Source organism: Modestobacter sp. SYSU DS0875 (assembly GCF_054050915.1).
In genome coordinates this window covers 113,789-170,486 of the sequence record NZ_JBJHAH010000001.1, presented here as the reverse complement: position 1 = coordinate 170,486, position 56,698 = coordinate 113,789, and the positions used below count along the sequence as shown (strand labels likewise).

Genomic DNA, 56,698 nt, shown 5'->3' with positions numbered 1-56,698 from the left:
ATAGTCCTTGCCGCCCAGTTCAGCCCGTTCGGCCACTCAGCGACCACCAGGAGTTCGGCTCCGCCGTCGTCGTCGAACCAGCCGTTTCCTCGCCGTCACCAGCGCCGTTGTCAGCCGGGTCGGCGAGACCATCGCCCTAGCAGTCCCCCGCCGTCCTTCACCGCTTGCGTCGTTGCTGTCGACATCAAGCACGCCGTATAGACGCCGCACACGACGGGTCGACAGCCGGACCTCGGCCCTGCCTGACCCGGCATGGGTTCTTCCACCACCCGGGATGAGGTCCTGCGCTGCCCGGGGCCACTGCCTAGCGTGACCGCACCACGATACGAGGGAGCGGACATGGCTGTGGGCTTTGAACTGATGGACCCGACCGAGCAGGCCGCGGTCGAGGGCGGGTCGGTGCTGCTCGCCGACCGGCCGGCCGACCTGCGGGGCAAGCGCCTGGTCCTGATGGACAACGGCAAGCACAACGCCCGCGAGCTGCTGGAGGCGGTCTTCGCGCTCGTCGAGCCGGAGCTGGCGCCGTCCGAGGTCATCTGGAAGACCGTGCCCGCCACCTGGCCGGCGCCCGACGAGACGCTCGACGCCATCGCGGCCGAGTGCGACCTCGTCATCGAAGCGGTCGGTGATTAGGGCAGCTGCAGCGCGGCCAGTGTGGCCGACGTCATCCTGATGGAGAAGCGCGGAATCCCGTCGGCAGCGATCTGCACCGACGCACTCAAGGCGAGCGCCGACGCCATGGCGCGCATCCAGGGCGCACCCGGCTACACCTTCGCCGTCGTCCCCCACCCGGTGAGCAGCCTGGACGCCGACGGCATCGCGAAGCACGCCCAACTGGCAGCACCGCAGGTGATGGCGATCCTGCGCGGGGAGGTCTCGTGACCGAGCAGCAGACCGGCCTCACCCCCGAGGACTTCATCGCCGCGATCGAGGAGTGCCACACCAACGGCTGGACCGACGGCCTCCCCGTCGTCCCGCCGATCCCGAGCCTGGTGCACCGCTTCCTCGAGCACACCGACCGCTCGCCGTCCGAGGTCGTCTGGACGATGACGCAGGTCAAGCGCGGCTGCACCGTCCAGGCCGCGGCGATCAACGCCGCCATGGCCGGCTGCCTCCCCGAGCACTTCCCCGTCGTCCTGGCCGCGCTCGAAGCGGCGGTCGACGAGGGCTGGCCGGGCCTCGGCGGCTGGCAGAGCACCACCGGCGGTGGCCCGCTGCTCGTCGTCAACGGGCCGGTGCGCACCGAGCTCGGCTTCAACAGCAAGGGCAACGTGTTCGGGCCGGGGTTCCGGGCCAACGCCACGGTCGGCCGGGCGATGCGGCTGATCATCATGAACGCCTACGGCATCCGCCCGCACGAGCTCGACCAGGCCACCCAGGGCTGGGCGGGCAAATTCTCCCTCTGCATCGCGGAGAACGAGGAGGACAGCCCCTGGGAGCCGCTGTCGGAGACCCTTGGCCACGACGCCGGCGTGAGCACCGTGTCGGTGCTGCACGCCCGCAGCACCGAGCACGTCGACAACCGCAACACCGGCGACCCGAAGGCCGTGCTCAACGACATCGCCGACACCTGCGGCCGGATCGGGTCGATGACCCGCCGGTTCCGCCGGGTCGGCGTCGTCATCGGCCCCGAGCACGCGCAACTGCTGGCGAAGCACGGGATGAGCAAGCAGGACGTCCGCGAGTACCTGGCCGAGCACAGCGGCCGGACGGCGGGTGCCCTGCGCGCCGCCGGCCGGGGCGAGTCGACCACCGTCTTCTCCAACCACCCGGGCGCCGCGGCCTTCGACGAGGCGAAGGCGTCCGACATCGGGCAGATCCCGGACGACGACCTGGTGACGACGCTGCGCACCCCGGACGACGTCATCGTGGTGGTGGCCGGCGCCGCCAACGCTGGGATCTCCACGGTCGTGCAGACGCTGGGCTTCCCGACCAAGACGATCGGCACGGCGGTCGTCCGACGCTGACCGTCACGCTGAGAGAGGGCGATCCTGGGACCAGTTCGTCCTGGTGCTCGGAGCCAACTCTTCATGACCTCGACGAGCATCAAAGGATTGCAGGTGATGCTTTAACAGCGGGCTCGGTTGTGAAAGGTTGTTCGCATGGCGACCTGGCTCGATGCGGAGTGGGAGCACTCGGACCTCAGCATGGTCCCTCGGTCCGACCGGCAGTTCGGCTCGTACCGGCAGTACGCCCCTGACCTGGTCACCACCCGCCCGCTGGGCATGTCCCGCGACACCGCTCAGCGAGCCACAGTGGCGGAGCGAGCCGTTCGCGGGCTGGGGACCGGACCCGTACAGCAGCTGCAGCTCAGCGGTCTCGTGCCGCGGACCGGAGATGCCGGGTAGCGCACCGAACCGCCCCCACCAGGCGTACAGCCCGGGCACCGCAGGCAGTTCCACCCGGACCTGCTCCAGGGAGGCCGGCTCCGAGCGAAGTGCGGCGGTGACGTCGTCCATGCCGCCAGTCAACGGCACGAGCCGATGGGCCTGTGGACGACGCCAGCGGCGATTCGCCGGTGCACGGCAGAGTCCTCGACCATGGAGACCCGACCGCACCCCGACATCCCGGTGACCAGCGACGCCGAGCTCACCGAACGGTGGCGCGACCTGCTGCACCTCGACGGGCCGCCGTCCCAACGCCGACTGTTCCTCGCCTGGCTGCGCAGCGACGGCACGATGGTCCACCTGCTCATCCCGGTCGAGGAGCTCCCGGCCGAGCCCGACCGGGTGGTGATCGGCGCCCTCGCCGACCTGCACGCGGTCGTGATCGACGCTGAACACGTCGACCGGGCGGATCTGCACCTGGCGATGTGCCTGGAGCGGCCCGGGCCCGCAACGCCCACTCCGGACGACGCCGCCTGGTGTGCCGCGATCGAGTCGATCGTGCGCGGGCGCGACGGCATCGACTGCAGCCTGCACCTCCACGACGGGCAGACCGCCGTTCCGCTCCTCACCCGGCGGTCGTGGCCCGGGTCCTGAAGGCGGATACGCGATCACCGTCGTGGCCGGCTGCCCGAGGGGCCGCAAACGGCCGCAGCGCGGCCACTCCTGAGCAGGCATTCCCGTCAGTCCATCGAACTAGTGTTCGAATCATGACGACGACGGCCCAGCCCACCAGCGCCCCGAGCGTTGATCAGCTTCGCGCACAGATTCGAGAGACCCTGAGTCGAGGACTGAGCGAGGGTCTCGACTCGAGCAGGCCTGGGACGTTGCTCGGTATGGCGTCGATGATGCTCGACTTCACCAGCCAGCCCGACGTCGCTCCGGAGAAGACCGCAGAGGCCGTCCGCCACCTCGTGGCCTGGGACCGCCCCGAGACGTCGGCCGGCGCGCTCGCCATCGCCACGCTGGCCGACGACTCGGGCCTACGCCGGTGGGTCCGCCGGGACATCGCCGACCGTGGGCACACCGTGCCGCGCTGGCTCGCCGACCTGCACCTCGCTGCCCCGGCCGACCGGGCGGTCGAGCTGATCGGCCCCTTCCGCAAGGCCGACGACGTCGTCCTCGGCGTCACCCTCCCGAGCGGGCACCCCCTCACCGCCGCCGTCCGCGTCGACAACGAGCTGGGCGCCCGAGCGGTCGACGGCGCACTGTTCGAGCACTCGGTCGACAGAGTGCTGCGGTCGTCGAGAGCGGATGACGACCCGGACCTCCGTGTCCGCGACATCAGCGCGGCCGACGCCCGCGCCCGGCTCACCGCTGCGTTCACCGGGGTGGACCTCGACGAGGCCCTGAGGACCCGCCCGCAGTGGCGGAGTCAGCGCTGCCTCGTGCGGTGGATGTTGTCCCGCCTCCCCGACGGGGGTGACGCCACCGTGCCCGGATGGCTCGAGGACGTCGACACCGACGAGCTCACCACGCGCTTCCTGGGCTCACCGTGGGGCCGCCCGTGGACGCGGGGCGCACTCCCGCTGCTGGTCGAGCGGGTCCTCGCCAGCGGCCTGAGCAACGGCGTGGGTGACCCGCTCCTGTGAGCGCCGCGCCACGTCCGCCAGTTGCTCGACCGGGAACTGCACGACCTCGACCCCGACGAGTTCGACCTCGACCGCGCCCCCGAGCTGCTGCGCGACCTCATCCGGTACGGCCACGGCGAGCGCGGCCTGCGACCGGAACTCACCGACGGGTCGCTGAAGGCGGTCGACCGATGGGCGCCCACCCTCCTCGCCGCCGTCCGCCGGTGGCACGACGGGCCCACTGCGTGACCTCCCGGGCGCGTCATGGTGCGCATCCACAAGGGAGCCCGACCATCCCCACGTCCGACACAGCTGGCCGAACGACCAGCCCCGCCCGCTCCGTTCGACGATCATTCAGCCGATCCCGACGTGCATCCCATCGAGGTACCGTTTCGGGGTGAGCACCCAGATCGCCGTTCGACTCCCCGAGGATCTCGTCCGCTTCGTCGATCAACTCGTTGCCGAGGGCAAGGCTGCGTCCCGGGCCGCCGTGGTCAGCCGAGCCCTCGAACGGGAGCGCCGTCGCGAGGTGGCTGCGCGAGATGCCGCCATCCTGACCGCGGGCGGTCACGACGACGAGTTCGACGACCTCGCCGCGCACGTCGTCCGCACACCGCTGGACGACCTGGCCTGATGCGTCCCGTTCATCTCGCCCAGCTGGACAAGACCCGGCCGGTGCTGGTCCTGACGCGCGAGCTGGTCCGTCCGCACCTGGCACGGGTCACGGTCGCACCGATCACGACCACCGTTCGAGGCCTCTCCACCGAGGTACCGGTCGGCCCGGACAACGGACTCGACCACCCCAGCGTCATCAGCTGCGACAACGTCGTCACGATCCCCAAGTCGGCGCTCGGTCGGCAGATCGGCCGACTGCTGCCGGAACAGGAGCCGCTGCTCACCGCTGCGCTGCACGCAGCCTTCGACCTGGACGACTTGCCACGACCCCGTTGACCACCGGATCGCCCCGGCTCGCGGTGACGTTCTTGACGGCGAGGTCCTGACGCCTTCCCGTGATCGTGATCCGGGTCAAGCTGATGGGTGACGACGCCCGCGCGGCCTCCCGTCCCGTCACCCCCCTCGGCCATCATGGACCGACGATGACTGAGGACCTGGCCGCCGGCACCGCGGAGCCTGACGACCGCCGGCTCGACCTGTACCGCTACGTCGGCGGTGCGGAGCACACCGGCGACTACCTGGCGATCATGCGGCTGTTCAGCTCCGGACTGCTCATCGACCTGTCCGCCGCCGAGATCGCCGAACGGCTGGCCGAGCAGACCGGCACCACCGCACGGCTCGACGTCGACACCGTCGAGGACCGCTGCGACGCCCTGGTCCGCTGGGGCAACCTGGTGCGCTCGGTCCGCGACGCCCGGGTGCGCACCATCGCCGACTGGCAGCGCGCCCGCACCCGGTACCAGATATCCAAGCTCGGTGGCCGGGTGCATCGCCAGGTCGAAGAGCTGATGGCCACCACCGAGGGCGCCCGTGAGGTGGCCCGGGAGCTGCTCGCCGGCACCGCCGACCGGCTCGCACTCATCCGTGACCTGGCCACGGCGGACCCTCCCGACGCCGAGCGGCTCGCCGCCGAGGTCACCACGCTCTTCGGCAACCAGCGGGTCTTCCTCGACAGCCTGGCCGACTTCTACGCCTACCTGGCCACGGTGCTCAGCCGCTACGACCTGGCCGGCGAGGAGTACGCGACCTTCAAGGGCGTGCTGCTGGACTACGTCGACCTGCTCGGCTCCGACGTCGGCCGGCACGCGCCGCTGGTCGTCGAGCGGCTCGCCGAGCTGCAGCCGCACGTGCCCGGGATCGTGACCCAGCTCGCCGGCCTGCCCGGTCTGGGCAGCGGCACCCTCGTCGAGCGGCTGCCCGGGCGCACCGAACGCGACTGGGCCGAGTTCGCCGGCTGGTTCACCGCCGGTCAGGAGCGGTCGGGGCCCGAGCGGCTGCGCGCCGCCGCCGAGCAGGCCCTCGGCCAGCTGCTCACCAACGCCAAGCGGATGGTCTCCGCCGCGGGCACCGGCCTCTCCCGCCGCGACGACCTGCTGCGGCTGGCTGCGGTCTTCGACGGCTGCCCGGACGACGAGACCGCACACCGGGTCTGGGCCGCGACCTTCGGCGCCGCACCCGCCCGGCACCTCGCGCTCGGCCCCGAGGACGACGACGGCCGCATCCCGCCGACCCTCTCGTGGTGGGACGCGCCGCCGGTCGACGTCCCGGTGTCGGTCCGCGAGCAGGGTGACCGGACCGCCCGCGGCCGGTCGGCCCGGGTGCCCGATCCCGGCCTGGACCGGGCACGGCTGCTGGCCGAGGCGGAGGCCGAGGCCGCCGCGCTGCGGGCCGCCGCCGCCGAGCTGTCCGCGGCCGGCCGGCTGCACGGCGCGCGGCTCTCCCCCGCCGCGCGGGACCTGCTGCTCGACCAGTTGGCCGCGGTGATCGCCGGCGACCAGCTCCTCGCGGAGCCGGCGGAGCGGTCGGACGTGGACCTGGGCCTCACGCTGGTCGTCGAGCCCGGCGCGGACACGGTCATCGACTCCGTCGACGGGCGGACGACCGTGCACGGGCTGGCGCTGTCGGTGCGAGGGCAGGACCAGGCATGACCACCGCCGTCACCACCTCTGCGCACGATGCCGCCGAGCGCCGGATCGCCGCTCGCGCGCTGCTGCTCACGCCCGTGCTCACCGCCGACCGGCACCCCGACACCATGCGGCTGGTGCGCCGGCACGGGCCGGCCCTGCGGGCCATGTTCGCCACCCAGCTCGGCTACACCCTCGTGGTCGAGTCGACCTTCGCCCGGCTGCTCAAGGCACCACCCGACCCCGGCTTCCCGGCCCGGCCGGCCCGCCGCGCCGACCGGCAGCCCTTTCCGGCCCGGAGCTACGTGCACCTGTGCCTGGTCGGCGCCGCCCTGCTCACACCGTCCTCCGGTGAGCAGGTGCTGCTGTCGACGCTGATCGAGCAGGTGCGGGCGGACGCCGCGGGGCTCGGGCTGGACATCCCCGACACGCTCGCCGAGCGCCGGTCGCTGGTGGCCGCGCTGGACCTGCTGGTGCGCTGGGGCGTGCTCACCGAGACCGACGGCAGCACCTCCGGCTGGGCCGAGCGGCAGGACGAGGCGCTGCTCACCGTGCACCGCCCGCTGCTGCCCTACCTGCTCACCGGCCCGCTGCCTCCCGGCTCGGACACCGCGACGCTGCTCGCACCGGCCGCCGACGACCAGCCGCGCCGCCGGCTGCGCCGGCTGCTGGTCGAGCACCCCGTGGTCCCCCGTGCTGCCCTGGACGCCGAGACCGCCGACGTGCTCTCCCGCGAGCGCCGGGAGACCGGCCGTCAGCTCGACGAGCACTTCGGGCTGGTGCTCGAGACGCGCGCCGAGGGCGTGCTCGCGCACGACCCCGACGCCTCGCTCACCGACCTCACCTTCCCCGGCACGGGAACCGTCCGGCAGGCGGCTCTGCTGCTGGTCGAGCACCTGGCGATCGAGCACATGCCCGACCCCGAACTGCGGGACGCCACCGGGGCCCACCCGCCCTGGGTCCCGGTGCCCTGGCCGGCGGTCGACGCGGCGCTGGCCGGTCTGCTCACCCGCTACGGCCGCGGCTGGGAGCGGCGGCTGCGGGAGGATCCCGCTGCGCTGCGCGCCGAGGTGATCGACCTGCTGTCGTCGCTGTCGCTCGTGACCGTGGTCGAGGACGGGGTCCGGGTGCACGCCGTCGCGGCCCGCTACCGGGCCGAGGTGACCCACCACCGCGCCGCACCGCGCGCCAGCACCCTGCCGCCGACCGAGGATCCTGGGCTGTTCGACATGGGAGGGACGCCGTGACCGGCACCGTGCGCTGGCGGCTGCACCGGGCCGGCATCCAGAACGTCTGGCACTACTGGGACGCCGAGTTCCAGCTGCCGGGCGGGCGCATGGTGCTGCGCGGCACCAACGGCTCGGGGAAGTCCCGTGCCCTGGAGCTGCTGCTGCCCTTCCTGCTGGACGCCGACCGCCGCCGGATGGACTCCAGCGGATCCGGTCAGGTGAGCCTGGACCGGCTGATGCGGGTCGGTGGCCCCGAGGGCGGCAACCGGGTGGGCTACCTCTGGCTGGAGCTGGCGCACACCGACGGCACCGCGGAGCCGGAGCGCCACCTGACACTGGGCGCGCACCTGCGCTGGTCGTCGTCGACCGGCGCCGTCCGGGTGCACTGGTTCACCACCGAGCGCCGGGTCGGGCACGACCTGCCCCTCCTGGACGCCGACCGGCACGCCCTCTCCCGCGAGGACCTCGGCCGACTGATCGGCACCGAACAGCTCACCGACTCCCCCGACGTCCACCGGGAGCGGGTCCGCCGGCTGGTGTTCGGACTGGTCGACGCCCGTGCCGAGGAGCGCTTCGACGGCCTGACCCAGCTGCTGCACACCCTGCGCTCCCCCGACGTGGGCAACCGGATCGACGAGGGCCGGCTGCCCGCCCTGCTCTCCGATGCCCTCCCGCCGCTGTCCCAGGCCACCCTGGACGCCGCCGGCGCCAAGCTCGACGAGATCTCCGAGACCCGGGCGTTGCAGGAGCGGCTCGAGCGGGGCGTCACCGACCTCGAGCGCTTCCTCACCGTCTACCGCCGCTATGCCCAGGGCGAGCTGGCCGCCGCCACCGGCCGGGCGCGCACCGCCGTCCGCGATTCGGCACGGGCCGACCGGGCCGAGGCCACAGCACGTCGGGCGTACACCGACGCGGACGCGGCGGCGGCCGCCGCGGCCGCCGTCCACACCGAGGCCCAGGAACACCTCGCCGAGGTGCAGGCGACGCTGCGCGGGCTGCAGGACTCCGCCGAGCACCGTGACCTCCTGGAACGGGCGCGCACCGTCGCCGCGCAGCGGGGCACCGCCGAGAGCGCCGCCGACCGGGCGGAGGCAGCGCGGCGTGCCGAGGCGGAGGCGGCCGAGCGTGTCGCCCGCGAGGCCACCGACACCACCGAGGTGAGCACCCGGGTGTCGGCCCGGCTGGCTGCCCTGGCCGAGCAGTCCGGGGCTGCCGGGGTGCCCAGCACGCTCCCGGCCGAACTGGTGGCTCGTCTCGTCGACGTGCCCGGCGCCACCGAGCCGGTGCGCAGCCGCCCGGACGGCGATCCGCAGCCCCTCACCCGGCCGGCGCGAGCCACCGTCGACCTCGGCGACGCCGACCTGGCGGCGCTGCGCACGGCAGCCGGCACCGTCCGCCAGGCCGCCGCCGACCGGCAGGCGCTCACCACCGCCCGGCTCACCGAACAGCGCCGGCTCGCCACCGAGGAGACCGGCGTGCTGCGGGCCGAGCAGCGGCGGGACGAGGCGGCGGACCGGGAGCGCGAGAGCGCGGGCCGGCGGGACGCCGCGGTCGAGGCAGAGGTGGCCGCTGGAACGGACCTGCGCGACCGCTGGCGCACCTGGGTGGGCGCTCGGGAGACCGCCCGCCGGCTGGGCGACGTCGACTGGGCGAGCACCGCGGTGGGTGCCCTGCTGGCCCGTGCCGACGAGCCGGAGCACGTCGAGCCGGACCTCGTCGACGAGGCAGCGCTGGACCGGCTGGACCGGGCCGCCGATGAGGCCGCCCGCGGCGCCGTGGCGCGACTGGTCACCGAGCGTGCCGAGGCGGAGCAGGAACGCCGCGCGCTGCGCGAGCGCCGGGCGCAGCTCACCGATCGGCTGGCGGGCCTGCGGGCCGCCCGTGACCCGGAGCCGGAGCGGCCGGGCTGGACTGCGTCCCAGCCGGGCACCCCGCTGTGGCGCGCCGTCGACTTCGCCGCCGGGGTGGGGCCCGGGGAGCAGGCCGGCGTCGAGGCCGCGCTGATCGGTTCGGGGCTGCTCACCGCCGTCCTCGCGCCAGCCGGGGCGACGACGCCCGGCACCGGGGAACTGTTGGTCAGCGCCGCCGGTGAACGGGTTGCCCGGCCGCTGTCCGAGGTGCTGGTGCCCGATCCCGGCTCCGGCGTCGACGGCGGGCACGTGGCCGCGGTCCTCGCGCGGATCGGCTGGGCGGACCGGGCCGGCGAGTGCTGGCTGGACACCGACGGGTCCTTCCGGCTCGGCGTCCTCACCGGCCGGCACACCGTGCCGCACGCCCGGCACATCGGCGCCACCGCCCGGGCCCGGCACCGCGCGGAGCAGATCGAGACCGTCGAAGCGGAGCTGCGCGACGTCGACACCGCCGTCACGACGCTCGACACCCGGCTCACCGGGGTGGCCGCCGAGCTCACCGCACTCGACGGGTACGTGCAGACCGCCCCCCGGGCCGGCGCCGTCCGGGAGGCCGCCGCGGCCCGGCGCAGTGCCGAGCAGGAGCTGGCACGCGAGTCGGCGACCGCCACGCGACTGGCCCGCACCGCCGCCGAGCTGCGCGCGGCGCACGACGTCGCCCGGCGGCGACATGTCGAGGCCTGCGCCCGTCTCGGCCTGGCCGCGGACGAGGCGGCGCTGAGCACGGCGCGCGACCGCGCCGGGCAGACCGTCACCGCGGCCGAGGCGGCGGCGACGGCCCTCGGGGACCTCCGCCGTGCGCTCGCCCGGATCACCGATGCCCAGGGGGCGGCCGAGCGGGCGCAGGAGCAGCGACGCGAGGCCGAGGACGTCGCCGAGCAGGTCCGTGCCGTCTGGCACGAGGCGGCCACCGCGCTGGCCGCCGCCGAGCTCGCCGCCGGGCTCGACGCCGACACCGCCCGGGCCGAGCTGCGGGCCGCCGAGCGCGCGGTGACCGAGGCACGCACCGCAGCGAAGGCAGCGGACGGCACCCGGCTGGCCACCCATTCCGCACGCAGCAAGGCGGAGGCCGACGCGGAGACGGCCGCGGCCGCGGCACTGGCCGCACGCGCCACGGCCGGGAGCGCTGAGGAGGTGCTGCGCCGGAGGGTCGAGCTGCCGGGGCTCGCCGAGGCGGCCGGGGTCGACGCCCTCCCCACCACCGGGTCGCTGGTCGGCGTTCTGCTCGCCGCACTGCCCGACCCGCTGCCGGAGCCCGACCCCGACGGCTTCCAGAAGGCGCTGCTCGCGCTGGAGAAGAGCCGGGACCCGGCCGACTACGACCTGGTCACCTCGGTGGTCGAGGGGGTCAACCTCGTGGAGGTCGCCGAGGCGACCGGCCGGCGCACGCTGTCCGCCGCGGTGGCCGAGCTGGTGCGCCGCCGCGACCTCGGCCGGGTCGCGCTGACCGAGCGGGAGCAGCGGATCTTCACCACGTTCGTGCTCGGCTCGGTCGCCGACGAGCTGCGGCAGCAGCTGCTGTGGTCGACCCGGCAGGTGGAGCTGATGAACGAGCGGCTGGCCGGCATCCGGACCAGCCACGGCATCGGCGTGGAGATCCGCTGGCCGTTGGCCGAGGACGTGACCGGCGCGGTGACCCGCATCGAGGAGCTGGTGCGCACCCGGGCGTCCGCCCGCTCGGCGGACGCGAACGCCGAGCTGAGCGAGCTCCTCCGCGGCCGGGTCGAGGAGCAGCTGCGCAGCGACCCCGCGCAGGGGTACGCCACCGCGCTGCGCGCGGCGCTGGACCACCGCGCGTGGCACACCGTCGAGGTCTACATCCTCGGCCCCGGCGCCGGGGAGCGACGGCGGATCAGTCGCCGGGCCCGGCTCTCGCAGGGTGAGACCCGGGTGGTCAGCTACCTGGCGCTGTTCGCCGCGGCCGATGCGTTCTACGCCGGCCTGCCCGACCCGGAGGTGCTGCGGCTCATCCTCCTCGACGACGCCTTTGCCAAGGTCGACGAGCGCACGATCGGCGAGCTCATGGCCCAACTGGTCATCCTCGACCTGGACGTCGTGATGACCGGGCACGCGCTGTGGGGCTTCGGGCCGGGCATGCCCTCGCTCGACGTCTACGAGGTGCGCCGCGCCGAGGGCACACCGGCGATCACCACCCGGGTGCACTGGGACGGCACCACCCGCCACTGGTTCCGGTGACCGGCCCCGCGGCCCCGCTGTGGGCAGAGCTGCGCGCCCCGGCGCTGACCCCGGTGTGGGCCGTCGTCCGCCGGCGGTTGGAGGCGACCGGGCTGGAACCGGCCGGAACCGTCGAGGTGCCGCTGGACGAGACGGCGGCGGACCTGCTCGGCGGCGTGCTCGGACGCCGGCTGCGTCCGGGACGACGACGGCTTCCGCTGCCGGACCTGGACACCGCCCTGCGCAGCTCCCCCGCAGCCTGCTCGCTGGTGGACGTCGTGGTCGAGCTCGGCGGGCCACTGCGGAACCGGCCGGCGGAGAAGCGGGAGGCCTCCGACGTGCGGCGAGCGGCGGAGGAGGCGTGGGAAGCGGCCCTCGCGAGCGCGGAGCTGAGCGACCCATGGGTGGCCCGGTGGACGGCCGGGCTGCGCGCCGACGGCTTGCTGGTCCCGGCATCCCAAGACGCGTTCCCGATCGCGGTGGCGGCGGTCGCCCGAGTGCTGCGCGATCCCACCGCACGGACGCTCGGTGAGCTGGCCGCATTCGTCGCCGGGGACGCGCACGCCCTCGACGCCGGCCGTCGCGCCGGCACCATCGCCTACCGGGGGCTGGCCGCCGAGCGCGGCGAACCCGCGCCGGCGACGGCCGAGGAACGGGCCCGGCTGTGGACGCACGTGGCGGTGCGCACCGACGACGTGTCGGGGACCGTGCTCGTGCTCGGCTGGCGGCCGCACGGGACGAACCGGTGGGCAGGCATGATGCGCGAGCGCGCCGAACTGGGCCTGCCCACCCACCTGACGCTCCGCGAGCTCCGGACGGCGGACGGCCCGTGGGCCGCGTCGGGATCGGTGCTGCACGTCTGCGAGAACCCGCAGGTGGTGCAGGCCGCTGCCGACCGCGGGGCACCCGGGCCGCTGGTCTGCCTGCAGGGCAACCCGTCCGCGGCGGGCGCTCTGCTGGTCGAACGGCTGCTGGGCGACGACGCGCACGTGCGTTACCACGGGGACTTCGATTGGCCGGGGCTGCTCATCGCGGGGCGGGTACTGGCCCGCGGTGCCACGCCCTGGCGACTGGGGGCCGAGGACTACCTGGCGTCCCTGCCGGCCGGCGCAGGCGTCCCGCTCACCGGCCCCGAGGTCCCGACACCGTGGGACCCGTCCCTGCGGGCGGCCCTCCGCGACCACGGCCGGGCCGTGCACGAGGAGGCCGTGCTGGACGTCCTCCTCGCCGACCTCGGCACCGCTGTCTTCTAGCCCCTCGACCGACGTCCGCCGGCCGCAGCCCAGCCACTCACGCGAGCAGCCGGGCGAGCGAACGCGCGCACCGTTCGATCCCCCCGGTCATCTCCGACAGGCCGGCACCCGAACTGGCCACCACCCCGGCGACCAGCTCGCCCTCGACCGAGCGCACCGGCACCGCCAGGCAGCTCGTTCCCCGGTGCAGCTCCCCGCTCTGCGTGGCGAACCCAGCAGCACGGACGCCGGCCAGGCAGGCGTCGAGCTGATCCGGCCGGGTCACCGTCGCGGGCGTGAACCGGGTCAGCCGGGACGGCGGCAGCAGGTCCCGCCACTCGGGCTGCTCGGCCAGCAACAGCCGCCCCGCCGCCGTCGCGTGCAGGTGCCGCTCCACCAGCTCGGGTCCTGCAGCGGCAGGTCCGGGTCGATGTCGGCCACCCGCAGTGACGTCGCCGTGTACAGCGCCGTTCCACCAGCACCTGTTCTCCGCCCGGCTGGACATGGCCGTGGACGGCGTGGCGAACACGGTGCACGAGGTGGACGCCGTCCGGGTGCCGACGTCGCCGGAGAACCCCTACGGCAACGCGTTCACCCGCACGACTCCTCGATCAACAAGCGGGCGACGTTCTCGACCAAGAGCCTGTGGGTGACCGCCTACGACCCGGCCGAGCGGTACCCGGCCGGCGACTTCGTCAACATGCACCCCGGCGATGGCGGGCTGCCCGCGTTCGTCGCCGACAACGCCCCGGTGGAGAACACCGACGTCGTCCTGTGGCACACCTTCGGGCTGACGCACTTCCCGCGCCCGGAGGACTGGCCGGTCATGCCCACCGACTACTCCGGGTTCACCCTCGGGCCGGTCGGCTCCTTCGACAAGAACCCAGCGCTCGGCGTCCCGAGGCCCACGTCGTCGCACTGCGCGGCGGAGAAGGGCCACCGCTCGTGACCGCCGCCGCCCTCCGGCGTCCCTGACGTCACGGAGCTGGTGCTCTGCTCACCCGGGGTGAGCAGAGCACCAGCTGGCGGGCGTCTCCGGTCAAGCGACCGCGGGCGCCTGCACCAGCGAGGCCATCAGCGCCTCGACCGGCTGCGGCCGGCCGAACAGCCAGCCCTGCGCCAGCGGGCAGCCCAGCTCGGTCAGCAGCCGCGCCTGCTCCTCGGTCTCCACGCCCTCGGCGACGAGCGTCAGCTCGAGCGCCTCGGCCAGCGACACCGCGCTGCCCAGCAGCCGGGCCCGCCGGGTGGAGGTGGTGATCGCCGAGATGAAGGAGTTGTCCAGCTTCAGGTGGTCGGCGGGCAGGGTGTCGAGCCGGGACAGCGCCGAGTAGCCGGTGCCGAAGTCGTCGATCGCCACCTGCAGGCCGTGGGAGCGCAGCACGTGCAGTGCGCCCACCGACCGGGTCGACTCCGCCTCGACCAGGCTCTCGGTCACCTCGATCACGGTGCGCTCGGCCCGCCAGCCGGTCCGCGCCAGCATCTCGAGCACCCTGCGCGGAAAATCCGGGTCGTCCAACTGCAGACCGGACACGTTGACGGTCAGGAACAGGTCCCGGCCGGTCCTCTCGCGCAGCTCCCGGGCAGATCGGCACGCCGTCTCCGCGACGAACGCCCCCAGCGGGCCGATCAGCCCCTCACGCTCGGCCACCGGCACAAACTCCGCCGGCGACACCGGGCCGCGCCCGGCGTGCGTCCAGCGCACCAGCGCCTCGACGCCGATGACCGACCGGTCGGCCAGGGTGACGATCGGCTGGAAGTGCACGGCCAATCCACCGGCAACCGGGTCTGCCAGCGCCGCGGCGAGGTCGCCGGCTAGCGGGCTGAGCCCACCGGCATCCAGCTCCCCGTACCCGCGACCGCGCGACTTCACCCGGTACAGGGCGGAGTCCGCCCGCCGCATCAGCCCGGCCGGTGAGTCGCCCGGCTGGAGCGCGGCAACGCCCACCGAGGTGCGCACCCGCGGGAGGACCGCCCGCATCCGCTCGACGGCTGCCAGGGCCGCGTCGCCGTCCAGCCCCGGCAGCAGCAGCGCGAACTCGTCCCCACCGTGCCGGGCCAGCACCGCACCCGCCGGCAGCAGCGGGGTCCAGGTGGCGGCCACCGAGCGCAGCAGCTCGTCGCCGGCGGCGTGCCCGTGGGTGTCGTTCACCGCCTTGAAGTGGTCGAGGTCGAACAGCGCCGCCGACAGCGGCTCGCCGCTGCGGACCGCCGTACGAACGGCGGCATCCAGCAGCTCGTCGAAGCCGCGCCGGTTCACCAGCCCGGTCAGCGCGTCCTCACCGGCGCTGGCGGCCCGGCTGGCCAGCACGCCGACCGCTCCGGCGGAGCCGATGACCAGCACCGCCAGGACGGTGGCCGGACCGGTCTCCACATCCCCCCGCTGCGCGACGACCAGCGCGCCGATCACCAGCACCTCGCCGATGAAGCCGACGGCCCACAGCAGCGGGAAGAAGAGGAAGGAGTCCATCGCGACGAAGGCCATCAGCGCCAGCACGGCCACCGCACCGCTGGCGGTGGGGGCGGACACGGCGAAGACCCCGATGCCGACGACGCCCGCGGCGAGCAGCACCTGGTAGAAGATCCGCGGCACCCGGCTGCCCCACCGCATGATCGCCAGCCCGGCCACGGTGGTGAGCGGCGCGAGCGCGATGAGCCCAGGGGCGAAGTGGTGCAGCCAGTCCGGTGAGGTCAGCACCAGCAACACCGCTGCCACCCCGCCCAGGGCGGTCAGCAGCCCGGCGGTGCGCGCGACCACGCGAGGCGTGGCCACCTCGGGCGCCATCCGGCTGATCCGCATGCACATCTCATCGTGCACAACCGGATTCGACCGCAGTCTTGCCGGACAGGTCGTGCCCCGTTCGGGGGGGGATCCCGGACCACACCACCGGGGCCGTGCTCCCCCGCTCGTCGCGTCAGCGAGACTGCCGGGCGTGGACTTCGAGGCCTTCTACCTGCCGCTCGGCGACAACCGCTTCTCCCCCACCCGGGCCACCGAGAGCCCCTGGGACACCGGTGCCCAGCACGGCGGGCCGCCGTCGGCGCTGCTGGCGCACCTCGCGGTTGGCGTCACCGGCGAGGGGCTCCGCGCGGCACGGGTCAGCGTCGACTTCTTCGGGGCCATCCCCCGCCGCGAGCTCACCGTCGAGGTCTCCGCGGTCCGCCCCGGCCGGCGGATCGCCCTCACCGAGGCCACGATGACCGTCGAGGGGCGCACCGTCGCCGTCGCCCGGGTCTGGTCGATCGCGACCGGTCCGACCCCGCCGGTGGTCACCGAGCTCAGCCCGCCGCCCGCCGTCCCCGAGGCGTCCGACCAGTTCCTGCCCCACCTCCCGGACTGGGGCTACGGGCAGGCGCTCGACTGGCGCTACACCGCCGGCTCACCCGACCAGGCCGGCCCGGCCGACGTCTGGACCCGGGTCCGCGTCCCGCTCATCGCCGACCAGGAGCTCACCGGCCCGGACCGCACGCTGATCGCTGCCGACGCGGCCAACGGCATCTCCGCGGAGCTGCCGATCGACAGCTGGCTCTCCATCCCGCCGGGGATGACCACCCACCTCACCCGCGAGCCGGACGGCGAGTGGGTGCACCTGTCCTGCCGGACGTCGATCGCCGCCGACGGCATCGGCCTGTGCCTCGGCACGCTGTCCGACGCCTCCGGTGAGATCGGCCAGGTCTCCCAGCCGCTCCTCGTCCGCGAACGCTGACCCGGCCGGGGGACGCGCGCCAGCGACTGCCCCGCCGAGTGGACGACGTCGGTTATCGTCGGGCAGTTCCTGGAACTCGTGTGTAACAACCTGCGGCCGGTCGCACCGGTGGAGCAAGGCGGCACGCCCGATCCCGCCAGCAGAGGTCATGTTCCGCACCCGCCCAACCGGCAACGAGCTCATCCAGCAGGCCGGGTTCTCCTACTTCCCGCTCGCCTTCATCGCGCGGCTGCCGTACGCGATGATCACCGTCGGCGTGCTCACCCTCGTGGTCGCCGAGCGCGGCTCGGTCACCCTCGGTGGCCTGAACTCCGCCGCCGCCGGCCTGGGCACCGCCGTCGTCGGTCCGCTGCTCGGCGCGGCCGCCGACCGGTTCGGCCAGCGCCGGGTGCTGGTCCCGGTGGGCCTGGTCAACGCGACCCTGCTCGGCGCGTTCCCGTTCGTCGTCGCCAGCACCCTGCCGGCCTTCGCGCTGCTCGCGCTGTCGGTGCTGATCGGCGCCTCCGCGCCGCAGATCGCGCCGATGTCCCGCACCCGGCTGGTCGCCATCATCCGGCGGGCGATCTCGCCGAACCGGCGCGAGAAGGTGCTCAACTCGACGATGGCCTACGAGTCGGCCGCCGACGAGACGGTCTTCATCGTCGGCCCGTTCCTCGTCGGGCTGCTCGCCACCGCCGTCGCGCCCTGGCTGGCGATCGCCGGCGCCGCGGTGCTGACCCTCGTCTTCGTCACCGGCTTCGCCCTGCACCCGACCGGGCGTCTGCAGATCGGCACCTCCGGGCAGGCCGGCGCCCAGGCGCCCGCCCGGGAACTGGTCCGGTTCCCGCTGCTCACGGTGGTGGCCGGCACGCTGGGCGTCGGGCTCTTCTTCGGCGCCACGCTCACCTCCCTCACCGGCTTCCTCGCCGACGACGGCAACGGCGACCGGGCCGGGCTGCTCTACGGCGTCATGGGCATCGGCTCGGCCGCGCTGGCCCTGGGCTCGGCGGCGTTCCCGGTCCGGTTCAGCCTGCGGGCCCGGTGGCTGGCGTTCGGGTCGCTGATGCTCGCCGCCGCCGTCCTGTTCGCCTCCGCCCGGTCGGTGCCGGTGCTGCTGCTCGCCCTCGCGGTGCTCGGCTGCGGCATCGGCCCGACCCTGGTCAGCCAGTTCAGCCTCGCCGCCCGGTTCAGCCCGGTGGGCCGTTCGGCGACCACCATGACGATGCTGGGCTCCGCGGTCGTCGTCGGCCAGGCTCTCGCATCGGCGGTCGCCGGGTTCGTCGTCGACCGGTTCGGGTCGGCGACCGGGCTCCTGCTCCCCGCCGTCGCCGCGGGGCTCGTGGTGGCCGCCGGAGTCGCCCACACCGCGTCGACGTCCCGCCACCGCGAGCCGGAGCCGGTTCCCGCCTGATCCGCACAGGCGCCGCCCGGTTCCGCCGGAGTCGGGGTGCCGGTCAGGGTCCTCCCTGATGATCTCCGGGCGCCCCGGCCCTAACGTCGGCTGCGCCGGGACCGCCCCGGAGCCCGCGCACCGAGAGGCGCAGCCATGCAGGCGATCACCCAGCACACCTACGGATCCGCCGACACCCTCATGCTCCAGGACGTCGACGCCCCTGTCCCCGCTGCCGGCCAGGTGCTGGTCCGGGTCCACGCCGCCTCGGTCAACGCGGCCGACTGGCACGTCATGCGCGGTGACCCACGGATCGCCCGGCTCGTCCTCGGGCTGCGCCGGCCGAAGGCCCGCATCCGCGGCCGCGACGTGGCCGGGGTCGTGGCGGCCGTCGGTGCCGACGTCACGCACGTGCAGCCCGGCGACGAGGTGTACGGCGAGACCGGGACGGCCGAGGGCGCGTTCGCGGAGTTCGCCTGCCTGCCCGCCGGTCAGGTGGCACCGAAGCCGGCCGGCCTGATCTTCGAGCAGGCGGCGGCCATGCCGCTGGCGGGGTGCACCGCCCTGGAGGGCCTCCGCGACCACGCACGCCTGGCGCCCGGGCAGCGGGTGCTGGTGAACGGGGCCGCCGGCGGGGTGGGCACCTTCGCCGTGCAGATCGCCCGGGCGTACGGCGCCCAGGTCACCGGCGTCTGCAGCACCCGCAACGTCGACCTGGTGCGCTCGCTCGGTGCGGACGTCGTCGACTACACCGTGGAGGACGTCACCGCGCGCCCCGAGCGCTACGACGTCGTGCTGGACCTGGTCGCCAACCGGAGGCTGCGGGACCTGCGCAGCCTGCTGACCGGCACCGGGACCCTGCTCCTGGCCGGCGGCGGTGTGTGGGACGGCGGGAGCCTGCTCGGCCCCATCAGGCTCATCGCGACCGGCGCCGTCGTCGGACGTCTCCTGCGCCAGCGGATCGTCCCCTACACCGCGACCCCGACCACCGAACGGCTCACGGCGCTGGCCGGGCTCGCCGAGTCCGGAGCGGTCCGCCCGGTCGTCGACCGCACCTACGAGCTGGCGGAGGTCCCCGAGGCGATCCGCCACGTCGAGACCGGCCACGCCCGCGCCAAGACCGTCGTCGTTCTGCCCTGACCCTCCCCTGGGAGGGCGCCCCGCAGGCGGCAGCGCCCCGGCTCCGCGAGGGAGCCGGGGCGCTCGGGGCGGGATCAGGCGCGGGTCGCGCCGCCACCCGAGGGGGTGGCCCGGTCCGTGCGCTCGTCGTGCGCGACCGGCTGGGTGACGTTCGGCTGCCCGACCACGTTCGGCCGGTGGTCGCCATGCTCCTGCTGGTCGCCGTCGGCCTGGGGGTCCTCCTCGGCCCGGTGCCGGCCGTCGGTGCGCTGCAGGTCCCGGTCGGACAGCCCCGGCGCCAGCTTCTCTGCCTTCGCGCGCAGCTGCTGGGCGGCGGAGCGGTCCTCGTTCGCGCGGCCGGCGTGCTCCTGCGCCTCGCGCTCGGCCAGCGCCAGCCGCTCCTCGGCCTCGGCGCGTTCCCGCCGGGTGCGGGCCAGCTGCTCGTCGGCGAGCGCCTGCTCCTGGTCCGCGCGCGCCTGGCGGATCTGCGCCTCGCGCAGGGCCTCACGCGCCTGGTCGGCCTTCCGCGCCTTGGCCGCCTTGCTGCGGCGGGCCGCGGCGAAGGCGACGAGCGCCAGCAGCACGACGGCTGCGATCACGATGACGACGACGGCCCACGTGGGCATGGCCGGTCTCCTCTGTCTCGGGGGACCGGGACCTGCCCGGGCGACACGCCCGGGAAACGGCGCGCCGGGTCAGGTCGGTGTGCGCAACGGTGCCGAGCGCAGCACCCGCCGGCGGTGCTCCTGGACGACGACGAGCGACCCGCCGCGCGCCGTCCCGCTGAGCGCCTCGAACACCGCCGGGTCCAGCAGGGCCGTCTCGGTGCGCCCCCGCACCCCGGTCTGCTGCTCGGCCCGGGCCACCTGCGCCTGCAGTGCCGCCCGGGCGAGCTCGCGCTCGACGTCGTCCGCCCGCGGGGAGACGACGGTGCAGGCGAGCACGCTGCCCTCCTGCCGGGCCGCGTCCCGCAGCGCACGGACCAGTTCTGCCGCACCGCCCGTGGCCCCGTCGAGCACCACGAGGAGGCGGGCGCGCTCGCGACGGGAGACCCGGCTGCCGACCACCTCTGCTGACGTCATGGCCAGGAGGGTGAACGGCACCACGACCGCCCGGTAAGGGTCCACCGTCGTTCCGAGACCGCCACGAACCCGTGAGAGCGCGGACATCGACGCCGCGTGGTCAGTCGGCCACGCAGAGCCAGCGGTCAGACGCCGAGGTGGGCCAGCGCCTGGGTCAGCAGGGCGCTCTGTCCGTTGGCCAGCTCGGCGAGCACCGTGGGCTCGCGCACCTCGTCGGGGCTGAACCAGGTCAGCTCGAGCGCGTCCTGCTGCGGGGCGCAGTCACCCTCCACCGGCACCACGTAGGCCAGCGACACCGCGTGCTGCCGCGGGTCGTGGAACGGGGTGACGCCGGGGGTCGGGAAGTACTCGGCGATGGTGAACGGCTGCGGCGCGGCCGGCACCCGCGGCAGCGCCAGCGGGCCGAGGTCCTTCTCCAGGTGCCGCAGCAGCGCCGAGCGGACCCGCTCGTGGTACAGCACCCGGCCCGACACCAGCGCCCGCTTCACCTGGCCGTCCTCGCCGATGCGCAGCAGCAGCCCGACCGAGGTGACGACGCCGTGGTCGTCGACCCGCACCGGCACCGCGTCGACGTAGAGGATCGGCAGCCGTTCCCGGGCGGCGTCCATCTCCTCCCGGGACAGCCAGCTGGAATCGGAGCTCGTCACCTCGGTCATGCCTGCCTGTCTATCCGACGCCGGCGGACCCGGCACGCAGCGGGGCGGTGCCGTCACTCACGTCGGTGAGCAGAAATGGCCATGATGGCGCCCCTGCAGGGCGCCATCATGGCCATTCTGGCGGGCTGGGGTCAGCGGTCGCTGTCGTCGGCTCCGGCGAGGACGGCGTCGGCTGCGGGCCGGGGGCCGGGCACCTGCGCGGCCGTGTCCGTGCTGCGGGACCCCGTCCCGTACAGCCCCGCCTCGTAGGAGCCGGTGAGCAGCGCCTCCAGCTCGCCGGTGTCCAGCGTCGGCTCGATCAGCTCGGGGGCGGCCGGCGCGCCGTCCCGGGCCGGGAAGATCGCCCGCAGGGTCCGCGGCAGCCGGCGCGCGCGCCGGCGGGCGGCCTTGCGCGCCGCCTCCTCGCGCTGGGCCATCTCCCGCTCGAGGATCTCCCGCGCCATCCGGTCGGTCTCGGCGGCGACGACGAGGTCGGCGCGGGCCCGCTGCGCCCGCTGCCGGCCGTTCACCCGGATCTTCTCCGCCTCGATCTCCTCCTCGTCGCGCACCTCCAGCAGCCGGTCGTAGGCGCTGGGCGGGGAGAAGTTGAGCATCACCTTGACCAGCACCGGCAGCACCTCGATGCAGAGGAACAGCAGGAACAGCATCAGGTGCGCGGTGCCGATCATCGGCCGCTCCTCGCCGAGCCGGTCCATCGCCTCCAGCCGGGCCAGGATGCCGTCGCTCTCGCCGTTCTCCGCGTCGAAGGCGGCCTGCTCGGCGTTGCGCGCATCGGTCAGCCGGGTGAGCTCCGCGGAGTCGGCGGCCAGGTCGGTCCGGGCCAGCGCGATCCCGCGGGCGTCGGCGCTGGCGGCCTCCTCGGCGGCCGTCGTCCGGGTCTGCTGCAGCGCGGCGTCGGCGTCGTCCAGCTCGGCCTTGGCGCGGTCGCGCACGGTGGCCTGCTGGGCGGCGGCGGCCGCGGCGGAGAAGTAGGCGTCGCCGGTGCCGGGGCGGCCGGAGCCGCAGGTGCCGTCCAGCTCGCACTGCGCCTTGGCCTGCAGCTCGTCGTACCGGGCGACGGCGGCGTCGTACGCGGCGCGCTTGGTGTCCCGCTCGGCCTGCGCGGCGACGACGGTGGGGGCGGCGTTCGGGTCGGCGGTGCGCCCACCGGCGAGCACCGCCTGCGACTCGGCGATCCGCTCGGACAACACGGGGATCTGCGCGTACCGCTCGTCGGCGTCCAGTGCGGCGCTGAACTCCTGCGCCGCCTCGGCCTGCATCGTGACGACCGTCGCGTCGATCTCCTTGCTGAACACCTGCAGCGTCAGCGGGGTGGAGATGACCGTGCCCAGCACCAGGGCGAGCGCCACGCGCGGCAGCGCCATCGCCACGTTCCGCTTCCAGGACGGGTCGTGGGACATGCCGGTGAGCAGCATCCGGTCCAGGTTGAGGATCACCAGCCCCCAGCCGAGGCCGATCGCCGCCGCGAGGGCCCACCAGGCGCCCAGGGTCATGTGGACGGCGAACGCCGCCGACAGCGCGGCCAGTGCGGCCGTGCTCACCAGCACGCCGCCGAGGGCGACCTGCCGGGCGCGGGCGCCGGGGGCGACACGCAGGACGTCGAGCCGGGCGCCGCCGAGCACGGCCAGCCGGTCGCCGAAACGGGTGCGGGTGCGCACTGGGTGGTTCCTTCCGCCGGGATCTCCTCCCCGCTATCGGTCGCCCACGACCGGTCCGGTACCGCCGCGGCCGGCGGCGGCCGTTGTGGCCTGCGCCGCTGCCCGGTCACATCCGGCTCATCCGGCCCACCCGTGCCGCAGGAGGTCGCACCCGGCGCGCCGGCCGCCGAGAACCCCCGCATGAGCACCATCGATCACGCACTCGAGGCGGACGCGCTCGACAGCTGGATCTCCGACCTGTCCGGCGGCGCCCGGTCCATGCGCCGGCTGCGCCAGCGGCTGGGCGCGGAGGGCAACCTGGTCGCTGACCCCTGCCCCGCCTGCCAGCGGCCGGCCACCGAGGACTTCTCGCACACCGGCCACTGGATCGCCGACCCGACGGACTGAACCCCGACCGGATCGGCTGCCCGGACGGGTCAACCCGGCTGCCCTGATGGTGAGCCGTGCCACGGCACGGCTCACCATCAGATGGCGCGGCTCAACCCGCACGGCGCCAGGGGTCAGTCGGTCAGGACGACGGGCGCCAGCCCAGCGCCGGGCCGAGGTGCTGGGCGGTGTCGGTGAGGATCTGCACGTAGTCGGCGGGCTCGAAGCTGAACGGCAGCGCGAACACCACCTCGGACACCTCGCGGAACCCGGCGTGCGCGTACAGCTGCTCGGCGATCTGCTCCGAGGTCCCGATCAGGTCGGGGGCGAACATCATCCGCGCCGGCCCCTGCGGCGACGCCGTCCGCGGCAACCGGGCCTCGACGTAGGCGGCGTACCTGGCCCGCTGCTCGGGCGTCGCCGAGTCGGTGGGGATGACCACCAGCCCCTGCGACAACCGGCCCGCCGGGTTGGCCGCCCGGAACGCCTGCACCTGCGCGGCCTGCTCGGTAGCGAAGTCCTCGGTCTGCTCGGCCTTGACCACCGACGAGGTGAGGAAGTGCAGCCCCTGCTCCCCCGCCCACTGCGCCGAACGCAGCGACCCGCCGCCGTACCAGACCCGCGAGGCCAGCCCGGGCGAGTGCGGCTGCACCCGGTCCGACCACTCCTCGACCATGCCCTCCCGGCCGGCGAACGACGACGCCGGCTCGCCGGCGAGGAAGCGCACCAGCCGGGACACCCGCTCGTAGGAGAGGTCCTCCAGCTCGGCGGTGTCCGGGTAGAGCGCCGCCTTGACGTCGTCCCAGTGCATCGGCGGGCCGACGCTGACGCCGGGGTTGAGCCGCCCGCCGGACAGGACGTCGACGGTGGCCAGGTCCTCGGCCAGCCGCAGCGGGTTCTCCCAGCCCAGCGGGGTCACCGCGGTGCCCAGCGCGATCCGGGAGGTGCGCTGGGTGGCCGCGGCGAGCACGGCGACCGGTGAGGAGATGCCGTACTGCAGGTGCCGGTGGCGCAGCCAGGCGCTGTCGAAGCCCAGCTGCTCCCCGAGCTCGATGACCTGCAACGTCGTCTCGTGGCCGGGGCCGGGGTCGGCGCCGTCGAACAGGCCGATGGTCAGGAAGCCGAGCTGCTGCAGCGGGTCACCGGGTGCGGGCATGCCCCGATCCTGCCCGGTGGCCACAGGAGGGGGGTCACCGCCGGCCCGCCCTGGTACGGGCGGGCCGGCGGGAGTCCGTCAGACGGCCATCCCGCTGCAGGCCGACGAGCAGTTGACCTGCCAGATCCGCGGCGCCAGTGACGCGAGCAGCGAGGACCGCACCAGCCGCATCCCGTTCGGGCCGGCAACCTCGGTCGGCCGGGCCGCCACCGACGTCGGCGTCGCGGTGGAGGTCGGCGTGCTGCCGGCCGAGGTCGGCGCCGACCCACCGGACTGGGGGTCCACCGCCGTCAGCGCCGCGGACAGCGTGGCGGAGGTGGTGCGGTCGGGGGCGTAGACGGTGACGTCGTAGGTGCCCGCGACCAGGCCGGGTGCGGTGAACACCAGCCGGGTCGCCGACGCACTGGTCACCGCCGCCGACTGGGTGCCGCCGACGACGACCATCGCACCCGTCGGGATCGCCGTGCCGGTGATGGTCACCGACGTGCCGCCGTCGGTGCTGACCTGCGCCGGGCTGATCGACGTCAGCCCGAACGGCCCGGTCGGCGGGTACTCCTTGCTGCCGCCGTCCGCCGGCGACGACGGCGCGGAGGCCGAGGACGTCGGGCTGCTGGCCGGCGGGGGCGCGGTCGAGGTGCCGGTCGGCCCAGCGGTGCCGGTCGGGACCGACGAGCCGGTCGGCGTCGGCGCCGCCGTGCCCGAGCCACCGGAAGTCGGGGCGGCCGGAGCCGAGGAGGTGGGCGACGAGGTGACCTGCGGAGCGGTCGGCGCCGGCGCCTGGCCGGTCGGCGTCGCGATCGGCGAGGCCGACGACGACGGGGCAGCGCCACCGGAGCTCCCCGAGCCGGACGAGGTCGGGGCGGCCGTCGCGCCGGGGGACGGCGCGACCGTGCTCCCGGAGGTCGGCGTCGCCGTCGGCGCCGTCGGGCCGTCCGCGGGAGCCTGGGAGGTCGGGGCGGCCGAGGTCGGTGCCGCCGAGGTCGGCGCGGCCGACGGAGGGGTGGCGGCGGCGGTGGCGACCAGCAGCGGCGCGGCGTACCGCCGCCCGGCCGCGGCACCGTCCCGGTAGAGCTGCACGGTCAGCACGTACCGCCCGGCGCCGAGCTCGGTCGACGGGCTCAGCACCTGCGGCCCGGCGCTGGCGCGGGTGCCCAGGTCGAAGGCCACCTCGCCGCTGTCGTCGGTGGTGGCCACCGTGCCGCCGAGGTCGACCGGGTGCCCGGCGACGGCCATGACCTCGCCCTGGTGCTCCAGGCCCAGCCCGAAGCGCACGCTGTAGGCGCCGGCCGGGGTCGAGCCGTCGACGACGACCTGCGGGGTGACCGTGCCCGGCGTGGTCCGCATGCCGGTGAAGGAGAACCGCACGTCGTCGGCGGTGGCCCCCAGTTCGGTCAGGGACAGCCGCCCGCCCGTCACCGAGCGCCCTGCATAGGCCGGGGACAGCACCACGTCCTCGAGCACCGCGGCCTTGATCTCGGCCGCGGAGGCAGTGGGCATCTGGGCCTTGTACAGCGCGATCGCGGCGGCGACGTGCGGCGCGGCGATCGAGGTGCCGGACGACAACCTGTAGCCCCCGTCGTTCCACACGACGGCGACCTTGTTGCCGGGGGCGAAGAGGTCCACCGACGTCGCCCCGTACGCCGAGGAGTCGCTGACCGTGTCCGCGGCGGTGTGGGAGCCGACCGTGATGATGTTGCTGTCGGGCAGGCTCGCCGGGTACAGGATGTCGACGTCCCGGTCCAGTGCGTCGTTGCCTGCGGCGGCCACCACGAGGACACCGTTCGCGGCGGCGTAGGCGATGGCAGACCGGAGTTGCGTCAATGGCTCGCCGGAGAACTCGCCACCCCAGCTCGCGTTGATCACGTCGGCACCGTGGTCCACGGCGTACCGGATGGCCTGGGCGCCGAGGATGGCGTCCACCCCCCCTTCCGAGCCGATCACCAGGGGCATCACCTGCACGTCCGGGGCGACTCCGATGGTCCCCACACCGTTCCCGGCACGGGCGGCAACGACGCCGGAGACGCTGGTGCCGTGGCTGCCGCCCGCACCGTTGTCCACGTCGGCGGTGTTGGTGTGGAAGTTCCAGCCGTGGCAGTCCCCGGCCTTGCCGTTGCCGTCCGTGTCGACGGAACCGCACACCTCACTGGGGTTCGTCCACAGCGCCCCGGCCAGGTCGGGGTGGTCGGAGTCGTAACCGGTGTCCAGGACGGCGACCACCATCCCGCGACCGGTGCCGGCCGCCCACCCGGCGGATGCGTCGATGTCGATGCCGGGGACGGCCGTCTGCTGGTAGGCGTTCGCGCCGGTGTTCTCCAGGTTCCAGCCGTACAGGTCGTAGTAGGGGTCCACTGAGCCCAGCACCGGAACACTCGGGGAGAGCTCTGCGCCGGTGATCCCGGGTACGGCTTCCAGGGCCTCCGGGGCGAGCCCCTGGGTGGCGACGAAGCCGGAGCCGTCGTGCAGGACCTGCACGTTCACGACACCCTGGACGGCGGACACGGCCTCGAGGGTCGCGGCGCTCACCGGCCCGCCCTCGCCGGTCAGCACGAACCGGGTGAGGCCGTCCCCGCCTCCCCAGCCGTCGGCCTCGGCCAGCGGCTCGACCCCGTCGGCCAGCGCCAGGTGGTCGATGGCCGCGGCCCCGCCGAAACCGAGCACCGCCGCCACACCGGCGGCGAGCAGCCGTCGTCCGGTCCGGCGCCGCGGGGGCGCGGCGGGGCGGCGCACGGCGCGCCCGTCGGCTCGCTGGGGGTCCATTCGGGTGCCTCCTGGTCGGGACCGCGCAGGTCCCGGACGGGGACTGCCTGGCTGGTATCGACCGGGACCGGGGAGAGCTGGATGACCCGGACGGGTGAGAACCCCTCCACCCTGGGGATGACCCCGGCGGCGTGTCCCCCCGACCTCGGGCTGATCTTCGCCGCCGGGCCCGGAAATGGCTGTCCGGCGGGCGCCCGCCCGCCCTACCGTGCTGGCGTCCGAACCATCGCCGAGCGCGAGAAGGTGCGCCATGACCGCCGCGGTCCTCCCCCGCCCTGCGGCCGCCCGGACCCCCGACCCCACCCGCCTGCCGAGCACCGCCGCCGTCGCCTACCAGCGCGTGCTGCACGGGCTCGCCCGCCGCGAGCTGCGGCTGCTCGCCGAGCTGACCTCCTGGGCGCCGGCCGACGACACCGCCCGCGCCGCCGAGCTGGCCGGCCACGCCGACCTGGTCGCGCGCGTCGTCGTGCAGCACCACGCCACCGAGCGCGACCTGCTCTGGCCGCTGCTGCTCACCGGCCTCCCCGACGAGGCGCGCGCGGACGCCCGCGCCGAGGTGCACGCCTGGTCCACCCGGGCCACGCTGATCGACCAGCTGCTGCGGGACCTGACCACCGCCGGCCGCGGGTGGGCCGCCGCCGGCGGCGACCGGGCCCAGGAGGTCTTCGCCGGGGCCTGCACCCGACTGGCCGCCGCGGTCGGCGTGCACACCGCCGCCGAGGAGCGGGCCCTGCTGCCGCTGGTGGCCGCCCACCTCACCTCCGCGGACTGGGCGGCGATCAGCCGGGCCGCGGGCAACCCGCTGTCCGGCCGGGAGCAGATGCTCGTGCTGGGCCTGGCCCTGGAGGACGCCTGCGCCGGCGACCGGGCCCGGCTGATGGTGGGGCTGCCCCGCGCGGCGCGGACCGCGTGGCGGCTGTTCGGCCGCCGGGACTTCCGCGCCGCCGTCGTCCGGCTGCGCGGCGCCCCACCCGCCGCCTGACCTCCCCCGCCTCCCGTCTCCCGCCAGAATGGCCATTCTGGCGGGAGGTGGCGGGTCAGGAGGCCGGGGCGGCGCCGAGCAGGGTGCGGGTCATCGCGTTGCGGGTGTCCAGCAGCTCGTCGAGGGCGGCGGTCAGGTCGTCCGCGGAGACCGCGATCGCCCCCTCCCCGACCCGGTCGGCGGCGAAGAGCGCGGCCCGGCGGATCAGCTCCTTGAGGAACGACGCGGTGACCCCCTCGGTGCGGGCGAGGACGTCGTCGAGCCCGCTGGTGTCCATCGCCAGGTCACCCCGGTAGAGGTCGAACAGCGCTCGCCGGGCGGCCCGGTCGGGCAGCGTCAGCTCCACCGCCTGGTCGACCCGGCCCGGCCGCGCGGCGAGCGCCGGCTCCAGCAGGTCGGCGCGGTTGGTGGTGAGCAGGAAGACGACGTCGGCGTCCTCGGCCAGCCCGTCCATCTCGTTGAGCAGCTGGAACAGCAGCGGGTGCTGGCCGGGGTGCAGGCCGCGGTCCTCGGCGATGAGGTCGACGTCCTCGACCACGACCATCGCCGGCTGCAACGCCCGCGCCACCGAGCAGGCCTCGGCGATCAGGTGCAGCGCGTTGCCGGTCAGCTGGACGACGGTGGTGTCGGTCAGCCGCCCGACCAGGTACCGCACGGTGTGCGTCTTGCCGACCCCGGGCGGCCCGTAGAGCAGCAGCCCGCGCTTGAGGTGCTGGCCGGCGGCGAGCAGCCGGGTCTTGTGCCGGGCGACGTCGACCACCTGCCGGTCGATCACCGCCATCGTCGCCGGGTCGAGCACCAGCTGGTCGGCGGCCAGCCGGGGCCGGGGGTGGAACTGCAGCAGCGTCTGCCCGTGCCCGAAGACCTCCTGGCCGAAGGAGAGCACCTGCCGGCGGAACACGTTGTGCTCGTCGGCGGCGGCCCGGATGCCACGCAGGGCGGCGGCCGCGGCCGGGTCGGCGCCCAGCGCCTGCACCGACACCTGGGCCAGCCCGCTCTCCGGCTCGGCTCCGCGGACCAGCAGGGCGGTGCGGGTGTCGCCCTCGGTCACCAGGACGACGGCGCAGCGCAGGCACGGGCGCGTGGCGCCGTCCGGCCCGGCCGGCAGGTTGACCGTGGCGGCGGTGCCCGGCCGCGGCCCGTGCGGGCCGAGATCGGCGTGCCCGATGAGCTCGGCCAGCCCGAAGTGGTGGTGCCGGAAGCCCAGCACGCCGACCACCTCGCTGCTGCGCCCCGGCTGCGCCAGCCAGGCGTCCAGCCCGGCCTGCACGTTGACGTGCTCGTACCCGGGCCAGGTCTCCTCGGCCACCTCGCCACCGGTGCCCGCCCCCAGGTGCCCGGCCAGCAGCGAGGCGAAGGTGACCCGGTCGTCGGCCCGGGCCGCCTGGGTGACCGCCCGCACGCCGCGCCGGGCCAGCTTGCCGAGGTCGGCGAGCTCGAGCGGGCGCCCGTCCGGAGGCGCGGGCGCGACCGGGTCACCCATCGGCGAGTAGCTGGCCCATCCACGCTGCACTGCGCCACCTCCGGCTCCCCCGGGCCGGCTGCCCGGTCGGTCGCGCGGAGCCTGCCAGGACCAGCGCCGCCACGACACCCCTTTCCGGACGGCGCCGTTGCGTAGCAGATCGCGGCTCGTCACGGGCGCCGGCGAGCGGCCGGCTGTGGGTGGCCGACGCCCTGTGGACGGCGGCCACCCGGCCGGGGCGCGGAGCCACGGTGGACGCATGCCGACCACACCGCCGAGCACGCCGCCGACCCAGCTCCCCGTCCGCTCGACCGCCGACCTGACCCGCCGCTGGGCCACGGTGCTGGAGCCGCCCCGGTTCGACACCCGCAGCTGCTGGCTCACCTGGTTCGACGGCCGTGGGCGGATGCTGCCGGTGGTCCTCCCGGTGGACGACGTGCCGGTGCGGCCCGAGCCCCCGGCGCTGGCGCACCTGCTGGCGCTGCACGAGACGGTGACCGGTCAGTCCACCGACGACCTCACGCACCTGGCGGTGGCGTTGTGCCGCCCCGGCCCCGCGACGGTGACCGACGCGGACCGGGAGTGGGCCGACGCGCTGGACGAGGGGCTCGCCGACCGTGTCGACGCCACGTGGAGCCTGCACGTGGCAGCCGCCGGCACGGTGTGGCCGCTGCTCGAACCGCCGCCGTGGACGTGGCGCTGACCGCCGGGCAACGCGGTGTGTCGCCCGCAACCGGACCGGGCACCACCGCTGCGACCACCCCGACCGCGAGGAGACCCGTGCCCGACCAGTTCACGTTCGCCGACCCGACCACCATGTACCGCACCGACGGCTTCCCCGAGCAGAGCCAGGACGCCCCCGGCCTCGCCCAGGACCTGGCACCCACCGCCGACCACGGCGAGACCAGCTACCGGGGCACCGGGCGGCTCACCGGCCGCAAGGCGCTGGTCACCGGCGCCGACTCCGGCATCGGCCGGGCCGCGGCGATCGCCTTCGCCCGCGAGGGCGCCGACGTCGTCCTGAACTACCTGCCCAGCGAGCAGGCCGACGCCGAGCAGGTCGCCGCGCTGGTGGAGGAGGCCGGCCGGAAGGCGGTGCTCGCCCCGTCGGACATCTCCGAGGAGACCGCCGCCCGGCAGCTGGTGCGCACCGCGCTGGAGGCCCTGGGCGGGCTGGACATCGTGGCGAACATCGCCGGCAAGCAGACCTTCGTCGACGACCTGGCCGACGTCACCAGCGAGCAGTTCGACGCGACGTTCAAGACCAACGTCTACGCGCTGTTCTGGATCGTGCAGGAGGCGCTGCCGCACCTGCCGGCCGGCGCCACGATCATCAACACCAGCTCGATCCAGGCCTACCAGCCCTCCCCCGGGCTGGTCGACTACGCCACCACCAAGGCTGCCATCAACACGATGAGCAAGGCGCTGGCCCAGCAGCTCGCGCCGAAGGGGATCCGGGTCAACGTGGTGGCCCCCGGCCCGTTCTGGACGCCGCTGCAGGCCTCGGGCGGCCAGCCGACCGAGGCGCTGCCGGAGTTCGGCCAGGAGACCCCGCTCGGCCGCGCCGGCCAGCCGGCCGAGCTCGGCCCGGCCTACGTGTTCCTCGCCTCCCCGGAGTCCAGCTACACGACCGGCGCGACCCTCCACGTCAACGGTGGGATGCCGACGCCGTGACGTCCGCCGACCGGACCCGGCGCCGTCCGCACCTGCACTGGGGTGGGGACGGCGCCGGGTCCGGCGGTGACCCGAGCGCCGTCGACGAGCGGGACGCCGCCGGCTACGCCGACCTGCGCTCCTACGCCGCCGTCGGGGACGGGCGCACCATCGCGCTGGTCGCCCGCGACGGCCGGGTCGACTGGCTGCCGCTGCCGGCGATGGACGCCGCACCGGTCTTCGGCGCGCTGCTCGACGCGGAGAACGGCGGGTGCATCGAGCTGTGCCCGGTCGAGGAGTTCACCGTCAGCCGTGAGTACGTCCCCTCCACCAACGTGCTCACCACCACCTTCACCACCGCCTCGGGCTCGGTACGGGTCACCGACGCGATGAACACCGGGGTGGCCGGCCGGCTGCCGTGGGCGGAGTTCGCCCGCCGGGTCGAGGGGCTGACCGGCTCGGTGCGGATGCGCGCCGCCGTGGTGCCGGGCACCTGCATGAACACGGCCGCGCCGTGGGTCTCCGCGACGGCGAACGGTCCGGTGCTGCGGGTGGCGGCGCTGACCCTGGCCGTGCGCACCCTGGCGCCCGACGAGGTCGACGTCGTCGAGGACCGGCGGATCGAGGTCGGCTACACGACCACCCCCGGCTCGCGGCACCTGCTCGCCGTCGTCGCCACCGAGGACGAGCCGCTGTTCCTGCCCCCGGCGGAGCTGATCGACGAGGGCATCGACCGCACCGTGGGGAACTGGGCCACCTGGTGCCGCACCTTCGACTGGGACGGCCCGTGGGAGACCGCCGTGCAGCGGAGCGCGCTGATGCTCAAGCTGCTGATCCACGCCCCCAGCGGGGCGATGGTCGCCGCGGCCACCACCTCGGTGCCGGAGTCGCTGGCCGGCGGGAAGAACTGGGACTACCGGTACGCGTGGGTGCGCGACTCGGCGTACGCGCTGACCGCGCTGTTCCGCTTCGGCCTGCGCGAGGAGACCCACGGCGCGATCAGCTGGCTGGCTGCTGTCGACCATCCGCCGACACGGTCCGGAGCCGGTGGTCTGCTACTCCCTGGCCGGCGAGCCGATCCGCCCGGCTGCCTTCCGGGACGTCCCCGGCTGGCGCGGCATCGGGCCGGTGGTCAGCGGCAACACCGCGATCCAGCAGCTCCAGCTGGGGCCCTACGGCGACCTGTTCGCGATCGTCTCCCTCTACGTGGAGAACGGGAACGTGCTCGACGCCGAGACCGGCCGGCTGCTGGCCGGCATCGCCGACCTGGCCTGCGACCGCTGGCAGAGCCGCGACTCGGGCATGTGGGAGCTGCCCGAGGCCCGGCACTACACGACCTCCAAGCTCGGCGCCTGGGTCGCGCTGAGCAGGGCGGTGGAGCTGGCCGAGTCCGGGCACATCCCCGGCGACCCCGCCCGCTGGCGCAGCGAGGCCGGGCGGATCCGGCGGTGGATCGACGAGCACGCCTGGTCCGAGGAGCGGGGTGCCTACGTCTGGTACCCGGGAAGCGAGCAGCTGGACGCCTCGATCCTGCTGCACGCCATCAGCGGGTTCGACCGCGGCGAGCGGATGCGCCGCACGCTGGACGCGCTGCGCGAGGAACTCGGCGACGGCCCCCACCTGTACCGGTACAGCGGGGCCGACGCCGACGAGGGCACCTTCCTCGCCTGCTCGTTCTGGATGGTCTCCGCGCTGGCGCTGTGCGGGCGGGTGGAGGAGGCGGTCGACCTGATGGAGGAGCTCATGGGCGCCGCCAACGACGTCGGCCTGCTCACCGAGATGCTCGACCCGCGCACCGGCGACCTGCTGGGCAACCTCCCGCAGGCGCTGTCCCACCTGGCCCTGGTCAACGCCGCCATCACCGTCTCCGAGCACCGCGGGTCCGGCGGCTGAGCGCCCGCCGGTCCTGCCCCCGCACCCCCGGGGTGGCAGGGTCGTCGGTCAGGGCGTCCACCGGGGAACCACGAGGGACGACGACGGGAGGGCCAGGGTGCAACCGACGGGCCGGCTGATCGGCGGCCGCTACCAGCTGACCTCCCTGATCGCGACCGGCGGCATGGGCCAGGTGTGGCAGGCGCGGGACACCGTGCTGAACCGGGACGTCGCGGTGAAGGTGCTGCGCAGCGAGTTCACCGGCGACCCCACGTTCCTCGCCCGGTTCCGCAGCGAGGCCCAGCTGTCGGCCGGGCTGGTGCACCCCAACATCGCCACCCTCTTCGACTACGGCGAGGTCGTCCCTCAGCACCCGGGCGAGGAGCACCTGGCCTACCTGGTCATGGAGCTCGTCCGCGGCGAGTCGCTGTCCCAGCTGCTGCACCGCCGGGGCCGGCTCGACCCCGACCGCACCCTCGACGTCCTCCGGCAGTGCGCCGCCGGGCTGGCCGCCGCGCACGCCGGCGGCGTGGTGCACCGCGACGTGAAGCCCGGCAACGTGCTGCTCGGTGCCGACGGCACGGTCAAGCTCACCGACTTCGGCGTTGCCCTCTCCGCGGCGAGCGTGTCCCTCACCCAGACCGGCCAGGTCATCGGCACGGCGCACTACCTCTCCCCCGAGCAGGCGCAGGGCTCGCGGGCCACCCCGGCCAGCGACGTCTACGCCCTGGGCCTCGTCGGCTACGAGTGCCTCGCCGGGCACCGGCCGTTCGACGCGGAGAGCTCGGTGCAGGTGGCGCTGATGCAGATCCGGGACACCCCGGCGCCGCTGCCGGGCGACGTCCCCGAGCCGCTCCGCGCGCTCATCGCGGCCGCGACGGCCAAGGACCCGGCGCAGCGCATCGCCGACGGCGCCGCCTTCCGGGACGCCGTCGACGACGTCCGCGCCGGCCGGCCGCTGTCCGGACCGGCCGCCGACCGCACCACCGTGCTGCCCACCGCCACCACCGACGAGACGGCGGTCCTGCCACCGGCCGGCCCGGGGCCGACGCCCCGCTCGACGCCGGCCACCCGGGTGTTCGCCGCCCCGGTGCCCCCTGGCGGGTCCGGTGGCGGCGCCCGCCCGGCCGGGGCCACCGCCGGTGCCCGCCCCGACGGACCGGGCCGCGGCACGCGCCCGGCGGCAGCCCCCGGACCGCGGCGGCGCAGGCAGCTGGTCGCCGCCGCCGTGGCGCTGCTGGCCGTGGCCGCGCTCGTCTTCGGCGTCGTGCAGTTCACCGACCGCTCCGCGACCGGCGACGCCGACCCCTCTCCCTCGCCGACCCCCGGAGCCGACACCTCCGCACCGGAGACGACCGGGGCACAGACCCCGGAGACCGTCACCGTCGCCGCCGCCGACCTCGTCGGCCGGCCGGTCGACGACGTGCAGGCGGAGCTGAACGAACGGGGCCTGGCGGTGGAGCTGGTCCCCCGCCGGACCGCCGACGTCAGCCCCGGCCAGGTCGTCTCGGTGTCCCCGACCGGCGAGCTGCGCGCCGGCAGCACGGTGACCGTCGCGTACGCCACCGCGCCGCCGGCGGCCTCCACGCCGACCAGCAGGCCGAGCACCACACCGACCACCCCGACCACCACCCCGACGCCGTCGACCGGCGGCGACGAGGACCAGGCCGACGAGGACGAAGCCGACGAGGACGAACCCGACGAGGACGAGCCCGGGAACGGCGGCGGGAACGGCGGCGGGAACGGCGGCGGCGGGGAGGACGACGGCGGGAACGGCTGACCACGGCACCACCCCGGGCAGCCCGGGTCGGCACCGTGCCGGGCCGCCCACGGTCTCGGTTCCGGGCACTCCCGTGCCGGCTGCGACTCCCGCCCCAGCCGTCACACACCGATGCCGCGCAGCAGGGACCATCGGCCGGTGCTCCCTGATCGCCAGCTGCTCGGGCAGCGCTACGACCTGCTGACCCCGATCGCCTCGGGGGGCATGGGCCAGGTGTGGCAGGCCCGCGACACGGTGCTCGGCCGGGACGTCGCGGTGAAGGTGCTGCGCAGCGAGTACACCGCCAACGCCACGTTCCTCGCCCGCTTCCGCGCCGAGGCCCAGCACTCGGCCGGCCTGGTGCACCCGCACATCGCCACGCTCTTCGACTACGGGGAGGTGCTGCCCGCGGCCTCACCCCGCGGCGAGCACCTCGCCTACCTGGTGATGGAGCTCGTCCGCGGCGAGTCGCTGTCGACGCTGCTGCGCCGGGAGCGGCGGCTGTCACCGGAGCGCACGCTCGCCGTGCTCCGGCAGTGCGCCGCGGGGCTGGCCGCCGCCCACGCCGCCGGGGTCGTCCACCGCGACGTCAAACCGGGCAACGTCCTGCTCGGCGACGACGGCGCGGTCAAGCTCACCGACTTCGGGGTCGCCGTCTCCGCGAGCAGCGTGCCGCTGACCGTCACCGGTGAGGTCGTCGGCACCGCCCACTACCTCTCGCCCGAGCAGGCCGCCGGGGAGCGCGCCACCCCGGCCAGCGACGTGTACGCCCTCGGCCTGGTGGGCTACGAGTGCCTGGCCGGCCACCGCGGCTACGACGGCGGTGACGCGGTGGAGGTCGCGCTCCGGCGGATCCGGGAGATCCCGCCGCCGCTGCCCGACGCGGTCCCGGTGGCGGTGCGCCGGCTGATCGACCGGGCCATCGCCAAGGACCCCGCCGAGCGGTTCAGCGACGGCGCCGCCCTCCGCGCCGCCGTCGACGACGTCCTCGCGGCCCGGCCCGCCAACGGCCCGGCCGACGGGCCGCGGACGCTGGTGATGCCCGCGGTGCGCATGGCGGCGCCGCCGCCCCCGCCGCCCCGCCCCGGGGCCGACGAGGAGCAGCCGGAGCCGGCGCGCCACCGGCGCTGGCCGTTCCTGGTCGCCGCACTGCTCGCCTTCCTGGTCGTGGCCGGCGGCACCTCCGGCCTGCTGCAGCTCGCCGCCGACCGCGCGGACCCGACGGCCGCCGCATCGACGCGCACCGCCCCGACGCCGACGGCACCGACGCCCACCGCCCCCGCGGTGCGGCTGGTGTCGCTGTCGACGGCCGACTACGTGGGGCGGCCGGTGACCGAGGTGCAGGCCGAGCTGGCCGAGCGCGGGATGGCCGTGACGTTGCGGCCGCTGCAGACCGGCGACGTCCCGGACGGCCAGGTGATCGCTCTGTACCCGGTCGGCCAGGTGCTCCCGGGCGCCGTGGTGGACCTCACGCACGCGGTCGCCCCGCCACCTCCCGCACCGCCCCCTCCCGCGCCGGCACCCACCCCGCTCCCCGCTCCGGTGGAGAGCACCGTCGAGCCGGAGGACGACCACGGCTGGGACGACGGCCGGGACGACGGCTGGGACGACGGCTGGTACGACGGCCGGGACGGTGACCCGGACGGCGACCGGCAGGACCGGTGGGACCGCCGACGTGATCGCGGCGACCGGGACGGCTGACCACCCACCGGCCCCGGTGGCGGTGCCGGTTCGACGGGCAGGACGGCGCGGTGTCCGAGAGGCTGATACCCCGGGGCCCGAGACCACGGGTCGGTCCGCTCGACACCGAGGAGACAGTCGTGCCAGCTCGCACACCACCGGAGATCGCCCAGGCCGCCGCGGAGACCGGCGCCAAGAAGACCCGCCGCACCTGGGACAAGGTGCTGGTCAGCGCGTTCCTGGCCGGTGCCTACATCGCCTTCGGCGGTCTGGTCGCCATCACCGTCTCCTCCGGGCTGGACCCGGCGACCTGGGGCACGCTCCCCACGCTCTTCACCGGCGCCACCTTCACGCTCGGCCTGGTGCTCGTGCTCGTCGCCGGCTCCGACCTGGCCACCGGCAACATGGCGCTGGTGCCGCTGGGCGCGATGCGCGGCAAGATCGGGCTCGGGGACGTCGCCAAGAACCTCTCCCTGGTGCTGATCGGCAACCTGATCGGCGCGCTGTTCGTCGCCTACTTCCTGGCCGTGCAGACCGGCGTGATCGGCGATTCCGGGGCCACCGGCACCGGCGCCCTCACCTACGAGCGGCTGGCCTCGATCTCCGAGGGCAAGGCCCTCGAGGAGTCATCGTGGCAGGTGTTCCTGCGCGCGGTGGGCTGCAACTGGCTGGTCTGCCTCGCGGTCTGGATGTCCCTGGCCGCCAAGACCGTCTCCGGCAAGATCCTGGCGATCTTCTTCCCGATCATGGCGTTCGTGGCGATGGGCTTCGACCACGTCGTCGCCAACATGTTCTTCCTCCCGGCCGCGATCTTCGCCGGGGTGCCGGACCTCGGCTGGGACGACGTGGCGCTCAACTGGCTGTTCGCGGGCCTGGGCAACCTGGTCGGCGCCGTCGTCTTCGTGTCGACCTCCTACTGGTACCTGTTCCTGCGCGACGAGCCCGAGACCGAGGCCGCCCAGGACGCGCCGGACGCCGAGCGCGGCTGAGCCGGCCCCAGACGCAGCACCGCCCCGGAACTCTCGGGGGCGTCCGGGGTGGTGCTGCCCGGCTCACCGGGTCCCGGTGGGCCAGCCCGCGAGTTTGATCGCGCTGTCCCGCCTGGCCAGGGCGCGCCGCTCCCCACAGGGCTCATGCCCGCTGGCCCAGGCCCGCGTCGAGGTGTTCACCCGAGGACTAAAGATTGGCTGCGCGGCGGTCGATGCAAGCCATACGCCGCGTCGGCGATACCTACGGCACAGCCATGACGGTCACACGGTCGGGCGTGAAGAACGGAGCTCCATGAACACCGAGGTCAGGCTTTCATCACTTATTCCGCCAGCACCTCAGTGCGTGTGGCACCATACCTCCGCTGCCGGTCTGATCGGCATGATCCAAAGCGCGGAATTCTGGGCCTCCAACCCGATGTCCATGAACGATTCGAGTGAGATCAACTACGCTCGCCAGCTCATCACCGAACGCATGAAACATCTCGACTTCCAAGGTGGGACAAACACCAGATTCGCCGCACTACTCAGCTTGGACAGGAGCGTTCCACTCCAGTCCTTCATGATCTGCGCAACGACGATCGAAGACTCGCTCAACCAGTGGATGCACTACTCAGGAGACGGGGGTTACGCGGTCGGGGTCGACACGCGTCAGCGTCTCGACCCGGTCGGGGGCATCCCAGACTTCGCCAGTGTCACCAGCTTCCTGGTCCCCGGTTGGTACAGCGTCGTCTACGACCGGTCCGCGCAGGTGAAACTTGTCGACAACGTCCTCCATACACTCATGACCGAGGCCAAGACGCTCATGCCTGCGTCTTTCGCGCCGCATCGCGATTGGCGCGCCCTTCTCGGCACCCTCCAACTCGTGCTGAAGCACCCCTCATTCGCCGCCGAATCGGAGGTGCGCTACCTGGCCGTCGGCGATACGAGCAAGTCAGGCAACGTCCACTTTCGGCCCGGACCGCGCGGCATCGTCCCCTATCTCCGACTCCGAGCCGTCGAGGGCACCCGATTGCCCATCACCTCGGTCTACTGCGGACCCGGGAGTGAAGAAGACAAAGAGGCAGCCGCCATGGCGGCTGGGGTTCTGCTTCGCGCTAAGGGTTACCGCACGTCGCTCACGGAGGTTCGTACCTCTCGAGTCCCCTACCGACCGTCGCGCTGAGGCAACACCCTCTGAGCAGGGTCGGTCGGCCGGTGCGCCGGTCAGTCCTCCGGAGCCGGCGCACCGTCGTCGGCCGCGGCCTGCGCCGCCTCCTGCTCCCGGCGGAAGCGCAGCGACTCGACCATCACGTACCCGAAGACGGCGCACCACGCGAAGCTGAGGAACGCCTCGCCCCACAGACCGTCGACCAACCGCAGCACGAGCTGGACGGCGTTGTAGAGGGCGGCGCCACCGGCCACCACCGGCAGCACGGGGTGGGCGAACCACGGAGGACGGAACGGGGCGGCGGCCATCCCCCGAGGCTAGCGACCGCCTCGACGTGATCCACCCGACTCCACGACCGGCGCCTCCCGGCCGGGTCAGCGCGCGCGACGGCGCGCCGTCGGCGAGGCTGGGGCGGTGAGCACCTCGAACAGCGGCAGCGGCTACGTCGAAAAGGGTCAGGACTACCAGCGCGACCAGAACTACATCACCGACCGGATCACCGCCGACGGCTCCAGCGGGTGGCCGGTGGAGGCCGGGCGCTACCGGCTGGTGATCGCCCGGGCCTGCCCGTGGGCCAACCGCGCGGCGATCGTGCGCCGGTTGCTCGGCCTGGAGCAGGTCATCTCGATGGGCATCTGTGGCCCGACCCACGACGAGCGCAGCTGGACCTTCGACCTGGACCCCGACGGCCGCGACCCGGTGCTGGGCTACGAACGGCTGCAGCAGGCGTTCTTCGCCCGCGACCCGGAGTACCCGCGGGGCATCACCGTGCCGGCGATGGTCGACGTCCCGACCGGGGCCGTGGTCACCAACGACTTCAAGCAGATGACGCTGGACTTCTCCACCGAGTGGTGGGAGTTCCACCGCGACGGCGCCCCCGACCTGTACCCCGAGCACCTGCGCGCGGAGATGGACGAGGTCATCGAGCGGATCTTCACCGAGGTCAACAACGGGGTCTACCGCTGCGGGTTCGCCGGCTCCCAGCGCGCCTACGACAAGGCGTACGAGCGGCTGTGGACGGCGATGGACTGGCTGGAGGAGCGGCTCACCACCCGCCGCTTCCTGATGGGCGACACCATCACCGAGGCCGACGTCCGGCTGTTCACCACGCTGGCCCGGTTCGACGCCGTGTACCACGGCCACTTCAAGTGCAACCGGACCAAGCTGACCGAGATGCCGGCGCTGTGGGGCTACGCCCGCGACCTGTTCCAGACCCCGGGCTTCGGTGACACCACCGACTTCCCGCAGATCAAGGAGCACTACTACGTGGTGCACGCCGACATCAACCCGACGCAGATCATCCCGATGGGCCCGGACACGTCGGTCTGGCTCACCCCGCACCACCGCGAGGAGCTGGGCGGCCGCCCGTTCGGTGACGGGACCCCGCCCGGCCCGCCGATCGCCGGCGAGGTCATCCCGCCCGAGCACGGCCCGGGCGGCATCGGCCACCGCTGAGGGCGGTCGCTCCGACCGGTCCCCGGTCGGAGCGACGCTCCGGCGTCAGCCGGCCTCGCCGCCGCCCTCGCCGCCGCCCTCGAACGTGTCCGGGCCGATCGTCTCGGGGACGTCGACCGACGGGACCTCCACCTCGGTGTCCGCGGCGTCCGAGCAGCCGGCGAGCCCCAGGCCACCGGCCAGCACCAGGCCGGCCAGCGTCTTCGTCGTCGTGCGCATGGTCGCTCCTCCCATCGGGGGCCGACGTCCGGCCCACCCGGACGGGCTGCCCATCGCCGGACCGGGTCATGCCTGGAGTCCACTCCGGGGAGGTCGGGCCGGGGAGGTCGGGCCGGGGAGGTCGGGCCGGTGGCCGCGGTCGTGGACGCCGGGCACGACCCGCGTCGGACCGCACGGCACGGCAGCCGGACGCGCGGAACCCCCGGTCACCTGGTTGGCTGGCCGGGCGTCCGGAAGTAGCGCCCGGTTGATCCGAGAGGCGGCGCAGTGGTGCCCACACCGTCGGTCCCCGCCCGGCCGGCCCACGGACCCGGCGGGCCGAGCCCGGCCGCCGCGCGCGCCGACGAACTCGCCCTCGACCTGCCCAGCACGGGCCCCCTGCCGTTGCCCTGGGAGACGGCGCTGGCCGCCGTCCTCGGCTACGTGCGAGGGCGCCGGCCGCTGCGGTACCGCTCCCCCTTCGAACGCGAGGGCCGGTGGGTGCAGGTGGCGGCCTTCGGACACGACCGCTTCGACGCCCGGCCGGTGCCGGCCGGCCCGCTCGGTGACGACGACGTGCTGACCGCCGAGGGCCTGCACGGCCGGCTGGACCCGGCCGGCTGGGCGGCGGTGCGGCGCGCGCTGGACGAGGTGCAGCCCACCGCGGCGGCGCTGGTCGAGCGTGCGGGGGGACGGGCGTTCTGGGAGCTCCCCGACGACGAGCTGTCCGTGCTCGGTGAGCCGGGCACCGTCGGGGCCCACCTGCGCGGCCTGGCCGAGCTGCCCGATCCGCAGCCGCGCTACGTGCTGGCCGCGGTGCACCACCGCCACCCCGCCCTGGTGCCGCTGCTCACCCGGGCCACCTGGCTGCAGCTGGTTCCCCACCTGCACGAGGGCGACAGCGGCGTCGCGGCGGTCGCCCACCGGGAGCTGCGGGCCAACCCGCTGGCCTTCGCCGCGCTGGAGGACGCCGTCCGTCTGCTGGGCGTGCCGCTGACCCGGCTGCGGCTGCACGACCTGCTCGTCTGGCTGGCCGGCACGTTGCGGCTGACCACCGCGGTGGCCCTCGGCGAGGCGACCGACGAGTGGCGCCGGCACCTCGCCGGCGCAGTGGACATCAGCCGCTGACCGGCGTGCCGTAGACCCAGACGGTGTACTCGGCGTCCACCGGCACGGTCACCTGCAGCATCGTGGGCGGATCCGCCAGGTCCAGCGGCGGTGTCCTGCCCGCGTACCCACCACAGCCCGCCGACGACATGAGGTAGTCGTCCCGGCCACTGGCCAGGACGAAGCCGAGACGGGCCGGTGTCTCGTCGTCGGTGCAGGAGATCGTGAAGACCAGTGCGGCCGCGTCGCCCACATCCGGGACCTGGAACGACGCGGACCCGCGTCCGGTCTCCTGCAGCAGCTCGGTGGTCCCCTGCAGCCAGGGGCTGCCGACCAGCGCCGGAGGCAACCCGCCGCTGGTCGAGGGCGCCGCCGCCTGCTCCGGGTCCCCGGTGCAGGACACGACGGTGGTGGCCACCGCCGCGGTGAGCGCGGCCAGCACGGCACCGGACACGACCTGACGGGACCTGCGCACGGTGCCTCCCTCGGACGGAGCACGGACACTCCCGGACGCCGCACCACAGGTCAAGGACATCCGGGCGGCTCCGTTCCGCGCCGGGTCGGTCGGGGCGACCGCTGCTCGGCAGGTGCTCATCCACACGAGCACCACGCCCGACTGCGAGAGGGCCAGGGCGTCCGCCCGCCGACCGGGTGTCGGGCCGGAGGCCGTCGGTGACGGCTCGCCGTTCCGTGGTCCGGCGACGCCGTCCGGGGCGCCCGAGCCGACCCGGGGCGGGGACAGTCGGAGCCTCGCGGCGACGTGGCCGAGGCGTCGCCGCCCGGCGCGGAGGCCCGCCATGTTCGCCCGAACCACCACCGTGCGGGGCGACCCCGCCGCCATCGACGCCGCCGTCGGCTACGTCCGCGACGAGGTGCTCCCCGCCGTCGAGCCGATGGCCGGCTGCACCGGCCTCTCCCTGCTGACCAACCACCGCAACGGCCGCTGTGTGCTGACCAGCGCCTGGGACGGTGAGGAAGCCCTGCGGGCGAGCGCGGAGAGCACCCGGAGCTTCCGCGCCCGGTTCGGCGAGCTGCTCGACGCGGTGCCGATGGTCGCCACCTGGGAGATCGCGGTGATGCACCGGGTGCGGCCGGCCGGTGACGGCGCCTGCTGCCGAGTGGTGCGCGGCGCGCTGGACGAACCGGGCGCGATGGACGACGTGCTCGGCACCGTGCGCACCAGCCTGCTGCCGCGCCTGGAGGAGCTGCCCGGCTTCTGCAGCGTGAGCTTCCTGGTCGACCGGCTCTCCGGCCGCACCACCACCACGGTCACCTACGCCGACCGCGCGGCGATGGCCCGGGCGGTCGAGCCCGGGGGCGCGCTGCGGGAGGAGTTCAGCCGGACCAGCCGGACGACGGTCATGGAGGTCAGCGAGTACGCGCTGTCGGTGGCCCACCTGCGGGTGCCCGAGACGGTGTGACCTGCCGCGGGTCATGATCCCCGCATGAGCGACGACCCGTTCGACCTCCAGCGCTTCGTCGACGCCCAGGAGGCCGGCGGCACCTACGCCCAGGCGCTGGCCGAGCTGCGCGCCGGCAGCAAGCGCAGCCACTGGATGTGGTTCGTCTTCCCGCAGGTCGCCGGCCTGGGGCGCAGCCCGATGGCGCAGCGGTACGCGATCGGCGGAGCCGAGGAGGCGCGCGCCTACCTGGCCCACCCGGTGCTCGGCCCGCGGCTGGTGGAGTGCGCGCAGGCGCTGCTCGACCTCGGCAGCACCGACCCGGTCGACGTCCTCGGCGGGGTCGACGCGCAGAAGCTGCGCTCGTCGATGACGCTGTTCGCCGCCGTCACCGAGGAGCCCGCCTTCGGCGCCGTTCTGGACCGCTTCTTCGCCGGCGACCGGGACGACGCCACTCTGGCCCGCCTCTGACGGCCTCCGTCGCCGGCCGGGTCCCGGTGGGCGGACGGGCCGGTCCGCTCGGGGAAGATCACCGACCGCTGGGCGGAACACCGGCCAGCACGGCATCGTTGGTCGCCGCGGACCACCCGGGTGGCGGCGACACATGCCCCCTCGGACAACCACGGACGAACAGGGAGAGACCGGAATTGTCGAGCTCACCGGCGGCCGGGGTCGCGGACGACTCCGTGCAGGACACCGAGCGGGCGGCCGAGCAGCCGGCCGTCGCCGACCTGTACCGCCGGCTGGACGCCGCCCGCGAACTCGCGGTGATGCGGTTCCGCCAGGCGCTGGCGATGCCGGTGATCAACCCGCAGTCCCTCGGTGAGCGGGAGGCCGCGGCCCGGTTCCAGTCGGCGCGGATCACCGCGCTGGACGCCGCCGAGCACGGGCTGGTGATCGGCCGGCTGGACCGCGAGGCGGCGCCGCAGCCGCTCTACATCGGCCGGGTCGGGCTGCCGGCCGACGACCCCGCGGGCGACCCCGCGCTGGTCGACTGGCGGGCCCCGGCGTCCCGGCCGTTCTACACCGCGACCGCGTTCCGGCCCGAGGGCGTCGTCCGGCGCCGGCACATCCGCACCCGCGGGCGCACCGTCACCGCGGTCAACGACGAGGTGCTCACCGTCGACCCCGAGCGCGGGGACGGCCCGGAGCTCACCGGCGAGGCCGCGCTGATGGCCGCGCTCACCGCCGAGCGCACCGGCCGGATGACCGACATCGTCGCCACCATCCAGGGCGAGCAGGACGCGATCATCCGCAGCGACGTCCGCGGGGTGCTCGTCGTCCAGGGCGGTCCGGGCACCGGCAAGACCGCCGTCGCCCTGCACCGGGCCGCGTACCTGCTCTACACCCACCGTGAGCGGCTGGCCCGCAGCGGCCTGCTCGTCGTCGGCCCGACGCCGACCTTCCTGCGCTACATCGCCGACGTGCTGCCGGCGCTGGGTGAGACCGGCGTGCTGCTGTCGGGCCTGGGCCAGCTGCGCCCCGGGCTGGACGCCCGCGGCACCGAGGCGCCCGAGGTGGCCGAGCTCAAGGGCCGGCTGGCGATGGTCGACGTCCTCAAGGCCGCCGTCCGGGACCGGGAGGTCGTGCCCCGCGGCGGTCGGGACCTGGTGATCGACGGGGTGCGGATCGGGCTGCGTGGGCCCGACCTCACCAGCTGCCGCACCGTGGGCCGGCGTGCCTCACGGATGCACAACCTGGCGCGCCCGGCGTTCGCCCGGGCCGTGGTCGACCTGGTCACCGACCGGTTCCTCGGCCGGATCGGCAACGACGTGCGCGGCGCGGAGAGCCTGCTGTCGCGCCGGGACGTCGACGACGTGCGCCGCGAGATGGCCGCCGACGCCGGGGTGCGCGCGCTGATCGACGAGATGTGGCCGGTGCTCTCCCCCGAGCAGCTGCTGCGCGACCTGCTGGCCGACCCCGACCGCATCCGGCGGGCCACCCGGGGCTGGACCGACGAGGACCGGGCGCTGCTGCACCGCCCGGCCGACGCCGCGTGGACCCCGGCCGACGTGCCGCTGCTGGAGGAGGCCGACGAGCTGCTCGGCCACGACGACAGCGCCGAGCGCGCCGCGGAGGCCCGGCGTCGGCGACAGGCGCGGGAGCACGCCCAGGAGACCCTCGACCTGCTGTACGGCTCGCGCTCGCACGACGCCGACGAGGACGAGGAGAGCGAGGAGCTCACCGCCGTCGACCTGCTCGACGCCGAGATGCTGGCCGACCGGGAGACCGAGGTCGACGTCCGCACCGCCGCGGAGCGGGCCGCCACCGACCGCACCTGGACCTTCGGGCACGTCGTCGTCGACGAGGCCCAGGAGCTCTCCCCGATGGCGTGGCGGCTGCTGGCGCGCAAGTGCCCGACCCGGTCGATGACCGTCGTCGGCGACCTGGCCCAGACCGGCAGCCTGGCCGGCGCGACCGACTGGGCGCAGGCGCTGCGCCCGCACGCCGAGGGGCAGTGGCGGCTGGCCCAGCTGACCGTCAACTACCGGACGCCGACGGAGATCATGGACGTCGCGGCCGACGTGCTCGCCGCCGGTGACGCGGTGACCGCCGCGCCCCGTTCGGTGCGCAGCACCGGCGTCCCGCCGACCGCCCACCGGGTGACCGAGGACGCGCTGGCGGACCGGACCGCGGAGATCGCCGCCGAGCTGGCCGCGCGGGGCGGCACCGCGGCAGTGATCGTCCCGCCCAGCCGGCAGGCCGCCGTCGCCGCCGCGCTGCCCGGCGCCCAGACCGGCCCGGCCGCCGACTCCTCCCGCGGCACCGTGGTGCTGCTGCCGGTGGAGGCCAAGGGGCTGGAGTTCGACTCGGTCGTCGTCGTCGACCCGCAGGCGATCCTGGACGAGGGCGTGCGCGGGCACAGCGACCTGTACGTCGCGCTGACCCGGGCGACCCAGCGGATGGCCGTCGTCCACCCCGGCGAGCTGCCGCCCGAGCTCTCCCGCCTCACCGACGACTGAGAAAGGACCCTCTCCTCCCCACCCCTCGCACGCTCGGGGCGGGCCCCTGGAGAGGGCCGAACAGCGGAGCGGAGTCAGGCGAGGGTGAGGACCTCGGCGACCGGGCGGCGGCCGCTGGGCACCGCCGCGCCGGAGGGGGCGCCCAGCCGCAGCAGCATCTGCGGGTGGCCGACCAGGTCCAGCCGGCGGGTCAGCCGGGCCCGGGCCCAGGACTGGTCCAGCGCCTGGGTGAGCGGTGAGGCGACCAGCCCGGCCTGGGTGAGCTCCAGCAGCAGCCGGCCCAGCGCCATCCCGGCGCGCGCCCAGGCAACACGGTCGTCGGCCACGGTGCCCAGCAGCAGCACCGAGGGGTGCTCCACCGGCGGCGGCGGGTCGTCGTCGTCGGGCACCGCCGCGGGGACCGGCCGGGCGGTGCCGAAGTCGCGCACCGGCATGTTCGACGTCCGCTGCTCACCGTCCGGGACCGCGGCGGCCGGCACCCCGTCCGGCGACGCGGGGTCGGTGCGGGTCCAGGCGCGCAGCTCCGCCAGGTACGCCGGGTCGCGCTGCTCGGCCTCCTCCGCCTCGCCCAGCAGGGTGGCGACCGCGGTCTCCTCCTCGCTGTGGTCGATCAGCTTCAGCCACACGCCGTTCCGCCCGAGGGTGCGCTCCAGCCGCTCGACCAGACCGGTCGGGAGCGGCTGCTCGAGGAACCGGGCCCGGTCGGTGTGCCGCTGCCCGATCGCCTCGGCGGCGCGCTGGTCGGCGGGGCTGGGCTGCTGCTCACCGGTGACCCGGACGACGGCGACCAGCTCGGGGTCGGCCGGGTCGGGCAGCACGTCGACCTCGACGGCGGCACCGAGGGCGGCCAGCGCGACGACGGCGAACTCCACCGCGACGCCCACGCTCAGCACCTGCTGGCGGCCGGTCGGGTCGACCGCCGGGAGCGCCCGGGACGGGTCGTGCCGCACCTCCAGCCGGTCGCCGTCCGCGCGGAACGACCAGGGCTGGGTGTTGTGGATCGACGGTGCCCGCACCGCCCGCTCGACCACCTGCGTCCACCGGTCCGCGTCCAGCATCGAGGTCCCCTCTCCGTGTGCCACACCCCCACCCTCGCCCGCGCCGGGCCGGACGTCACGGGCCGAACGTCCCGCGGCACACCCCAGGCAGAGGGTCCTGTGCACCCGGTTGTCCGGAGGAAACCGGTGCCGCGCTTCCTGTGTCTCTCCGGGATGCGGGGTCAGCGGTGGCGGGTGAGGGCGAGCAGGGCGATGTCGTCGGCCCGGTGGGTGCCGGCCAGGTCGGCGAGGAGCCGGTCGCACAGCTCGTCGGGGTCGGCCGTCGGCGCGCGCCCGGCCGCCACCCGCAGCCGTTCCAGACCGGCGTCGAGGTCGTCGCTGCGGCTCTCCACCAGCCCGTCGGTGAACAGCACCAGGGTGCCGCCAGGCGGCAGGACGCCGCTCCACTCGGCCGGGGCCGATGCCGGCGCCCCGAGCATCCGGCTGGGCCGCACCGGCAGGAACTCCGCGCCCGCGTCGGTGACCAGCAACGGCGGCGGGTGGCCGGCCGAGGCGACGTGCAGCAGGCCGCTGGGCAGGTCGAGGGTGGCGAACAGCGCGGTGGCCATCCGCTGCAGCCCGAGCAGCGGCCAGCTGGCCTGGAGCCGGTCGATCACCGCGGTGGGCGAGGGGCTCTCCACCAGCAGCGCACGGTAGACGCTGCGCAGCTGGCCCATGGTGGCCGCAGCGGTGATGTCGTGCCCGACGACGTCACCGACCGCGATCGCCACGTGGTCGCCGGGCAGCTGGGCGACGTCGTAGAAGTCCCCGCCGATCTCCACGCCGTGCGTCGCCGCCAGGTACCGCACCGCCACCTGCATGCCGGGCACCCGGGGCGGCGGCGGGGGCAGCAGGATGGCCTGCAGGGTGTGCGACGTGCGCGCCTCGAGTTCGTAGCGCTGTGCCTTGGCCATCATCAGTGCCAGCTGCAGCGCCAGCTGCTCGACCAGCTCGACGTCGGCGGCGGTCAGCGGACGTCGGCGGCGGTCGGCGGAGACGGTCAGCACCCCCAGCGCCCGCCCCTCGGCGACCAGGGGCACGCTGACCACCCCGGCCAGCTCCAGCGCCTGCACGGCGGCCAGCTCCTCCGGGTCACGCACCACGCCGGCCAGCCATTCGTCGGTGACCACCGGGAACCAGCGGGTGCGGCCCTCCGCCATCGCCGTCCGGGCCGGGTGGGGCAGCTCCCGCGCCGGCGGCGCCCAGGCGCGCAGCGCGTCGACCAGGTGCTGGCGCGCGGGGTCGCCGTGCCGGGCGACCACCCGGTACGTGCCGGCCTCGGTGACCAGGTCGAGCAGGCAGACGTCGGCCAGCCGTGGCACCACCATCTCCGCCAGCCGCTCGACGGTCTCGGTGACGCCGGTGGCCCGGGCGAGCAGCCGGGCGGCGTCGAGCAGGAACGCGGAGCGCTCGGCCTGCCGCGTGGTCTCCTCGTACAGCCGGGCCCGCTCCAGGGCCTGCCCGGCCTGCCGGCCCAGCGTCCACAGCAGGTCGGCGTCGCCGTCGGACAGCTCGCCGGCCGCCGGCTGGTCGAGGTCGATCAGCTCGCCGGGGTTCTCGCCGGCCAGCCCCAGCAGCAGCACGCCCAGCCGCCGGGTGTCGGCGGCCACCGGGACGACGACGAGCGCGCGCAACGCCGCGCCTGCCATCGCGGCGGCCAGCCGGGGACGGCGGGCCGCCAGCCGCTCGTCGGGGAGGACCACCCGCAGGCCCTCGGCCAGCTCCAGGGCGATCCGCCCGTCCGCCGCCGTGGTGAGCTCCGCCAGCAGCTCAACCGGCAGCCCGTCGCTGCGCACGACCTCCACCCCGGGGTCGGCCGGCCCGCCGTCGTCCGCAGCCGGGGTGGCCGGGCCGTCGGAGACCAGCACCAGCGCGGCACCGCGGGTGCGCAGCGCGGCCCGGGCCTGCTGGACCACGACCGTGGCCACGTCGCCGACCGTGGTCGCGCCGGCCAGCTCGACGACGACCTGCTGCAGCGTGGCGGACCGCGCCTCCGAGAGCTCCGCCGCACGCTGGGCGGTCAGGATCCGGCGCTCGTACCGCCGCCGGGCCGTGGCCTCGAACAGCGTCGCGCGGACCATCACCGGATTGCCGTCGGGGTCGCGCACCTCGACCGCGTTCACCAGGCACGGCAGCAGCGAGCCGTCCGCTCGGACCGCGTCGAGCGCGACCTCCCGGACCGCCCCCTGCATCCGCAGCAGCGGGGCCAGGTGGGTGTCGTGGAAGACCTGGCCGCCGACGCTGAGCAGGTCGCGCAGCCGGGTGCGCAGCACCTCCTCGCGCGGCCGACCGAGCCAGCTGCAGAGGGTGCCGTTGACCTTGACGATCGTGCCGTCGGGGAGCGTCGACAGGTAGCCGCAGGGTGCGTTCTCGTAGAGGTCGGCCGGGTCGTTCTCCAGCAGCTGGGCCAGCCGCGCCCGCTCGTCGTCCCGGTGCCGTCGGTCGGCCGCCTCGCGGCTGGCTGTCACAACCACGCCCGGATGGCGGCGGTGGTCTCCTCCGGAGCGCTCAGGTGCGGGCAGTGCCCGGTCGCGGACAGCTGGGTGAAGACCGACCCGGCGACGTGCTCGTGCACGTAGCGACCGGCCGGCTCGGGGGCGATCACGTCCTCGGCGCACTGCAGCACCAGGGTGGGGACGTCGACGCCCGGCAGGTCGGCCCGGTTGTCGGACAGGAAGGAGACCCGGGCGAACTGGCGCGCCACGTCGGGATCGGTGCGGCAGAAGCTGTTGGTCAGCTCGGCGGCCAGCTCGGGGCGGTCGGGGTTGCCCATGATCACCGGTGCCACCGCGGTGGACCAGCCCAGGTGGTTGGCGTCCAGGCTGTCCAGCAGCTCCTTGATCTGCTCCCGGGAGAAGCCGCCGACGTAGTCCCCGTCGTCGACGTACCGGGCGCTGGGCCCGACCATCACCATCGCGCCGAACAGCTCCGGGGCCCGCGCGTGGGCCAGCACCCCGATCATGGCGCTGACCGAGTGACCGACGAAGACCACGTCGGTCAGCTCCAGCTCGCGCAGCACCTCGACCACGTCGTCGGCGTACCCGTGCAGCGAGCCGTGCCGGACCGGGTCGTGGGCGGAGAGGTCGGAGTTCCCGAAGCCGACGAGGTCGAAGGTCACCACCCGGTGGTCGACCTCGAAGTCGGGGACGACGAATCGCCACATGTTCTGGTCGCAGCCGTACCCGTGGACGAACACCATCGGCCGACCCTCAGGCCGGCCGCTCACCTGGACGGCGTGCCGGAGGCGGACGCTCATGACCAGAACCTACGCGCCCGGCCGCTCCCGGGACCAGCGTGCGCCGCTGCGGTCAGCCGGGCCGGACGTCGGTGAGCACGACGCCGCTGGCGGGCCGGGCCGGGATGCGGCTCAGCGAGATCGACAGGTCCTGCTCGGGCACGGTGTAGTCCAGCTGCGCGAGCTTCAGCATCAGAGCGGACAGCAGCGCGACGGTGATGTCCTCCCCGGGGCAGCGGTGCCCGGTCCGCGGGTCACCGGCGCCCTGCGGCACCAGCTCCCACTGGCCGATCTCGCGCACCTCGTCGCCGTCCAGGAAGCGCTCGGGCCGGAAGGCGAACGGCTCGGGGAACAGCTCGGGGTCGTGGTCCTGCCCCCACAGGTCCAGCAGCACCATCGACCCGGCGGGCACCCGCTCGCCGTCGAACTCGACCTCCTGGGGGCTGCGGCCGCCGATGAACGGGGCGAACGGGTAGAACCGGCGCACCTCGTGGGCGAAGGCGACGGCGAAGGACCGGTCGCCGGCGCGCAGCCGCTCCCGGTGCTGCGGCCAGGTGTGCAGCGCGTGCGCGGCGAAGCCGACGAACCAGCTGACCGCGACGGTGGGCCGGACGACGTTGAGGACCTCGACCGCGGCGACCCGCGGCTCCAGCAGCTCGCCGTCGGCGTCGCGGTGCCGGGCGACGACGTCGACGACCGACCCGGAGGGGACCGAGCGGGTGCCCTCCCGGACCTCCTCGACGATGCCCGCCAGCCAGGCCTCCCGCCGCTGCCGGGCACGGCGGGCGCGCCAGTGCCGCGGAGCGGCGGTGGCGAACCCGTCGACCTCCACGGTCAGGTCCCGGGTGAGCGCGGGCAGCTCCTCGTCGGACACCGGAACGGCGGCCCAGTCGCAGACCCCGCGGGTGATCACCCGGGCGGCCTCGTCCATCAGCACGATCTGCGGCTGTTCGGACCAGCGGTCGACGGCGGCGTCCCAGGCGGCGGAGACCTGTCCGACCAGCGGCCAGATCCGCTCCGGCCCCATGAGCAGCTCGATGAACATGCCCTTGCGCACCCGGTGCGCCTCGCCGTCCAGGGTGTGCACGGCACCGTGGCCGAACAGCGTGCTCACCACCGGCTCGGGCAGCGCACCGCTGCGCCGTACGTTGCCCTCGTCGTACAGGAACCGCGCGGCCGCGGGCCCCTTGACCCCGAGCGTCCGGCGGAGCATCAGCCGGCTGTGCACGGTGTCCCGGCCGGCGGCGCGGCGGCGGCCGGGCAGCCAGGCGTAGCCCTGGGCGAGCATCGGGATCGTCTGGTCCAGTCGCGGCCTCCGGGTCATGGTGCTGCCTTGCCCACCGGAGGTACGGGGGGAAACGGGCCGCCGGTCACTCGGTGTCGGCCCAGCCGAGGTCGACCAGCAGCCGGCGGACCTCGTGCCCGGCCCAGCTGCGGCGTCTGCCGTTGGCCAGCGCCTCGGTCACGCCGACCAGGGCACCGGCCAGCTCCTGCTCCTCCGCGTCGAGCAGGTCCCGGTAGGCCGGGTCGAGCAGGTAGCCGGTGGGCCGGCTGGACAGGCAGCCGAGCAGGTCCAGCAGCACCTCCAGCCGCCGGGCCGCCTCCGGGGTGGGGGTGTCGCGGTCCGCCATCGCCACGGTGTCCACGTCCTGCTCCCACAGCCGGGCGCGGACCGGGTCGGCCTTCACCGAGAGCACCGTGCCGGTGCGCCGCCGCGGTGACCCGCCCGGCCGGTGCAGCACGCTGCGCACCTGGTGGGCGATCCGGATCAGGTCGTCGTCGAGCATCGAGGTGCCGACGAACAGCACGTGCCGGGTGAGCAGCAGCGACTGCAGCACCCCGGCCAGCGCCGTCCGGTGGTCGCCGAACTCCAGGTACTGCTCACGGGTCAGCACGATGCTCTCGGGGTGGGCGGCGTCCCCGTGCAGCTTGAGCAGCCACGGGTCGCCGGCGGTCGCCTCGTCGAAGGGCAGCACCCGCAGCGGCCGACCGACGTCGGCGGCGGCGAGCTCGACCAGCGGGTCGTAGTTGGTGGTGACGTACTCGCCCACCGGCAGCCCGGCGACCAGCGCGTGCGCCAGCGAGTAGGGCCCGGGCCCGAAGCGCTCCTGCACGTACCCGGCGAGCTCGTCGCGGCCCAGCGACCGGGCGAGGAGTGCGGCGGCGTCCTGGGGTGGCAGGTGGGAGAGCCCGGACCGCTCGGCGCCGGTCAGCCCGGCCCGCTCGGCGAGCTCGTCCAGCAGCGCCTCCCAGGTGGGCAGCCCGGCGGCCGCGCTCACCCCCGCGCCGAGGAAGACCGCGAGCTCCCCGGCGCGGGCCCGGCCGCCGAGCTCCTCGGCCACCGCGCGCAGCTCCTCCGGCAGCCGCCAGCCACCGCCCTCGGCCCGGCGGACCCGCTGCGCAGCGGCGAGGTCGCTGGGCCGCCGCAGCACCAGCGCGACGTCGAAGCCGTGCTCCTCGGCGGCCGACCGCAGCACGGGGAGCAACTGCTGGAGCAGCTCCCCGCGCCGGCCGGCCGCGCCACCCCACCCGGTGCCCAGCGCCGGCAGCCCGACCAGCCGGCGGGCCCGCCCGTGCACCGGCGCCTCGACCGCCCGAGCCGCGACGGCGGCCAGCGCCTCCCGCGCCCCGTCGAGCAGCCAGGCCAGCCCGGCGTCGTCGGCCCGGGGGCCGGTGTCGACGGTGTCCACCAGCCAGGCGCGGCGTTCGCCGCAGCCGGGCACCTCGCGCACCCGGTCGCCACCGGTCCAGCCGGCGACGCAGGCTCCCTCCGCGTCCCGGTCGCGCAGTGCGTCCGCGGGCAGCAGCGGGAGCCAGCCGGTGGTGACCCGGCCGGTGCGGTCGGTGGGCACCAGGACGTCGTCGCAGGAGAGCCGGGTCAGGTCGGCCCCGACGACGAAGACGTGGCCGGTCACCGGCCGGACGGCGCCGGGTCGCCGTGCTGCTGCTCGGCACGGACCGCGGCGTAGGCCGGCCGCCGGAACCGGGCGATCAGGCCGTCGGGCACCAGCCCCGGCGGGTGGTCGACCACGGCGTCGAAGTGCAGCGGCGGGTCCGGCGGTTCGTGAGGCGCGCCCAGCACCACCCGGGCGAACGGCTCCCACGGCCCGCGGTCCAGCGCCGCGGCGAGGGTGAAGACCGTGCCGGGCGCCCGGACCGCCAGCGTCGCGCGGTCACTGGGCAGGGTGGCCGGGCGCGCCCAGGCGGCGAGCGTCACCGGCCCGACCGGCGTGCGGTAGGCCATGATCGAGCCGTAGGTGGCGGCCGCGTCCCGGCGGAGCACCGGGACCAGGCGGGTCAGCCGCCCGCGGCCGGTGCTGCTCAGCAGCAGGTCGACCGGGCGGCCTCCGGGGCCGCCGTCCGGCAGGCGCAGCGCCAGGCCGAGCACGTCGGGCAGCGTCCGGGGCAGCCCGGCCCCGCGGCTGAGCCGCACCAGCGCCTCCTGCTCGCCGGGGTCGTCGATCCAGTCCACCCCCCACGGGGCGGCGGGGCCGGTGCGCTCGACGCGGGCCCGGAAGAGGACGCCGTGCGGGTGCATCGGCTTGGCTCGCCGCACACGGGTCAGCGCCACGAGCGGCCGGGCGACCGCGCGGCCGGCCACCGTTCCCAGGTCTGCCATGCAGTCCCGGTTACCAGCCGGGGCCCGCGTCACCCATCGGGTGTCCGGTGAGCAGGATGGCCCGGTGACCACCACCGCTCCCCCGCTGGGCCTGCTGCTGGACGTCGACGGGCCGATCGCCAGCCCGGCCACCCGCACGGTGGCCGCCCCCGGTCTGGTGGCGGACCTCCGCGCCCTGCTGGCCGCCGGTGTGCCGGTGGTGTTCAACACCGGCCGTTCGGACGCATTCCTGCGCGCGCAGGTCGTGCCACCGCTGCTGGCCGGTGGGCTGCCGCGCGGCGCGCGGCTGCACGCGGTGTGCGAGAAGGGTGCGGTGTGGACCTCGATCGGCCCGGAGGGCATGGGCCCGGTGCACGTCGACGAGGCGCTCGCGGTGCCCCCGCTCGTGCACGAGGTGGTGGGCGAGCTGCTCCCGCGGTACCGCGACACGATGTTCCTCGACGACACCAAGCGCTCGATGGCCAGCGTCGAGGCGCGCACCGACGTGCCGGCCGCGGACTACACCCGGGCCCAGACGGCCTTCGACGCCGAGCTCGTCGACGCCCTCGCCGGCCGCGGGCTGGGCGTCGGCTACCGGGACCGGGTGCGCCCCGACGCCGCCGGCGCTGTCCCGTGGCGGGTCGACCCCTCGGTGATCGCCACCGACGTCGAGTCCGCCAACGTCGGCAAGGACCTCGGCGCCCGGCGGGCCCTGACGCTGCTGGCCGCCGACGGGCCGCTGCCCCGGGAGTGGCACACGGTGGGCGATTCGCGCAGCGACTACCGGATGGCCGATCAGCTGCACGCGCTGGGCCACCGGGTCACCCACGTCGACGTCCGGCCGGCCGGACCGCTGCCCGCCACCCCGTACCCGGTGCGCACCGACCCGGCGCTGGTGGACGACGCCGCGGGCGCGGCGCACCTGCGCGGGCTGGTCGCGGAGCTGCTGGGGGGCTGATCCGGCGGACCGCCCCGGCTCAGTGCCGGGTGGTGCCGCAGTCGGTGCAGCGCTTGCGGCTCGAGCTGTTGGAGCGGTTGCAGTTCTCGCAGACCCAGACGGTCCGCTCGATCGTGCGCATCGGACTCGCTTCCTCCCCGGCCGGGGAGCCGGCCTCGTCGTGCCCGGCAGACGCCGGGACCACCGGCGTCGTCGCCGCGACCGACGCTAGGCCGGTCGGGTGACGGGGAGGTTGCGCGGACGGAACGACTCGGAGCGCCCCGGGGGACGCCGCGGGGTCAGCGCAGGGCGGCGGCGGCACACCCGCCGGAGCTGCACGCGCACCCGGAGCACCCGGCCGGGGCGGCCGGCTCCGGGCGCCGGGCCAGCCGCGCCAGCCCGGCGGCGGCGGCCAGGTCGGCCGCTCCCAGCACGCCGACCAGCGCGGCCGCACCGACCCGGCCGGTGGCCAGCAGGGAGTCGGCCCCGCCGGTGACGCCGACGACGCCCGCACCGGCCACCAGCGCGCCACCCACCGCGAGCGCGACCGCCCGGCCGGTGGCCGCGACGGCGAGCGCGGTCGGGACCAGCACGACGCCGGCGACGAGGACCCAGCCGGTGGCCGTCGCGGACACCAGGGCGACGAGGACCGCGACCACGCCGAGCCAGACGGCGACCGCGCCACCGACGGCCCCGGCGCGCGCCACCTCTCCGGCCCGGGCGCTGCGCAGCAGGGCCGCTCCGCGCACCACCGCGACCACCCCGGCGGCGCCGAGCAGCAGCTGCGGCCCCCACGACCAGGTGAGCGCGAGGACCGCCAGGACGATCAGCGCGGCGCCGAGAGCGGCCGTCCGGGGCCACGTCCGCCGGGCCTGCGCAGGGGTGGTCGGGGCGGTGCCGGGCAGGCGGCCGGCGGTCACGGCGTTCGTCACCGGCCCAGTGTCCCCCACCCGCTCCGGTGATCGTCCGCGGGCGGCGGCAGCCCGGCTGTGCCACGCTGATCGCCGCCACTGGGGCCGGACGACGAGGAGTGACACGTGGGGACGACCTCCGGGCCAGGCACCTCCGCACGGCAGGCGAGGAACAGCGACGCCCTCGAGCACCTCGCCCGGGTCGGGCAGTTCGGCCACCCGGCCAAGGGGACCGCCCTGGCCCTGGTGGGCGGGCTGCTGGGCTGGGCCGCGCTCACCTTCGACGCGGAGAAGGCCAGCGGCCTGGACGGGGCCCTGCAGACCCTGCTCGACGCGCCGTTCGGCCGGCTGCTGCTCCCCGTGGTCGCGGTCGGCATCGCGGCGTTCGGCGTCTTCTCGTTCTTCCGCGCCCGCTTCCCGCAGCGCACGTGAGCGCGGGGGCGGACGGCGCCCTGCGGCGGGTGCACGACGCGGTCACCCGCGCCCGTGAGGTGACCGACCACCCGGCGCTGGAGCACCTGGCGCGGGTCGGGCTGGTCGCCTACGGCGTGCTGCACCTGCTCATCGGCTGGCTGGCGGCCCGGATCGCCTGGGTCGTGCAGCCGCCGACCCAGGACGCCGACCAGACCGGCGCCCTGCAGGCGGTGGCCGGCTCACCCGGCGGGCTCGCGCTGCTGTGGGTGATCGGGCTCGGGCTGCTGGCGCTCGCGGTGTGGCAGGGCGGGGAGGTGCTGCGCTGGTGGGCGGGGCTGCTGCGGCCCGGTCACCGGCTGCGGGTGTGCGTGGTCTGCGCCAAGTGCGGGGCGAAGGCGGTCGTCTACGCCGTCCTGGGGGCGACGGCGCTGCTGTTCGCCGCCGGCGCCGGGTACCAGGCCGACGAGCGGTTCCAGGAGCTGACCGGGGACGCGCTGCGCATCCCCGGTGGCTCGACGCTGGTGGGCGCGGTGGGCGTCGGTGTCGCGGCGGTCGGCGTGTACGTGCTGGTGCGCGGGGTGACCGGCGGTTTCATGCGGGACATCGACCTGGGCGCCGCCCCCGACCGGTGGGAACCGCTGATCGAGTGGATCGGGCAGGTCGGCTACGTGGCCAAGGGCATCGCCTTCGGCCTGTCCGGCGGGCTGCTGGTCCACGCGGCGGTGGTGCGGGACGTGGCGACGGCGACCGGGCTGGACGGCGCGATGCACGCCATCGGCGCGGTGCCGACCGGGCAGTGGCTGCTCACCGCCGTCGCCGTCGGCTTCGCCGCCTTCGGCGTCTACGCACTGGCCCGGGCCCGCTACCCCGACCGCGACCCCTCCACCTGACGCCGTCGACCGGAGGCGCCGGGGTCAGCGCAGCGCGACGAGTCCGGCGCCGGTGGGCCGGA

Annotated in this window: 53 protein-coding genes and 3 pseudogenes (1 of these 56 only partly in view); 35 read left to right on the top strand and 21 right to left on the bottom strand. The window is 75.2% G+C overall.

All coding sequences use genetic code 11. The features are described from left to right. Positions 1–252 precede the first annotated feature (252 nt). The 11 genes and pseudogenes from ACI79Y_RS00805 to ACI79Y_RS00755 all read left to right on the top strand — a co-directional run bounded on the left by ACI79Y_RS00805 (position 253) and on the right by ACI79Y_RS00755 (position 13,101). Positions 253–882: pseudogene (locus tag ACI79Y_RS00805) on the top strand (UGSC family (seleno)protein). Further along, positions 879–1,967 (top strand): hypothetical protein, encoded by a 1,089-nt coding sequence (locus ACI79Y_RS00800; RefSeq protein ID WP_457156665.1) that lies wholly within the window; start codon positions 879–881, stop codon positions 1,965–1,967. Before ACI79Y_RS00805 ends, ACI79Y_RS00800 begins: the two are co-directional and overlap by 4 nt. Before the next feature lie 573 nt (positions 1,968–2,540). After that, positions 2,541–2,981, top strand: a complete 441-nt coding sequence (locus tag ACI79Y_RS00795) for a hypothetical protein (RefSeq protein WP_457156664.1) — start codon at positions 2,541–2,543, stop codon at positions 2,979–2,981. 239 nt (positions 2,982–3,220) lie between these two features. Continuing rightward, positions 3,221–3,976, top strand: coding sequence for a hypothetical protein (locus ACI79Y_RS00790; RefSeq protein ID WP_457156663.1), 756 nt, complete (start codon positions 3,221–3,223; stop codon positions 3,974–3,976). Positions 3,977–3,997: 21 nt separating this feature from the next. Continuing rightward, positions 3,998–4,204: a hypothetical protein gene (locus ACI79Y_RS00785; protein WP_457156662.1), complete on the top strand. Its 207-nt coding sequence runs from the start codon at positions 3,998–4,000 to the stop codon at positions 4,202–4,204. 148 nt (positions 4,205–4,352) lie between these two features. Beyond that, a complete protein-coding gene (locus ACI79Y_RS00780; RefSeq protein WP_457156661.1) occupies positions 4,353–4,589 on the top strand; it encodes a ribbon-helix-helix domain-containing protein in 237 nt (78 codons plus the stop codon). Further along, positions 4,589–4,906 carry a type II toxin-antitoxin system PemK/MazF family toxin gene (locus tag ACI79Y_RS00775; RefSeq protein WP_457156660.1) on the top strand — a complete coding sequence of 106 codons (318 nt, stop codon included), beginning with the start codon at positions 4,589–4,591 and terminating at the stop codon, positions 4,904–4,906. Before ACI79Y_RS00780 ends, ACI79Y_RS00775 begins: the two co-directional genes overlap by 1 nt. A 146-nt stretch (positions 4,907–5,052) precedes the next feature. Then, positions 5,053–6,558 carry a DUF2397 domain-containing protein gene (locus ACI79Y_RS00770; RefSeq protein ID WP_457156659.1) on the top strand — a complete coding sequence of 502 codons (1,506 nt, stop codon included), beginning with the start codon at positions 5,053–5,055 and terminating at the stop codon, positions 6,556–6,558. Continuing rightward, the gene (locus ACI79Y_RS00765; protein WP_457156658.1) at positions 6,555–7,781 is read left to right on the top strand and encodes a TIGR02678 family protein; all 1,227 of its coding nucleotides are present in this window, start codon (positions 6,555–6,557) and stop codon (positions 7,779–7,781) included. Before ACI79Y_RS00770 ends, ACI79Y_RS00765 begins: the two co-directional genes overlap by 4 nt. Then, positions 7,778–11,869, top strand: coding sequence for an SbcC/MukB-like Walker B domain-containing protein (locus ACI79Y_RS00760; protein WP_457156657.1), 4,092 nt, complete (start codon positions 7,778–7,780; stop codon positions 11,867–11,869). Before ACI79Y_RS00765 ends, ACI79Y_RS00760 begins: the two co-directional genes overlap by 4 nt. Next, a complete protein-coding gene (locus ACI79Y_RS00755) occupies positions 11,866–13,101 on the top strand; it encodes a TIGR02679 family protein (protein ID WP_457156656.1) in 1,236 nt (411 codons plus the stop codon). The genes ACI79Y_RS00760 and ACI79Y_RS00755 overlap by 4 nt, the downstream gene beginning before the upstream one ends. 37 nt (positions 13,102–13,138) lie before the next feature. On the opposite strand, the gene ACI79Y_RS00750 is transcribed toward ACI79Y_RS00755, so the two are convergent. Then, positions 13,139–13,477, bottom strand: coding sequence for an IclR family transcriptional regulator domain-containing protein (locus ACI79Y_RS00750; RefSeq protein WP_457156655.1), 339 nt, complete (start codon positions 13,475–13,477; stop codon positions 13,139–13,141). Positions 13,478–13,583: 106 nt separating this feature from the next. Here ACI79Y_RS00750 and ACI79Y_RS00745 point away from each other — a divergent pair, with 106 nt between their 5' ends. Beyond that, positions 13,584–13,733, top strand: coding sequence for a hypothetical protein (locus ACI79Y_RS00745; protein WP_457156710.1), 150 nt, complete (start codon positions 13,584–13,586; stop codon positions 13,731–13,733). Next, the gene (locus ACI79Y_RS00740) at positions 13,730–14,029 is read left to right on the top strand and encodes a copper amine oxidase (RefSeq protein WP_457156654.1); all 300 of its coding nucleotides are present in this window, start codon (positions 13,730–13,732) and stop codon (positions 14,027–14,029) included. Before ACI79Y_RS00745 ends, ACI79Y_RS00740 begins: the two co-directional genes overlap by 4 nt. Positions 14,030–14,119: 90 nt before the next feature. Here the strand turns inward: ACI79Y_RS00740 and ACI79Y_RS00735 are convergent, their stop codons facing one another. After that, the gene (locus ACI79Y_RS00735; RefSeq protein ID WP_457156653.1) at positions 14,120–15,895 is read right to left on the bottom strand and encodes a putative bifunctional diguanylate cyclase/phosphodiesterase; all 1,776 of its coding nucleotides are present in this window, start codon (positions 15,893–15,895) and stop codon (positions 14,120–14,122) included. 115 nt (positions 15,896–16,010) lie between these two features. Here ACI79Y_RS00735 and ACI79Y_RS00730 point away from each other — a divergent pair, with 115 nt between their 5' ends. From ACI79Y_RS00730 to ACI79Y_RS00720, 3 genes are all read left to right on the top strand, one after another. Further along, positions 16,011–16,784 (top strand): thioesterase family protein, encoded by a 774-nt coding sequence (locus tag ACI79Y_RS00730; RefSeq protein ID WP_457156652.1) that lies wholly within the window; start codon positions 16,011–16,013, stop codon positions 16,782–16,784. A gap of 148 nt (positions 16,785–16,932) precedes the next feature. Next, positions 16,933–18,174, top strand: coding sequence for an MFS transporter (locus tag ACI79Y_RS00725; RefSeq protein WP_457156651.1), 1,242 nt, complete (start codon positions 16,933–16,935; stop codon positions 18,172–18,174). Between the two features lie 135 nt (positions 18,175–18,309). Further along, positions 18,310–19,293, top strand: a complete 984-nt coding sequence (locus tag ACI79Y_RS00720; protein WP_457156650.1) for an NAD(P)-dependent alcohol dehydrogenase — start codon at positions 18,310–18,312, stop codon at positions 19,291–19,293. 74 nt (positions 19,294–19,367) lie between these two features. On the opposite strand, the gene ACI79Y_RS00715 is transcribed toward ACI79Y_RS00720, so the two are convergent. From ACI79Y_RS00715 to ACI79Y_RS00700, 4 genes are all read right to left on the bottom strand, one after another. Then, complete coding sequence (locus ACI79Y_RS00715) at positions 19,368–19,898, bottom strand: hypothetical protein (RefSeq protein WP_457156649.1); 531 nt, start codon at positions 19,896–19,898, stop codon at positions 19,368–19,370. Positions 19,899–19,967: 69 nt separating this feature from the next. Then, complete coding sequence (locus ACI79Y_RS00710; protein WP_457156648.1) at positions 19,968–20,354, bottom strand: hypothetical protein; 387 nt, start codon at positions 20,352–20,354, stop codon at positions 19,968–19,970. A gap of 125 nt (positions 20,355–20,479) precedes the next feature. Beyond that, positions 20,480–21,010, bottom strand: a complete 531-nt coding sequence (locus tag ACI79Y_RS00705) for an NUDIX hydrolase family protein (RefSeq protein WP_457156647.1) — start codon at positions 21,008–21,010, stop codon at positions 20,480–20,482. A gap of 131 nt (positions 21,011–21,141) precedes the next feature. Continuing rightward, complete coding sequence (locus ACI79Y_RS00700) at positions 21,142–22,668, bottom strand: DUF4407 domain-containing protein (RefSeq protein ID WP_457156646.1); 1,527 nt, start codon at positions 22,666–22,668, stop codon at positions 21,142–21,144. 180 nt (positions 22,669–22,848) lie between these two features. Between ACI79Y_RS00700 and ACI79Y_RS00695 the strand changes: the two genes are divergently transcribed. Continuing rightward, positions 22,849–23,055, top strand: a complete 207-nt coding sequence (locus ACI79Y_RS00695; protein ID WP_457156645.1) for a hypothetical protein — start codon at positions 22,849–22,851, stop codon at positions 23,053–23,055. Between the two features lie 121 nt (positions 23,056–23,176). Here the strand turns inward: ACI79Y_RS00695 and ACI79Y_RS00690 are convergent, their stop codons facing one another. Next, the gene (locus ACI79Y_RS00690; protein ID WP_457156644.1) at positions 23,177–24,190 is read right to left on the bottom strand and encodes an LLM class flavin-dependent oxidoreductase; all 1,014 of its coding nucleotides are present in this window, start codon (positions 24,188–24,190) and stop codon (positions 23,177–23,179) included. Between the two features lie 78 nt (positions 24,191–24,268). Then, complete coding sequence (locus ACI79Y_RS00685; RefSeq protein WP_457156643.1) at positions 24,269–26,947, bottom strand: S8 family serine peptidase; 2,679 nt, start codon at positions 26,945–26,947, stop codon at positions 24,269–24,271. A 250-nt stretch (positions 26,948–27,197) separates the two neighbouring features. On the opposite strand from ACI79Y_RS00685, the gene ACI79Y_RS00680 reads away from it, so the two are divergent. Then, positions 27,198–27,929: a hemerythrin domain-containing protein gene (locus ACI79Y_RS00680; protein WP_457156642.1), complete on the top strand. Its 732-nt coding sequence runs from the start codon at positions 27,198–27,200 to the stop codon at positions 27,927–27,929. 55 nt (positions 27,930–27,984) lie between these two features. Here ACI79Y_RS00680 and ACI79Y_RS00675 read toward each other — a convergent pair whose 3' ends face one another. Further along, positions 27,985–29,442, bottom strand: a complete 1,458-nt coding sequence (locus ACI79Y_RS00675; RefSeq protein ID WP_457156641.1) for an AAA family ATPase — start codon at positions 29,440–29,442, stop codon at positions 27,985–27,987. 208 nt (positions 29,443–29,650) lie between these two features. On the opposite strand from ACI79Y_RS00675, the gene ACI79Y_RS00670 reads away from it, so the two are divergent. The 3 genes and pseudogenes from ACI79Y_RS00670 to ACI79Y_RS00660 all read left to right on the top strand — a co-directional run. Beyond that, complete coding sequence (locus tag ACI79Y_RS00670; RefSeq protein WP_457156640.1) at positions 29,651–30,094, top strand: hypothetical protein; 444 nt, start codon at positions 29,651–29,653, stop codon at positions 30,092–30,094. A 77-nt stretch (positions 30,095–30,171) separates the two neighbouring features. Continuing rightward, positions 30,172–31,065, top strand: a complete 894-nt coding sequence (locus ACI79Y_RS00665) for an SDR family oxidoreductase (RefSeq protein WP_457156639.1) — start codon at positions 30,172–30,174, stop codon at positions 31,063–31,065. Next, positions 31,062–31,388: pseudogene (locus tag ACI79Y_RS00660) on the top strand (trehalase-like domain-containing protein); the annotation flags it as partial. The gene ACI79Y_RS00665 and the pseudogene ACI79Y_RS00660, both read left to right, overlap by 4 nt. 287 nt (positions 31,389–31,675) lie before the next feature. Here ACI79Y_RS00660 and ACI79Y_RS00655 read toward each other — a convergent pair. Further along, the gene (locus tag ACI79Y_RS00655) at positions 31,676–31,915 is read right to left on the bottom strand and encodes a hypothetical protein (RefSeq protein WP_457156638.1); all 240 of its coding nucleotides are present in this window, start codon (positions 31,913–31,915) and stop codon (positions 31,676–31,678) included. Here ACI79Y_RS00655 and ACI79Y_RS00650 point away from each other — a divergent pair. The 6 genes and pseudogenes from ACI79Y_RS00650 to ACI79Y_RS00625 all read left to right on the top strand — a co-directional run. Next, positions 31,863–31,994, top strand: a pseudogene (locus ACI79Y_RS00650) (glycoside hydrolase family 15 protein); the annotation flags it as partial. The gene ACI79Y_RS00655 and the pseudogene ACI79Y_RS00650 sit on opposite strands and share 53 nt — an antisense overlap. Before the next feature lie 97 nt (positions 31,995–32,091). Next, positions 32,092–32,937 carry a glycoside hydrolase family 15 protein gene (locus ACI79Y_RS00645; protein WP_457156637.1) on the top strand — a complete coding sequence of 282 codons (846 nt, stop codon included), beginning with the start codon at positions 32,092–32,094 and terminating at the stop codon, positions 32,935–32,937. A gap of 97 nt (positions 32,938–33,034) precedes the next feature. After that, entirely contained in the window at positions 33,035–34,696 is a 1,662-nt protein-coding gene (locus ACI79Y_RS00640) for a protein kinase domain-containing protein (protein WP_457156636.1), read from the top strand. Between the two features lie 138 nt (positions 34,697–34,834). Continuing rightward, positions 34,835–36,376, top strand: a complete 1,542-nt coding sequence (locus tag ACI79Y_RS00635; protein WP_457156635.1) for a protein kinase domain-containing protein — start codon at positions 34,835–34,837, stop codon at positions 36,374–36,376. A gap of 119 nt (positions 36,377–36,495) precedes the next feature. Further along, complete coding sequence (locus tag ACI79Y_RS00630) at positions 36,496–37,344, top strand: formate/nitrite transporter family protein (protein ID WP_457156634.1); 849 nt, start codon at positions 36,496–36,498, stop codon at positions 37,342–37,344. Between the two features lie 292 nt (positions 37,345–37,636). Further along, entirely contained in the window at positions 37,637–38,506 is an 870-nt protein-coding gene (locus tag ACI79Y_RS00625; protein WP_457156633.1) for a DUF2971 domain-containing protein, read from the top strand. Positions 38,507–38,547: 41 nt separating this feature from the next. On the opposite strand, the gene ACI79Y_RS00620 is transcribed toward ACI79Y_RS00625, so the two are convergent. Beyond that, positions 38,548–38,799, bottom strand: coding sequence for a hypothetical protein (locus ACI79Y_RS00620; protein ID WP_457156632.1), 252 nt, complete (start codon positions 38,797–38,799; stop codon positions 38,548–38,550). A gap of 106 nt (positions 38,800–38,905) precedes the next feature. Between ACI79Y_RS00620 and ACI79Y_RS00615 the strand changes: the two genes are divergently transcribed. Then, positions 38,906–39,946: a glutathione S-transferase family protein gene (locus ACI79Y_RS00615; RefSeq protein ID WP_457156631.1), complete on the top strand. Its 1,041-nt coding sequence runs from the start codon at positions 38,906–38,908 to the stop codon at positions 39,944–39,946. 45 nt (positions 39,947–39,991) lie between these two features. Here ACI79Y_RS00615 and ACI79Y_RS00610 read toward each other — a convergent pair whose 3' ends face one another. Continuing rightward, positions 39,992–40,165, bottom strand: coding sequence for a hypothetical protein (locus ACI79Y_RS00610; protein ID WP_457156630.1), 174 nt, complete (start codon positions 40,163–40,165; stop codon positions 39,992–39,994). Positions 40,166–40,435: 270 nt separating this feature from the next. On the opposite strand from ACI79Y_RS00610, the gene ACI79Y_RS00605 reads away from it, so the two are divergent. Beyond that, entirely contained in the window at positions 40,436–41,272 is an 837-nt protein-coding gene (locus ACI79Y_RS00605; RefSeq protein WP_457156629.1) for a hypothetical protein, read from the top strand. Here the strand turns inward: ACI79Y_RS00605 and ACI79Y_RS00600 are convergent. Further along, positions 41,262–41,705, bottom strand: a complete 444-nt coding sequence (locus ACI79Y_RS00600; RefSeq protein ID WP_457156628.1) for a hypothetical protein — start codon at positions 41,703–41,705, stop codon at positions 41,262–41,264. The genes ACI79Y_RS00605 and ACI79Y_RS00600 overlap by 11 nt on opposite strands. A 343-nt stretch (positions 41,706–42,048) precedes the next feature. Between ACI79Y_RS00600 and ACI79Y_RS00595 the strand changes: the two genes are divergently transcribed. The 3 genes from ACI79Y_RS00595 to ACI79Y_RS00585 all read left to right on the top strand — a co-directional run bounded on the left by ACI79Y_RS00595 (position 42,049) and on the right by ACI79Y_RS00585 (position 45,614). Next, on the top strand, positions 42,049–42,672 hold the full coding sequence (locus ACI79Y_RS00595; protein ID WP_457156627.1) for a hypothetical protein: 624 nt from the start codon (positions 42,049–42,051) through the stop codon (positions 42,670–42,672). Between the two features lie 24 nt (positions 42,673–42,696). Further along, positions 42,697–43,122 carry a DUF1810 domain-containing protein gene (locus ACI79Y_RS00590; protein WP_457156626.1) on the top strand — a complete coding sequence of 142 codons (426 nt, stop codon included), beginning with the start codon at positions 42,697–42,699 and terminating at the stop codon, positions 43,120–43,122. Positions 43,123–43,298: 176 nt separating this feature from the next. Next, on the top strand, positions 43,299–45,614 hold the full coding sequence (locus tag ACI79Y_RS00585) for a HelD family protein (protein ID WP_457156625.1): 2,316 nt from the start codon (positions 43,299–43,301) through the stop codon (positions 45,612–45,614). Positions 45,615–45,688: 74 nt separating this feature from the next. Here the strand turns inward: ACI79Y_RS00585 and ACI79Y_RS00580 are convergent, their stop codons facing one another. From ACI79Y_RS00580 to ACI79Y_RS00555, 6 genes are all read right to left on the bottom strand, one after another. Beyond that, entirely contained in the window at positions 45,689–46,672 is a 984-nt protein-coding gene (locus tag ACI79Y_RS00580) for an Acg family FMN-binding oxidoreductase (RefSeq protein WP_457156624.1), read from the bottom strand. Between the two features lie 161 nt (positions 46,673–46,833). After that, positions 46,834–49,119, bottom strand: coding sequence for a SpoIIE family protein phosphatase (locus ACI79Y_RS00575; protein ID WP_457156623.1), 2,286 nt, complete (start codon positions 49,117–49,119; stop codon positions 46,834–46,836). Further along, on the bottom strand, positions 49,116–49,907 hold the full coding sequence (locus tag ACI79Y_RS00570) for an alpha/beta fold hydrolase (protein WP_457156622.1): 792 nt from the start codon (positions 49,905–49,907) through the stop codon (positions 49,116–49,118). Before ACI79Y_RS00570 ends, ACI79Y_RS00575 begins: the two co-directional genes overlap by 4 nt. A 52-nt stretch (positions 49,908–49,959) precedes the next feature. Continuing rightward, the gene (locus ACI79Y_RS00565; RefSeq protein WP_457156621.1) at positions 49,960–51,210 is read right to left on the bottom strand and encodes a cytochrome P450; all 1,251 of its coding nucleotides are present in this window, start codon (positions 51,208–51,210) and stop codon (positions 49,960–49,962) included. Between the two features lie 46 nt (positions 51,211–51,256). Next, on the bottom strand, positions 51,257–52,801 hold the full coding sequence (locus tag ACI79Y_RS00560; RefSeq protein WP_457156620.1) for an SIR2 family protein: 1,545 nt from the start codon (positions 52,799–52,801) through the stop codon (positions 51,257–51,259). Continuing rightward, positions 52,798–53,505 (bottom strand): phosphodiesterase, encoded by a 708-nt coding sequence (locus ACI79Y_RS00555; RefSeq protein ID WP_457156619.1) that lies wholly within the window; start codon positions 53,503–53,505, stop codon positions 52,798–52,800. The genes ACI79Y_RS00560 and ACI79Y_RS00555 overlap by 4 nt, the downstream gene beginning before the upstream one ends. Before the next feature lie 64 nt (positions 53,506–53,569). On the opposite strand from ACI79Y_RS00555, the gene ACI79Y_RS00550 reads away from it, so the two are divergent. Continuing rightward, entirely contained in the window at positions 53,570–54,442 is an 873-nt protein-coding gene (locus tag ACI79Y_RS00550; RefSeq protein WP_457156618.1) for a hypothetical protein, read from the top strand. Positions 54,443–54,720: 278 nt separating this feature from the next. On the opposite strand, the gene ACI79Y_RS00545 is transcribed toward ACI79Y_RS00550, so the two are convergent. Continuing rightward, complete coding sequence (locus ACI79Y_RS00545; protein WP_457156617.1) at positions 54,721–55,353, bottom strand: hypothetical protein; 633 nt, start codon at positions 55,351–55,353, stop codon at positions 54,721–54,723. 105 nt (positions 55,354–55,458) lie between these two features. Here ACI79Y_RS00545 and ACI79Y_RS00540 point away from each other — a divergent pair, with 105 nt between their 5' ends. Together ACI79Y_RS00540 and ACI79Y_RS00535 are read left to right on the top strand one after the other, a co-directional pair. Continuing rightward, complete coding sequence (locus ACI79Y_RS00540; protein WP_457156616.1) at positions 55,459–55,764, top strand: DUF1206 domain-containing protein; 306 nt, start codon at positions 55,459–55,461, stop codon at positions 55,762–55,764. Beyond that, positions 55,761–56,636 carry a DUF1206 domain-containing protein gene (locus ACI79Y_RS00535; protein ID WP_457156615.1) on the top strand — a complete coding sequence of 292 codons (876 nt, stop codon included), beginning with the start codon at positions 55,761–55,763 and terminating at the stop codon, positions 56,634–56,636. The genes ACI79Y_RS00540 and ACI79Y_RS00535 overlap by 4 nt, the downstream gene beginning before the upstream one ends. Before the next feature lie 24 nt (positions 56,637–56,660). On the opposite strand, the gene ACI79Y_RS00530 is transcribed toward ACI79Y_RS00535, so the two are convergent. Further along, a protein-coding gene (locus ACI79Y_RS00530) for a GNAT family N-acetyltransferase (protein WP_457156614.1) crosses the window boundary here: on the bottom strand, positions 56,661–56,698 show its 3' portion. Its footprint extends 355 nt past the window's final position; only the last 38 of its 393 coding nucleotides appear in the window; its start codon lies beyond the right edge, outside the window; it ends in the stop codon at positions 56,661–56,663.

Bases quoted from the DNA above. Each gene is read 5' to 3' on its own strand.
- ACI79Y_RS00595 (WP_457156627.1), top strand. From the start codon at position 42,049: ATGTTCGCCCGAACCACCACCGTGCGGGGCGACCCCGCCGCCATCGAC.
- ACI79Y_RS00725 (WP_457156651.1), top strand. From the start codon at position 16,933: ATGTTCCGCACCCGCCCAACCGGCAACGAGCTCATCCAGCAGGCCGGG.
- ACI79Y_RS00765 (WP_457156658.1), top strand. From the start codon at position 6,555: ATGACCACCGCCGTCACCACCTCTGCGCACGATGCCGCCGAGCGCCGG.
- ACI79Y_RS00610 (WP_457156630.1), bottom strand. From the start codon at position 40,165: ATGCGCACGACGACGAAGACGCTGGCCGGCCTGGTGCTGGCCGGTGGC.
- ACI79Y_RS00745 (WP_457156710.1), top strand. From the start codon at position 13,584: ATGGCCGTGGACGGCGTGGCGAACACGGTGCACGAGGTGGACGCCGTC.
- ACI79Y_RS00555 (WP_457156619.1), bottom strand. From the start codon at position 53,505: ATGGCAGACCTGGGAACGGTGGCCGGCCGCGCGGTCGCCCGGCCGCTC.
- ACI79Y_RS00720 (WP_457156650.1), top strand. From the start codon at position 18,310: ATGCAGGCGATCACCCAGCACACCTACGGATCCGCCGACACCCTCATG.
- ACI79Y_RS00710 (WP_457156648.1), bottom strand. From the start codon at position 20,354: ATGACGTCAGCAGAGGTGGTCGGCAGCCGGGTCTCCCGTCGCGAGCGC.
- ACI79Y_RS00685 (WP_457156643.1), bottom strand. From the start codon at position 26,947: ATGGACCCCCAGCGAGCCGACGGGCGCGCCGTGCGCCGCCCCGCCGCG.
- ACI79Y_RS00620 (WP_457156632.1), bottom strand. From the start codon at position 38,799: ATGGCCGCCGCCCCGTTCCGTCCTCCGTGGTTCGCCCACCCCGTGCTG.
- ACI79Y_RS00705 (WP_457156647.1), bottom strand. From the start codon at position 21,010: ATGACCGAGGTGACGAGCTCCGATTCCAGCTGGCTGTCCCGGGAGGAG.
- ACI79Y_RS00690 (WP_457156644.1), bottom strand. From the start codon at position 24,190: ATGCCCGCACCCGGTGACCCGCTGCAGCAGCTCGGCTTCCTGACCATC.
- ACI79Y_RS00775 (WP_457156660.1), top strand. From the start codon at position 4,589: ATGCGTCCCGTTCATCTCGCCCAGCTGGACAAGACCCGGCCGGTGCTG.
- ACI79Y_RS00795 (WP_457156664.1), top strand. From the start codon at position 2,541: ATGGAGACCCGACCGCACCCCGACATCCCGGTGACCAGCGACGCCGAG.
- ACI79Y_RS00680 (WP_457156642.1), top strand. From the start codon at position 27,198: ATGACCGCCGCGGTCCTCCCCCGCCCTGCGGCCGCCCGGACCCCCGAC.
- ACI79Y_RS00670 (WP_457156640.1), top strand. From the start codon at position 29,651: ATGCCGACCACACCGCCGAGCACGCCGCCGACCCAGCTCCCCGTCCGC.
- ACI79Y_RS00625 (WP_457156633.1), top strand. From the start codon at position 37,637: ATGAACACCGAGGTCAGGCTTTCATCACTTATTCCGCCAGCACCTCAG.
- ACI79Y_RS00770 (WP_457156659.1), top strand. From the start codon at position 5,053: ATGACTGAGGACCTGGCCGCCGGCACCGCGGAGCCTGACGACCGCCGG.
- ACI79Y_RS00790 (WP_457156663.1), top strand. From the start codon at position 3,221: ATGGCGTCGATGATGCTCGACTTCACCAGCCAGCCCGACGTCGCTCCG.
- ACI79Y_RS00580 (WP_457156624.1), bottom strand. From the start codon at position 46,672: ATGCTGGACGCGGACCGGTGGACGCAGGTGGTCGAGCGGGCGGTGCGG.
- ACI79Y_RS00590 (WP_457156626.1), top strand. From the start codon at position 42,697: ATGAGCGACGACCCGTTCGACCTCCAGCGCTTCGTCGACGCCCAGGAG.
- ACI79Y_RS00565 (WP_457156621.1), bottom strand. From the start codon at position 51,210: ATGACCCGGAGGCCGCGACTGGACCAGACGATCCCGATGCTCGCCCAG.
- ACI79Y_RS00695 (WP_457156645.1), top strand. From the start codon at position 22,849: ATGAGCACCATCGATCACGCACTCGAGGCGGACGCGCTCGACAGCTGG.
- ACI79Y_RS00715 (WP_457156649.1), bottom strand. From the start codon at position 19,898: ATGCCCACGTGGGCCGTCGTCGTCATCGTGATCGCAGCCGTCGTGCTG.
- ACI79Y_RS00570 (WP_457156622.1), bottom strand. From the start codon at position 49,907: ATGAGCGTCCGCCTCCGGCACGCCGTCCAGGTGAGCGGCCGGCCTGAG.